This is a genomic window from Stutzerimonas stutzeri, assembly GCF_013522825.1.
GTDB lineage: Bacteria > Pseudomonadota > Gammaproteobacteria > Pseudomonadales > Pseudomonadaceae > Stutzerimonas > Stutzerimonas stutzeri_AK.
Window position 1 is genome coordinate 1 of record NZ_JAAMQZ010000024.1, and the last position, 56475, is coordinate 56475.

General features: G+C 62.7%; 51 protein-coding genes, 1 other RNA gene and 1 pseudogene (1 of these 53 only partly in view). 21 read left to right on the forward strand and 32 right to left on the reverse strand.

Annotation, left to right across the window (positions count from 1 at the left end):
- The first annotated feature begins 378 nt into the window (after positions 1-378).
- The 3 genes from G7020_RS15155 (at position 379) to G7020_RS15165 (ending at position 4372) form a co-directional block, all read left to right on the forward strand.
- Complete coding sequence (locus G7020_RS15155) at positions 379-810, forward strand: hypothetical protein (RefSeq protein WP_181085898.1); 432 nt, start codon at positions 379-381, stop codon at positions 808-810.
- A gap of 125 nt (positions 811-935) precedes the next feature.
- Positions 936-3032: a RecQ family ATP-dependent DNA helicase gene (locus G7020_RS15160; RefSeq protein ID WP_181085900.1), complete on the forward strand. Its 2097-nt coding sequence runs from the start codon at positions 936-938 to the stop codon at positions 3030-3032.
- A complete protein-coding gene (locus tag G7020_RS15165; RefSeq protein ID WP_181085902.1) occupies positions 3029-4372 on the forward strand; it encodes a DNA-processing protein DprA in 1344 nt (447 codons plus the stop codon). The genes G7020_RS15160 and G7020_RS15165 overlap by 4 nt, the downstream gene beginning before the upstream one ends.
- Before the next feature lie 28 nt (positions 4373-4400).
- Here the strand turns inward: G7020_RS15165 and G7020_RS15170 are convergent, their stop codons facing one another.
- A complete protein-coding gene (locus G7020_RS15170; protein WP_181085904.1) occupies positions 4401-4754 on the reverse strand; it encodes a hypothetical protein in 354 nt (117 codons plus the stop codon).
- Between the two features lie 218 nt (positions 4755-4972).
- Between G7020_RS15170 and G7020_RS15175 the strand changes: the two genes are divergently transcribed.
- Both G7020_RS15175 and G7020_RS15180 read left to right on the forward strand, forming a co-directional pair.
- A complete protein-coding gene (locus G7020_RS15175) occupies positions 4973-5158 on the forward strand; it encodes an antitoxin (protein ID WP_181085906.1) in 186 nt (61 codons plus the stop codon).
- The gene (locus G7020_RS15180) at positions 5148-5420 is read left to right on the forward strand and encodes a type II toxin-antitoxin system mRNA interferase toxin, RelE/StbE family (RefSeq protein WP_181085908.1); all 273 of its coding nucleotides are present in this window, start codon (positions 5148-5150) and stop codon (positions 5418-5420) included. The genes G7020_RS15175 and G7020_RS15180 overlap by 11 nt, the downstream gene beginning before the upstream one ends.
- 133 nt (positions 5421-5553) lie before the next feature.
- Here G7020_RS15180 and nuoN read toward each other — a convergent pair whose 3' ends face one another.
- From nuoN to G7020_RS15245, 13 genes are all read right to left on the reverse strand, one after another.
- Positions 5554-7023, reverse strand: a complete 1470-nt coding sequence (nuoN, locus tag G7020_RS15185; protein ID WP_181085910.1) for an NADH-quinone oxidoreductase subunit NuoN — start codon at positions 7021-7023, stop codon at positions 5554-5556.
- Between the two features lie 7 nt (positions 7024-7030).
- Entirely contained in the window at positions 7031-8560 is a 1530-nt protein-coding gene (gene nuoM / locus G7020_RS15190; RefSeq protein ID WP_181085912.1) for an NADH-quinone oxidoreductase subunit M, read from the reverse strand.
- A 21-nt stretch (positions 8561-8581) separates the two neighbouring features.
- Positions 8582-10426, reverse strand: coding sequence for an NADH-quinone oxidoreductase subunit L (nuoL, locus tag G7020_RS15195; protein ID WP_181085914.1), 1845 nt, complete (start codon positions 10424-10426; stop codon positions 8582-8584).
- Positions 10423-10731: an NADH-quinone oxidoreductase subunit NuoK gene (gene nuoK, locus G7020_RS15200; RefSeq protein ID WP_181085916.1), complete on the reverse strand. Its 309-nt coding sequence runs from the start codon at positions 10729-10731 to the stop codon at positions 10423-10425. The genes nuoL and nuoK overlap by 4 nt, the downstream gene beginning before the upstream one ends.
- Positions 10732-10734: 3 nt before the next feature.
- Complete coding sequence (gene nuoJ, locus G7020_RS15205) at positions 10735-11235, reverse strand: NADH-quinone oxidoreductase subunit J (RefSeq protein ID WP_181085918.1); 501 nt, start codon at positions 11233-11235, stop codon at positions 10735-10737.
- A gap of 103 nt (positions 11236-11338) precedes the next feature.
- Entirely contained in the window at positions 11339-11887 is a 549-nt protein-coding gene (nuoI, locus tag G7020_RS15210; RefSeq protein WP_181085920.1) for an NADH-quinone oxidoreductase subunit NuoI, read from the reverse strand.
- Positions 11888-11899: 12 nt separating this feature from the next.
- The gene (gene nuoH / locus G7020_RS15215) at positions 11900-12895 is read right to left on the reverse strand and encodes an NADH-quinone oxidoreductase subunit NuoH (RefSeq protein ID WP_181085922.1); all 996 of its coding nucleotides are present in this window, start codon (positions 12893-12895) and stop codon (positions 11900-11902) included.
- Positions 12892-15615: an NADH-quinone oxidoreductase subunit NuoG gene (gene nuoG, locus G7020_RS15220; protein ID WP_181085924.1), complete on the reverse strand. Its 2724-nt coding sequence runs from the start codon at positions 15613-15615 to the stop codon at positions 12892-12894. Before nuoG ends, nuoH begins: the two co-directional genes overlap by 4 nt.
- A 130-nt stretch (positions 15616-15745) precedes the next feature.
- Positions 15746-17080 (reverse strand): NADH-quinone oxidoreductase subunit NuoF, encoded by a 1335-nt coding sequence (gene nuoF, locus G7020_RS15225; protein WP_181085926.1) that lies wholly within the window; start codon positions 17078-17080, stop codon positions 15746-15748.
- Positions 17077-17571 carry an NADH-quinone oxidoreductase subunit NuoE gene (gene nuoE / locus G7020_RS15230; RefSeq protein WP_181085928.1) on the reverse strand — a complete coding sequence of 165 codons (495 nt, stop codon included), beginning with the start codon at positions 17569-17571 and terminating at the stop codon, positions 17077-17079. Before nuoE ends, nuoF begins: the two co-directional genes overlap by 4 nt.
- A 1-nt stretch (position 17572) precedes the next feature.
- Positions 17573-19354, reverse strand: coding sequence for an NADH-quinone oxidoreductase subunit C/D (gene nuoC / locus G7020_RS15235; protein ID WP_181085930.1), 1782 nt, complete (start codon positions 19352-19354; stop codon positions 17573-17575).
- A 64-nt stretch (positions 19355-19418) separates the two neighbouring features.
- Positions 19419-20093: a NuoB/complex I 20 kDa subunit family protein gene (locus G7020_RS15240; RefSeq protein WP_014852512.1), complete on the reverse strand. Its 675-nt coding sequence runs from the start codon at positions 20091-20093 to the stop codon at positions 19419-19421.
- A gap of 10 nt (positions 20094-20103) precedes the next feature.
- Entirely contained in the window at positions 20104-20511 is a 408-nt protein-coding gene (locus G7020_RS15245; RefSeq protein WP_181085932.1) for an NADH-quinone oxidoreductase subunit A, read from the reverse strand.
- A 479-nt stretch (positions 20512-20990) separates the two neighbouring features.
- On the opposite strand from G7020_RS15245, the gene G7020_RS15250 reads away from it, so the two are divergent.
- The gene (locus G7020_RS15250; protein ID WP_181085934.1) at positions 20991-21299 is read left to right on the forward strand and encodes a class I SAM-dependent methyltransferase; all 309 of its coding nucleotides are present in this window, start codon (positions 20991-20993) and stop codon (positions 21297-21299) included.
- 79 nt (positions 21300-21378) lie between these two features.
- Here G7020_RS15250 and G7020_RS15255 read toward each other — a convergent pair whose 3' ends face one another.
- The gene (locus tag G7020_RS15255) at positions 21379-21726 is read right to left on the reverse strand and encodes a helix-turn-helix domain-containing protein (protein ID WP_258189364.1); all 348 of its coding nucleotides are present in this window, start codon (positions 21724-21726) and stop codon (positions 21379-21381) included.
- Between the two features lie 302 nt (positions 21727-22028).
- On the opposite strand from G7020_RS15255, the gene G7020_RS15260 reads away from it, so the two are divergent.
- The 3 genes from G7020_RS15260 (at position 22029) to G7020_RS24085 (ending at position 25479) form a co-directional block, all read left to right on the forward strand.
- Positions 22029-23588 carry a methyl-accepting chemotaxis protein gene (locus G7020_RS15260; RefSeq protein WP_423835662.1) on the forward strand — a complete coding sequence of 520 codons (1560 nt, stop codon included), beginning with the start codon at positions 22029-22031 and terminating at the stop codon, positions 23586-23588.
- A 103-nt stretch (positions 23589-23691) separates the two neighbouring features.
- Positions 23692-24684 (forward strand): GGDEF domain-containing protein, encoded by a 993-nt coding sequence (locus G7020_RS24080; RefSeq protein ID WP_258189365.1) that lies wholly within the window; start codon positions 23692-23694, stop codon positions 24682-24684.
- A gap of 15 nt (positions 24685-24699) precedes the next feature.
- Complete coding sequence (locus G7020_RS24085; RefSeq protein ID WP_258189366.1) at positions 24700-25479, forward strand: putative bifunctional diguanylate cyclase/phosphodiesterase; 780 nt, start codon at positions 24700-24702, stop codon at positions 25477-25479.
- 59 nt (positions 25480-25538) lie between these two features.
- Here G7020_RS24085 and G7020_RS15270 read toward each other — a convergent pair whose 3' ends face one another.
- The 6 genes and pseudogenes from G7020_RS15270 to G7020_RS15295 all read right to left on the reverse strand — a co-directional run bounded on the left by G7020_RS15270 (position 25539) and on the right by G7020_RS15295 (position 32318).
- Positions 25539-27161 (reverse strand): BatD family protein, encoded by a 1623-nt coding sequence (locus G7020_RS15270; RefSeq protein WP_181086042.1) that lies wholly within the window; start codon positions 27159-27161, stop codon positions 25539-25541.
- 4 nt (positions 27162-27165) lie between these two features.
- Positions 27166-28872, reverse strand: coding sequence for a VWA domain-containing protein (locus G7020_RS15275; protein WP_181085940.1), 1707 nt, complete (start codon positions 28870-28872; stop codon positions 27166-27168).
- Complete coding sequence (locus G7020_RS15280) at positions 28869-29879, reverse strand: VWA domain-containing protein (RefSeq protein WP_181085942.1); 1011 nt, start codon at positions 29877-29879, stop codon at positions 28869-28871. Before G7020_RS15280 ends, G7020_RS15275 begins: the two co-directional genes overlap by 4 nt.
- Positions 29872-30366 (reverse strand): DUF4381 domain-containing protein, encoded by a 495-nt coding sequence (locus tag G7020_RS15285; protein WP_181085944.1) that lies wholly within the window; start codon positions 30364-30366, stop codon positions 29872-29874. Before G7020_RS15285 ends, G7020_RS15280 begins: the two co-directional genes overlap by 8 nt.
- Positions 30363-31334, reverse strand: a complete 972-nt coding sequence (locus tag G7020_RS15290) for a DUF58 domain-containing protein (RefSeq protein WP_181085947.1) — start codon at positions 31332-31334, stop codon at positions 30363-30365. Before G7020_RS15290 ends, G7020_RS15285 begins: the two co-directional genes overlap by 4 nt.
- Positions 31334-32318: pseudogene (locus tag G7020_RS15295) on the reverse strand (AAA family ATPase). Before G7020_RS15295 ends, G7020_RS15290 begins: the two are co-directional and overlap by 1 nt.
- Positions 32319-32493: 175 nt before the next feature.
- Between G7020_RS15295 and G7020_RS15300 the strand changes: the two are divergent.
- On the forward strand, positions 32494-37338 hold the full coding sequence (locus G7020_RS15300; protein ID WP_181085951.1) for an NAD-glutamate dehydrogenase: 4845 nt from the start codon (positions 32494-32496) through the stop codon (positions 37336-37338).
- Between the two features lie 196 nt (positions 37339-37534).
- Here G7020_RS15300 and G7020_RS15305 read toward each other — a convergent pair whose 3' ends face one another.
- Positions 37535-38455, reverse strand: a complete 921-nt coding sequence (locus tag G7020_RS15305; RefSeq protein ID WP_181085953.1) for a DUF6685 family protein — start codon at positions 38453-38455, stop codon at positions 37535-37537.
- Between the two features lie 158 nt (positions 38456-38613).
- Here G7020_RS15305 and G7020_RS15310 point away from each other — a divergent pair, with 158 nt between their 5' ends.
- Positions 38614-38853 (forward strand): DUF2835 domain-containing protein, encoded by a 240-nt coding sequence (locus tag G7020_RS15310; protein WP_181085955.1) that lies wholly within the window; start codon positions 38614-38616, stop codon positions 38851-38853.
- Positions 38854-38925: 72 nt separating this feature from the next.
- Positions 38926-39966: a quinone-dependent dihydroorotate dehydrogenase gene (locus G7020_RS15315; RefSeq protein ID WP_181085957.1), complete on the forward strand. Its 1041-nt coding sequence runs from the start codon at positions 38926-38928 to the stop codon at positions 39964-39966.
- Between the two features lie 98 nt (positions 39967-40064).
- Here G7020_RS15315 and rmf read toward each other — a convergent pair whose 3' ends face one another.
- Positions 40065-40280, reverse strand: coding sequence for a ribosome modulation factor (gene rmf / locus G7020_RS15320; protein WP_037022861.1), 216 nt, complete (start codon positions 40278-40280; stop codon positions 40065-40067).
- A 318-nt stretch (positions 40281-40598) separates the two neighbouring features.
- On the opposite strand from rmf, the gene rlmKL reads away from it, so the two are divergent.
- Positions 40599-42779, forward strand: coding sequence for a bifunctional 23S rRNA (guanine(2069)-N(7))-methyltransferase RlmK/23S rRNA (guanine(2445)-N(2))-methyltransferase RlmL (gene rlmKL, locus G7020_RS15325; protein ID WP_181085965.1), 2181 nt, complete (start codon positions 40599-40601; stop codon positions 42777-42779).
- Positions 42780-42996: 217 nt separating this feature from the next.
- On the opposite strand, the gene G7020_RS15330 is transcribed toward rlmKL, so the two are convergent.
- Positions 42997-43281, reverse strand: a complete 285-nt coding sequence (locus tag G7020_RS15330; RefSeq protein ID WP_181085973.1) for a metal-sensing transcriptional repressor — start codon at positions 43279-43281, stop codon at positions 42997-42999.
- 181 nt (positions 43282-43462) lie between these two features.
- Between G7020_RS15330 and G7020_RS15335 the strand changes: the two genes are divergently transcribed.
- Positions 43463-44392, forward strand: coding sequence for a ZIP family metal transporter (locus G7020_RS15335; protein ID WP_181085975.1), 930 nt, complete (start codon positions 43463-43465; stop codon positions 44390-44392).
- 2 nt (positions 44393-44394) lie between these two features.
- Here G7020_RS15335 and G7020_RS15340 read toward each other — a convergent pair whose 3' ends face one another.
- The 3 genes from G7020_RS15340 to G7020_RS15350 all read right to left on the reverse strand — a co-directional run bounded on the left by G7020_RS15340 (position 44395) and on the right by G7020_RS15350 (position 47021).
- Entirely contained in the window at positions 44395-45132 is a 738-nt protein-coding gene (locus G7020_RS15340; protein WP_181085977.1) for an OmpA/MotB family protein, read from the reverse strand.
- Position 45133: 1 nt separating this feature from the next.
- Positions 45134-45943 carry a motility protein A gene (locus G7020_RS15345; RefSeq protein ID WP_181085979.1) on the reverse strand — a complete coding sequence of 270 codons (810 nt, stop codon included), beginning with the start codon at positions 45941-45943 and terminating at the stop codon, positions 45134-45136.
- Positions 45944-46034: 91 nt separating this feature from the next.
- Complete coding sequence (locus tag G7020_RS15350; RefSeq protein ID WP_181085981.1) at positions 46035-47021, reverse strand: NAD(P)/FAD-dependent oxidoreductase; 987 nt, start codon at positions 47019-47021, stop codon at positions 46035-46037.
- Here G7020_RS15350 and G7020_RS15355 point away from each other — a divergent pair.
- A complete protein-coding gene (locus G7020_RS15355) occupies positions 47020-47223 on the forward strand; it encodes a hypothetical protein (protein ID WP_181085982.1) in 204 nt (67 codons plus the stop codon). The two genes, G7020_RS15350 and G7020_RS15355, sit on opposite strands and share 2 nt — an antisense overlap.
- A 177-nt stretch (positions 47224-47400) precedes the next feature.
- An RNA gene (gene ffs / locus G7020_RS15360) (signal recognition particle sRNA small type) lies at positions 47401-47497 on the forward strand.
- 1 nt (position 47498) lies between these two features.
- On the opposite strand, the gene G7020_RS15365 is transcribed toward ffs, so the two are convergent.
- The gene (locus G7020_RS15365; protein WP_181085984.1) at positions 47499-47723 is read right to left on the reverse strand and encodes a hypothetical protein; all 225 of its coding nucleotides are present in this window, start codon (positions 47721-47723) and stop codon (positions 47499-47501) included.
- On the opposite strand from G7020_RS15365, the gene earP reads away from it, so the two are divergent.
- From earP to G7020_RS15390, 5 genes are all read left to right on the forward strand, one after another.
- Entirely contained in the window at positions 47698-48837 is a 1140-nt protein-coding gene (gene earP, locus G7020_RS15370) for an elongation factor P maturation arginine rhamnosyltransferase EarP (RefSeq protein WP_181085986.1), read from the forward strand. The two genes, G7020_RS15365 and earP, sit on opposite strands and share 26 nt — an antisense overlap.
- Before the next feature lie 43 nt (positions 48838-48880).
- The gene (efp, locus tag G7020_RS15375; protein ID WP_181085988.1) at positions 48881-49447 is read left to right on the forward strand and encodes an elongation factor P; all 567 of its coding nucleotides are present in this window, start codon (positions 48881-48883) and stop codon (positions 49445-49447) included.
- 282 nt (positions 49448-49729) lie between these two features.
- On the forward strand, positions 49730-50401 hold the full coding sequence (locus G7020_RS15380) for a DNA-3-methyladenine glycosylase I (RefSeq protein ID WP_181085990.1): 672 nt from the start codon (positions 49730-49732) through the stop codon (positions 50399-50401).
- A gap of 118 nt (positions 50402-50519) precedes the next feature.
- On the forward strand, positions 50520-51176 hold the full coding sequence (locus tag G7020_RS15385; RefSeq protein ID WP_181085992.1) for a C40 family peptidase: 657 nt from the start codon (positions 50520-50522) through the stop codon (positions 51174-51176).
- Positions 51177-51251: 75 nt separating this feature from the next.
- Positions 51252-51779 carry a C40 family peptidase gene (locus tag G7020_RS15390; RefSeq protein WP_181085994.1) on the forward strand — a complete coding sequence of 176 codons (528 nt, stop codon included), beginning with the start codon at positions 51252-51254 and terminating at the stop codon, positions 51777-51779.
- Positions 51780-51799: 20 nt separating this feature from the next.
- On the opposite strand, the gene G7020_RS15395 is transcribed toward G7020_RS15390, so the two are convergent.
- The 4 genes from G7020_RS15395 to cobN all read right to left on the reverse strand — a co-directional run.
- Positions 51800-52603: a metallophosphoesterase family protein gene (locus tag G7020_RS15395; protein ID WP_181085996.1), complete on the reverse strand. Its 804-nt coding sequence runs from the start codon at positions 52601-52603 to the stop codon at positions 51800-51802.
- Positions 52604-52825: 222 nt separating this feature from the next.
- On the reverse strand, positions 52826-53161 hold the full coding sequence (locus G7020_RS15400) for a DUF2149 domain-containing protein (RefSeq protein WP_181085999.1): 336 nt from the start codon (positions 53159-53161) through the stop codon (positions 52826-52828).
- Positions 53161-53637, reverse strand: a complete 477-nt coding sequence (locus G7020_RS15405) for a MotA/TolQ/ExbB proton channel family protein (protein WP_181078311.1) — start codon at positions 53635-53637, stop codon at positions 53161-53163. The genes G7020_RS15400 and G7020_RS15405 overlap by 1 nt, the downstream gene beginning before the upstream one ends.
- 18 nt (positions 53638-53655) lie before the next feature.
- Positions 53656-56475 carry the 3' portion of a cobaltochelatase subunit CobN gene (gene cobN / locus G7020_RS15410; protein WP_181086001.1) on the reverse strand. 1062 nt of this gene lie beyond the right edge of the window, so the window shows 2820 of its 3882 coding nt (coding positions 1063-3882); its start codon lies off the right edge, out of view; it ends in the stop codon at positions 53656-53658.

Here is a 56475-nt window from a genome sequence, read left to right on the forward strand (position 1 = left end):
CCATCGAGGTCTACAACACGGAACGACCGCATCTGTCTCTGAAATACAAAACGCCCGATGCCGTGCATCGGGCGTTTTAGTACCGAAATCTAGCTGAATCGGTGTAAACCTATTTCAGGACTAGACATGCCAGGCACGTCACGAGCGTTGTTCGGTTCACTGTGTGTTGGCCGATGACGTGGGGACAAGCCTTCAAATAGTCACTTAACTACGGCTTCGGCTGACTTTTGCACGTTCACCTCGATCACCAACACTGGAAGGCGCAGCATAAATCAATTGCGTCTTTGTTTTATCCGGCTACAACTGGTTTTTAGTCTGCTGTCGGCAATAGTCATATCCAAGTAAACTCAGCCATTTCGCGCATATCCGGAAACTTCAATGGTCAAGCTGGAAGGCATCACAAAAGACGCCCAGCTACGTGGCCTGCATGGCGACGAAGTGGTTAAGGTCATCAGTGTCGATAAGATTGGCGATTCGGCGATCACTGCCGTCTACCAGAAAAGTGCTGGTGGCTACGGTGACCAGATGCTGTTTCGCAGCGATGAGGCGTGCCTGGAGCTGGCCCAGGTCGACAGGGCGTGGGCGTTTGATACGCCTGGTGGCGATTTCAAACTGGCCCTTGAAGCCTGGCGCATCCAGTTGGCGCACTTGTTCGATCCGATGATGGAAGTGCACACCTCCAACGTCGATCCGTTGCCCCACCAGATTTCGGCGTCTACGAAGCCATGCTGCCGTGTCAGCGCTGCTAACCTGTCGTCTTTATACCCTCGGCGAGTGCCAAGACTGGGCCGAAGAAGCCCACACCTATAACGATCTGCAAGGCGCGTGGCTTGGTATCGAACAAGCCAGCCAGGAAGCCGGCCACATCGGCAGCCAAAGCGCATTGATATTTGACGCAGCATCTTTGGAATGAATTGACTTAAAGGAATGTCGGGATGCAACGGGACGATGCTGAGAAACTGCTGAAAGTCGCTATTGGTAACGAGGCAGCAGTATTCAGGGATGGGCAGTGGGAGGCTATTGATGCCTTGGTCAACCAGCGCAAGAAGATGCTGGTTGTTCAGCGCACGGGCTGGGGCAAGAGTTCCGTTTACTTTATCAGTACTCGGATTTTGCGTGACCGAGGGCAGGGGCCAACCATCATCATCTCGCCTTTGCTGGCGCTGATGCGTAACCAGATCGAGGCGGCCAAGCGCTTGGGGATTCGTGCAATAACCATCAACTCGACCAATACCGACAAGTGGGACCAGGCCCGTCAGGCGGTGCTTGCCGATCAGGTCGATTGCTTGTTGATCTCTCCGGAACGGCTGTCGAACGATGGCTTTATGGATTCGATTCTGCAACCCATTGCGGACCGTATCGGCCTGATGGTGATTGACGAGGCGCACTGTATTTCTGATTGGGGCCATGACTTCCGTCCGGACTACCGACGCATCGTCAACATTCTGCGTTTTCTGCCGGCCAATACGCCCATTCTCGGTACCACGGCAACGGCCAACAACCGGGTAGTAAATGATATCCGCGAGCAGTTTGGTGATATCGCTATCCTGCGCGGGACCTTGGTGCGGGAAAGTCTGGCGCTGCAAAACCTGGTAATGCCTGATCAGGCCAGCCGCTTAGCTTGGTTGGCAGAAACAATTCCAACTCTGTTCGGGACCGGAATCGTTTATACCTTGACGCAGCGCGATACGGATCTGGTCGCACGTTGGTTGCGTATCAGAGGAGTCAAGGCTGCGGCTTATCACAGCGATGTGACCCATAAGCAGTTCGATGACAGTGATCAGTTCCGTCAGTACCTTGAAGATGCACTCTTGGAAAACCGGCTAAAAGTGTTGGTGGCTACCTCGGCACTGGGCATGGGTTACGACAAGCCGGATCTTGGCTTTGTCATCCACTACCAGGCGCCTGGCTCCATCGTTGCGTACTACCAGCAGGTCGGTCGAGCAGGTCGGGCGATCGATTATTCGCTGGGCTTGCTGATGTCTGGGGAGGAAGACGAAAAGATTCATGCTTTCTTCCGGCGATCGGCCTTTCCTCCGGCTGGCCAAGTTCGATACTTGCTGGGCGTACTAGCGAATCATGATGGGTTGACGCTTCGTGACTTGGAGGAACACAGCAACCTCGCCCATGGGCAGCTAGAAAAGATTCTCAAGCTCCTCAGTGTCGAGAGCCCAGCACCGCTTATCAAGATCGACAGTAAGTGGTACCGCACTCCAGTTCCTTTCGAGCTGGATGAGGAGAGGATCGCACGGCTCACCCAACTGCGTGAGGAGGAGTGGCTGCAGGTGCAGGCTTATGTGAATGAGTCTGGTTGCCTGATGGCGTTTTTACGCTCTGCGTTAGACGATCCTGCGCATGAGGCATGCGGCAAGTGCGCGAACTGCCTGGGTAAGGCATTGGTATCCAGCGCTGTAAACAGCAGGCTGGTGCATGAGGCAGCGACCTTCATTCGGCATGCCGAGATTCCCATCAAGCCCAAGAAGCAAGTCGCCAAGGGGGGCTTCCAACATTACCGCTTCCCGACGAATCTCCCACCTCAACTCCAAGCGGCTGAGGGTCGTGTACTTTCGCAATGGCGTGATGGAGGTTGGGGAGATTTAGCAGCAGACGGCAAAGAACGCGGCCATTTTGATGATGCGTTGGTTGAGGCCATGGTTGAGATGATCCAATCGCGCTGGCAGCCCGAGCCTAAACCTGCTTGGCTGTGCTCCGTGCCTTCTCTGGGGCATCCAACGCTGGTTCCTGATTTCGCCCGTCGGCTGGCCGCTGCATTAGGGATTCCCTTTGTGGAGTGCGTAAGCAAGGTCAGGCAGAATGAGCCACAGAAGTGGCAATACAATCGCTTCCACCAGTGCCGGAATTTAGATGGCGTGTTCGCTGTAAGCGAAAGTATCCCTTCGGGTCCGGTACTGCTGGCTGATGACATGATCGATTCAGGCTGGACGATGACCGTTATCGCTGCGCTGCTTAGGCGTGCCGGTAGCGGACCTGTCTATCCGCTGGCAATTTCATCTACGGCAAGCAAGGCATGATAAATACCAATACACAGTCGATCCTGCTACTGACTTCTTATTTCTCGAAGTCATCTGGCGACGCCAAACCGCTTTCTCCTACGGAGTGGGGGCGCTTCGCACTGTGGCTCAACGAGCAAGGCAAGACGCCTGCAGACTTGGTTACTTCAGAACCGCGTGCAGTTTTGCAGGGCTGGCAGGACGAAAAGATTTCACTGGAGCGGATTGAGCAGTTGCTGGGGCGCGGACATGCTCTGGCCTTGGCCCTGGAAAAATGGAGCCGCGCCGGAATATGGGTGCTAACACGCTCGGATGCAGACTATCCCAAGCTACTTAAGCAACGGCTACGTAACAGCGCGCCTGCTGTGCTGTTTGGGTGTGGCAATGCTCGGCTGCTTAACCAAAGTGGTATATGTGTGGTCGGTGCACGTAAGGCGGATGATGCCGATCTTGGTTATGCGAGTGCCTTGGGTGAACGTATTGCTAGTGCAGGTTTCTCGGTGGTTTCGGGTGGCGCACGCGGTGTCGATGAGGCCGCAATGCTGGGCGGCTTGAAGCGGGAGGGGACTGTAATCGGGGTCATGGCCGATAGCCTGCTGTCGGCAGCAATGGCTAGCAAATGGCGGCAGGGATTGATGAGTAACAACCTCGTGCTGGTTTCGCCGTTTTATCCTGAAGCTGGTTTTAGCAGCGGAAACGCCATGGCGCGGAACAAGTACATCTACTGCCTGAGCCAAGCAGCGGTGGTGGTTCGTTCTGACACCAAAGGTGGGACTTGGAACGGTGCCATTGAAAACTTGAAAAAGGCTTGGGTGCCCCTTTGGGTCAATCGAGTCAATGATGTTCAATCTGGAAACCAGGCGCTGGTATCGAAAGGTGGCTACTGGCTGGAGGGGGCCGTCGAGTATCTGGATATACAAAGCTTGAGCGCGCCTGTCACTTCTAGCCCGACTGCTGCCGATCTCGGGGTTACCGACATCGATATAGAGCAATCAGGCATGAGTGTCGCTGAAGAAGAACTGTTACAGGCATCGTCCACGGTCAGTGGCCCCGTTGATCAGGCGGCTCAAACGAGCTCCGAATCAAATACAGCCGTTAATGAAATGAGTTTTTATCAGTTCTTTCTCAGCAAAATGGCGTGCCTCCAGGCTGCTGTTACTGTTGACGAGTTGGTTGAGCGATGGGGCGTATCTAAAAAGCAGATCAATGATTGGCTTAAACAGTCGGTCGACGAAGGCCGTGTTCGGAAGCTTTCAAAACCTGTGCGCTATCAGCTTGTGGAAGACTTTGGGCTAGAAAACTTTCTTGCTGAAAACATAGTCGGTGAGTCTGTCGGGCAGTTGGGGCTTGGCCTCGATTAATTTTAAAAAGGCCTGCGATGAAGGTCTTTTATCGAGTAAGCATGGTTTTCAAGTATTGTTTTATTCCTTTTCTGAAAAAGAAGCCAATGGTAGCTGCTGCCAGAGTTAGGCAGCCACCTACAATTCCAATCCTTAAAAAAGCAGCCATGACCACTAGAAGCAGTATGAGAATAATCGCAAACTCTACGTTAGCTGATGCCCCAGCATTTACTTGCTCGTAGGTTAACATCCACTTCGGCGATAGACAGAACGGGCAAACACTATACTCAGGGCGGCGGCCTCCCATCGGAATCCCGCTAACGTAAAACGGAGCCGAGGTTATCACCTTGGGAACCATCATCTTCCCACAGCACTGGCACATCACCTTGTCGTTGCGGCTCATACGTATCTCTCTCGTCATTTCCTAACCTTGCCAACATCATCTTGCGTACCGGGCAGATTCCAAATATGCCACGGCTCGTGGATTGCGCGGTAGTGGATTTCATTGCAGTGAAGTGATGAAGGCGGTGGCCAGGATCGCGTTCCGCACGGGCTGCTGCCTTTTTTGTCGAACCGCTGCTGGAGGCGTACACTAGGTGGCGTATCACTAGGAGGCCCGCTATGAGCACTCAACTAGACCCCCGCGTCTCCGAGTTTGAGACCCAGGAACAGGCCGACAGTTACGACCGTTGGTTTCGCCAGCGCATCGAGCGCAGCCTGGCCGATCCGCGCCCACCCGTACCGCATGATGAGGCTATGGCCCGCGTCCGTGCCGTGATCGAGACCAAGCGCCGCCGTGCTGGTTGAGTGGCTGCCCCAAGCCCTCGACGCCCTGGAAGAAATCGCGGGTTATCTGGCCGAGCGCAGCCCATATGCCGCCGACCATATGCAGGCTGCCATTGAGGCTACGGTCGAGGCCCTGCCCCAGCATCCCTATATCCATCGCCCCGGTCGCGTTCCAGGAACGCGCGAAGCGGTTGTGCACCCTAACTACCTAGTCGTCTACCGCGTCGGTACTGAGCGCATCAGCATCCTGGACGTCCTGCACGCACGCCAGGAATATCCCTAGCTGCCAGCCTCTCCCAGATCCTGCCGTGAGGGTGGAGGTTAGACGTGCGTAAGATCAAGCCAGCAAACCTCAAGCCCAAAATAGAAACGCCCCGGCAAAACCGGGGCGTTTCTATCTAAGCAGGAGAAGGTCACTAGAGCCCAACCAACCCCGCCCCCCGCACCATCTCCAGTAGCGGCTGCGGATAAACCCCCAGGAAAAACACCAGCAGCGCAATCACCAGCAGCATGATGCCGCCCGCCCGCTGGCCCCAATCGAAGGGGGCGTCGTGGCGACGCAGGCCGGGTTCGAGCAGGAACAGAGTGACCATCACCCGCAGGTAGTAGTACAGGCCGATGGCGCTGCCGATGATCAGCGTGCCCAGCAGCCACCACAGCTGTGACTGCACACCGCTGGCGACCACGTAGAACTTGCCGATGAAGCCCGCCGTCAGCGGGATGCCGGCCAGCGACAGCATCATCGTCGCCAGCACCGCCGTCAGGTAGGGGCGCCGCCAGAACAGGCCCCGGTATTCATACAGCGCATCCGCATCACGACCCTTGAAGGGGCTGGACATCAGGCTGATCACGCCGAACGCGCCGAGGCTGGTCAGCACGTAGGCCGCCAGGTAGACCCCGACGGCTTCTACCGCCAGGCCATCGCTGGCGATCAGCGCCACCAGCAGGTAGCCGAAATGGGCGATGGAGGAATAACCCAGCAGACGCTTGAGGTTGCTCTGGTTCAGCGCCAGCAGGTTGCCGGCCAGGATCGATGCGATGGCGATCAGGCCCAGTGCATCGTCGAGCCAGCCGCCGGCGGTGGCCGGTGACAGCTGGTAGAGCCGCAGCAGCACCACGAATACTGCGACCTTGCTGGCAGTGGCGAGATAGGCCGCCACCGGTGCGGGGGCGCCTTCGTAGACGTCCGGGGTCCACAGGTGGAAGGGCACCAGCGACAGCTTGAAGCCCAGCCCGACCAGCATCATGCCGATCCCGGCCTGCACCAGCAGCGATGAGCCCTGGCTGGCCAGGCTGACGCCGATCTCGCTGAACAGCAGGCTGCCGGATTCGGCATAGAGCAGGGCGATGCCGAACAGCAGGAAGGCGCTGCCGGCGGCGGACAGCACCATGTACTTGATGCCGGCTTCCAGTGAGCGCCTGTTGAAGAAGGCATAGGCCACCAGCCCGTAGACCGGCACCGAGAGCAGCTCCAGGCCGATGAACAGGCTGGCTAGGTGCTGTGCGCTGACCAGCACCAGGCCACCGGCTGCGGACAGCAGCATCAACAGGTACAGCTCTTCGCGGTTGCCGGGGAAGCCGCTGCCCGTCGAACTTTCGCCCAGGTAGGCGTGGGCCAGGGTGACGCAGGCCAGGGTTGCGATCAGGACCAGCGCCGTGTAGAGGTAAGCGAAGTTGTCCATCCGCAGCAGCGCGGTCACGCCGAGCCCGCCGGGCGGGTGGGCCAGCGGAATCGACAGCAGCGCGAGAACCAGACCGATGGCGCTGAGGATGAAACTCTGCTCGTGATTGCGCCGCCAGGCGATCGCCAGCATCACTACGATGGCGGTGGTGCAGACGATCAGCAGCGGCAGCAGGGCGATGAAGTGTTGTTGAGTGAATTCCATGGTGCGGCTACCGGACTGAAGCGAATGGGGAGAAAGCGGCGCCGACCCACTGCTGCACGCCGCTCATGGTCGCCAGCGAGATATCGAACACCGGCTGCGGATAGACGCCGAGCAGGACCAGCAGCAGCGCCAGCAGCAGGATCATGCCGGCTTCGCGGGCATCCAGTCCTTTCAGCGTCCTCTCGATACGGTTCGCTCCGAAGTGCGCGCGGTGGATCATGATCAGCGAGTAGACCGAGGAGAACACCAGACCGAAGGTAGCGATCACCACGACCCAGGGCCACTGGCCGAAGGCACCGAACAGCACCACGAACTCGCCGACGAAGTTGCCGGTGCCGGGCAGGCCCAGGGAGGCGGCGGCGAAGAACAGGCTCAGCGCCGGCAGCCACGGCAGGCACGACCAGAGGCCGCCCATTTCGCGCATGTCACGGGTATGCAGGCGTTCGTAGAGCTGACCGCAGAGGATGAACAGCCCGGCGGCGGAAATGCCGTGGGCGATCATCAGCACCACCGCGCCCTGCAGCGCCAGTTCGCTGCCGGCGTAGATGCCGATCAGCACGAAGCCCATGTGCGAGATGCTCGAATAGGCCACCAGGCGCTTGATGTCGGTCTGGGCGAAGGCCAGGAGGGCGCCGTAGAAAATGCCGATCAGGCCCAGTGCCATGGCAATCGGCGCGAACTCCACCGAGGCGTTGGGAAACAGCGGCAGGGCAAAGCGGATCATGCCGTAGGCGGCGGTTTTCAGCAGGATGCCGGCCAGGTCCACCGAGCCGGCGGTAGGCGCCTGGGCGTGGGCGTCGGGCAGCCAGGAGTGCAGCGGCACGATGGGAAACTTGACCGCGAAGGCGATGAAGAAGCCCAGCATCAGCAGCCATTCGATGGCCGGGTCCAGCTCTGCGTTGAGCAGCAGTTCGTAGTCGAAGGTCAGCACGCCAGTGTTGTGGTAGTTCACCAGCACCAGGCCGAGGATGGCCACCAGCATGATCAGGCCGCTGGCCTGGGTGTAGATGAAGAACTTGGTGGCGGCGTTGATCCGCGAGCGCTTGCCTTCGGCGCTGTGTCCCCAGAGCGCGATGAGGAAGTACATCGGCACCAGCATCATTTCCCAGAAAAAGAAGAACAGGAACAGGTCCAGGGCGAGGAACACGCCGACCACACCGCCGAGAATCCACATCAGGTTGAGGTGGAAGAAGCCGACGTGGCGCTGGATTTCCTTCCACGAGCAGAGCACCGAGAGCACGCCGAGCAGGCCGGTGAGCAGGATCATCAGCAGCGACAGGCCATCGAGCGCCAGGTGCAGGTTGATGCCGAAACGCTCGATCCAGACGTGCTTGAACTCCAGTGCCCAGGTCGAGGCGGCGTCGGGCGAGGGCGCCAGGCTGTAGTCGCCGGTGCTCCACAGCCAGAGGCCCAGGCCCAGCAGCAGGCCCATGGTGAACAGGGCGATCCAGCGCGGCAGGGTCTGGTCGAAATGCTCGACCACCCAGCAGAGCAAGCCGCCGATGAAGGGAATCAGGATTAGCCAGGGCAGAATCACGATATCGAATCCTTGGGCAAGTCAGAGCAGAACGATGCCGAGCAGCAGCACGGCTCCGCCAACGATGGACAGGGCGTACCAGCGCAACTGGCCGGTTTCGCTGCGACTCAGCAGGGCATGGCTGCCGCGTGCGGTGCGCGGCACCAGGCCGATGCCGGCGTCAATGGGGTCACGCGCAAGCAGGCGGCAGATCAGCAGGTAGGGCTGCACGAAGAGCTTGTCGTAGAGCCAGTCGAAGCCCCAGGCGGCGAACCACCAGGCGCTCAGCAGACGCCCCGGCGCACTCTGCGCGATGCTCGTGACCAGCCTGCGCTTGCCGAGGAACAGCAGCGCGGCGAGCAGGATGCCGGCCACCGCGACTACGCCGGAGAAGATCTCCAGGCCGATCCGGCCTTCGCCACCGGCATGCCCGATGCTTTGCGGCAGCACGCCGGCCAGTGGCGGCACGATCAGCGCGCCGACGAAGGTGGAGAGCACAATCAGCACCAGCAGCGGCAGGTTGTGGGCCAGGCCGCGTCCGGCATGGGCTTCGGTCTGTGCTTCGCCGTGGAAGGCGATGAAGATCAGCCGGAAGGTGTACAGCGAGGTCAGGAAGGCACCGATCAGGCCCGCATAGAGCAGCTCGCTATGACCGCTGGCGAAGGCCTCCCAGAGAATCTCGTCCTTGGAATAGAAACCGGCAGTGATCAGCGGCAGCGCCGCCAGTGCCGCGCCGCCGACGATGAAGCTGGCGTAGGCCAGCGGCAGTTTCTTCCACAGCCCGCCCATCCTGAAGATGTTCTGCTCGTGGTGGCAGGCATTGATCACCGAACCGGAGGCGAGGAACAGCAGCGCCTTGAAGAAGGCATGGGTCATCAGGTGGAAGATCGCCGCGTCCCAGGCGCCGACGCCGAGGGCGAGGAACATGTAGCCGATCTGGCTCATGGTCGAGTAGGCGAGGATGCGCTTGATGTCGGTCTGCACCAGCGCGGCGAAGCCGGCCAGCACCAGGGTCACGCCACCGACGATGCCCACCAGCTCCAGCACGTCCGGCGCCAGCAGGAACAGGCCGTGGGTGCGGGCGATCAGGTAGACGCCGGCGGTGACCATGGTGGCCGCGTGGATCAGTGCGGAAACCGGCGTAGGGCCGGCCATGGCGTCGGCCAGCCAGGTCTGCAACGGCAGTTGCGCGGACTTGCCCACCGCGCCGCCGAGCAGCGCCAGGGTCGCCAGGGTGATCCAGAGGTCGCCTTCGGCGAATTTCTGCGGTGCCAGGCTCAGCAGTTCCTGGATGTTCAGGGTGCCGAGCTGGACGAACAGGATGAACAGGCCGAAAGCCATCAGCACGTCGCCGACGCGGGTGACGATAAAGGCCTTGAGCGCGGCGTTGCCGTTCTTGCGCTCCTTGAAGTAGAAGCCGATCAGCAGGTAGGAGCACAGCCCTACGCCTTCCCAGCCGAAGTACAGCAGCAGCAGGTTGTCGCTCAGTACCAGCAGGACCATGCTGAAGATGAACAGGTTGGTGTAGGCGAAGAAGCGCGAATAGCCTTCCTCGCCGCGCATGTACCAGCTGGCGAACAGGTGGATCAGAAAGCCGACGCCGGTGACCACGCCGAGCATGGTCAGCGACAGGCCATCCAGATGCAGGCCGAAGTCCGCCTGGAAGCCGGAGACGTTCAGCCATTGCCAGAGCACCTGGGTGTAGATGCCGCCTTGCGGTGGCGCGGCATTGAACTGCCAGATGATCCAGGCGCTGGTCAGAGCCGACAGGCCGATCGAGCCCACGCCGATGGTCGCGGCGAGGTTTTCCGACAGGCGTCCGCGCGAGAAGGCCAGCAGCAGATAGCCCAGCAGCGGAAAGACGAAGGTGAGCAGTAGTAGGTTCATCCGTGCATCTCGCTTGCGGCATCGACATCGAGGGTGTTGAAGCGGCGGTACAGCTGCAGCAGGATCGCCAGGCCGATGGCGGCTTCGGCGGCGGCCAGGGTGATCACCAGGATGAACATGATCTGTCCATCAGGCTGGCCCCAGCGGCTGCCGGCGACCACGAAAGCCAGGCCGGCGGAGTTCATCATGATTTCCAGGCTCATCAGCATGAACAGGATGTTGCGCCGCACCATCAGGCCGACCAGGCCCAGGCTGAACAGCAGGGCGGCGACGGCCAGGCCGTGTTCGAGGGGAATGGCGTGCATGGGTTACTCCTTCGCCTCGTGACGGCCCAGGTGGAAGGCTGCGACCAGCGCGCCGAGCAGCAGCAGCGAGGCCAGCTCGACGATCAGCAGGTAGGGGCCGAACAGCGCGATGCCGACTTCCTTCGGGCCGACCTCGGTCTGCCCCAGCGTCGCGCCCGAAGGTTCGCTGAACAGGGCGTAAAGCAGCTGGGCGAGCAGGGCGGCGGCCAGCAGCGATGGCCCGATCCACAGGCGCGGGGCCATCCAGGCGCGTTCCTGGCTGACCGTGTTGCGCCCCAGGTTGAGCATCATCACCACGAACACGAACAGCACCATGATGGCGCCGGCATAGACGATGATTTCCAGCGCGCCGGCGAAGGGCGCACCGAGGGCGAAGAAGCACATGGCCACCGCCAGCAGCGAGATGACCAGGTAAAGCAGGGCATGCACCGGATTGCTGCCGGTGATGACCCGCAGCGTGGACACCACGGCCACGCCGGAGGAGAAGTAGAAGGCGAATTCCATCACAAGCTCCTAGAGCGTTGGAAGGCTGAAGGCTGAAGGCTGAACGAAAAAGCCGGGGAACTCGTCCAGCTTTCCAGCCTCCAGCGCTTTTTATCGAAAGGCTTCATGGCAGCAACCCCTTGACGTTGATCGGCTCGGCTTCGTTCTGCGCCGCCCCCTTGGGCTTGCCGGCGATGGCCAGGCCCGAGACGCGGTAGAAGTTGTAGTCCGGGTATTTGCCGGGGCCGGAGATCAGCAGGTCTTCCTTCTCGTACACCAGGTCCTGGCGCTTGTATTCGCCCATCTCGAAATCCGGGGTGAGCTGGATGGCGTTGGTCGGGCAGGCTTCCTCGCACAGGCCGCAGAAGATGCAGCGCGAGAAGTTGATGCGAAAGAACTCCGGATACCAGCGGCCTTCGTCGGTCTCGGCCTTCTGCAAGGAGATGCAGCCTACCGGGCAGGCCACCGCGCAGAGGTTGCAGGCCACGCAGCGCTCTTCGCCGTCTGGATCGCGGGTCAGGACGATGCGACCGCGGTAGCGTGGCGGCAGGTAGACCTGCTCCTCGGGGTATTGCAGGGTGTCGCGCTTGCGAAAGCCATGGCTGAAAACCATTATCAGGCTGCGCAGCTGGGTATAGGTACCGTGCAGTACCGAGCCTATATATCTGAACATCGTATTTTCTCCTTACTGGGCCGCGGCCAGCACGAGCGCGCCGGTCACCAGCAGGTTGATCAGGGTCAGCGGCAGACAGAACTTCCAGCCGAAGGCCATTACCTGGTCGTAGCGCGGTCGGGGCAGCGATGCGCGCAGCAGGATGAAGATCATGATGAAAAAGCCGGTCTTGATCGCGAAATAGAAGAACGACAGCCACGGCAGCGTGTCGAGGAACGGGCCGTGCCAGCCGCCGAAGAACAGCGTGGTCAGCAGCGCCGAGATGGTCACAATGCCGATGTATTCGCCGACGAAGAACATGCCCCACTTCATTCCCGCGTACTCGACATGGTAACCGTCGGCCAGTTCCTGCTCGGCTTCCGGCTGGTCGAAGGGGTGGCGGTGGGTGACCGCGACGCCGGCGATGAAGAAGGTACAGAAGCCGAGGAACTGCGGAATGATGAACCACAGGTTCTGCTGCTGGTACTCGACGATGTCGCGCATGTTGAACGAGCCGACCTGGGCGACGATGCCCATCAGCGACAGGCCGAGGAACACCTCGTAGGAAACCGTCTGCGCCGAGGCGCGCAGCGCGCCGAGCAGGGCGAACTTGTTGTTGCTCGCCCAGCCGGCGAAGAGCACCGCATACACCGTGAGGCCGGCCATGGCGAAGAAGAACAGCAGGCCGATGTTCAGGTCCGCCACGCCCCAGGTCGGCGTCACCGGCACGATGGCGAAGGCGATCAGCAGCGAACTCATCGCCACCACCGGCGCCAGGGTGAAGATCAGGCGGTCGGCGAACGGCGGGTTCCAGTCCTCCTTGAAGAACATCTTCAGCATGTCGGCGGCCAGCTGGAACAGGCCGTAGGGGCCTACCCGGTTGGGACCGTGGCGGTCCTGCCACCAGCCGAGCAGACGCCGCTCGACGAAGCTCAGCAGCGCCCCGGCAACCACCACTGCCAGCATGATGACAAGGGATTTGATCACCTGAATGATGACGTCGAGGACTTCGGGCGTCAGCCAGCTCATGCCGTGATCTCCTTCAGTGCAGTGACCGCAGCGCCGGCGATCAGCGCCGGAATGCCGGGCAGGCCGACCGGCAGTCCCACCAGCCCTTCGCCCAGCTCCGGCAGTATGCGCAGCGGCAGGCGCAGGAACTGGCCGTCGACTTCAAGCCCGAGCAGCGTGCCTTCGGCAAGGGCCAGGCGCCGCGCCTCGTCTTCACCCAGGGCGACGTAGGGCGCGGGAATGCGCTGCTGGATCGGCGCGGCGAGCGCGGTGGTTTCCTCGCTGCCGAACAGGTGATGCAGCGGCACCGCCAGCCACTGGCCCGGAGCGGGCGCAGTGGCGCTGTTGGCGGCGAACCAGGGCAACCCTGCATGGGTCGGGTGGATCAGGCGAACGCCGGGATCGCCTGCGCGCAGATGACCGCCCACTTCGTCCTGAAGCTTGTTCCAGGCCTGCGGCGAGTTCCAGCCGGGCGACCAGGCGAAAGGCACCTGCTGACGATCCTCGACGGTGCCGCCATAGCCTTCCATGGAGTAGGCGAAGGGCGAATCCTGATCCTGCGGCTGGCGCGGCTCGTGCACGCTGACGTTGGCGCGCATGGCGGTACGCCCGCTGTAGCGCAGCGGCTGGCGCGCCAGCTTGAGGCCCTTGATGCGGAACGAGGCCAGCGGTGCGGCATCGACGATGGCCGCCAGTGACGGGTTGGCTGCGGCGCAGGCGGCGCTGGCCTGGTCCAGATCGGTCCAGTCCACGGGCTTGTTCTGCAGGGTGCTGTGCAGCGCGTGCAGCCAGCGCCAGCCTTCGCGCACGAGGATCTTGCCGTTGTAATAGCTGGGCTCGAACACCTGGAAGAAGCGCTGTGCACGACCTTCCTGGCTGACCAGGGTGCCGTCGGCTTCGGCGAAGCTGGCCACCGGCAGCAGCAGATGGGCCTTGGCGCTGGTCTCGGTGCGCTGGTGGTCGGCGACGATCACGGTTTGTGCAGCGGCCAGGGCGGCATCCACCCGGCTGCGTTCGGCACGGCGGTAGAGGTCGTTTTCCAGCACCAGTACGGCATTCGCGCTGCCGGCTTCGAGGGCCTGCAGGGCGGCGTCTGCGGAGTGGTCACGGCTTTCGCCTTCGAGCATCAGCGCCAGGCCCATGCTGTTGGCTTCAGGCACGATCAGGCTGATGGAGGCGTTCTTCTCGTGATTCTTCAGGGCCTGGGCGATGTTGGCCGCCGCTTCGATCAGGGCGCGCGAGCCCAGGGACGCGCCGGAGACGATCAGCGGGCGCTTGCCGGCCAGCAGGGCGGCGGCGATGCGTTGCGCCAGCTGCGCGGCGTCGGCTTCCAGGCCGGTCACTGCCGGAGCGCTGGGGTCGATGGCGTGGGCCACGGCGAAGCCGAGGCGGGCCAGATCCTCCGGCGCGGCATGCACGCATTCCTCGGCGACATCGTCCAGACGCGTGCTCGTTACGCTGGCGATGAACAGCGGGCTGCGGGCATTCTGTGCGACGTTTTGTACCGCCGCCTGGTGCCACTCGGGAATCCTCGCCTGGGCAGCGATCTCGGTGGCGCGGCCCTTGACCGACTGGCGCAGGGCCAGGGCCATGCGGGCGGCGGTCTGGGTCAGGTCTTCGCCAAGCACGAACACTGCGTCGTGGCTTTCGATCTCGCGCAGCGTGGGCACCGGCAGCGGGCCGTTGCGCAGGATGTCGCGGATCAGCAGCAGGTTTTCCAGCTCGCTGGCGGCGATGCCGCTGTAGAAGTTGTCCGCACCGACCAGCTCGCGCAGGGCGTGGTTGCTCTCCAGGCTGGCGCGCGGCGAGCCGATGCCGATCAGGCGCTTGCCCCTGAGCAGCTCGGCGGCGGCGTCGAGGGCGGCGTCGATGCCCAGGGTTTCACCGCCCAGCAGCGGCTGGCGCGGGCGGTCGTCGCGGTTGACGTAGCCGTAGCCGAAGCGGCCGCGGTCGCAGAGGAAATAGTGGTTCACTTCGCCATTGAAGCGGTTTTCGATGCGCCGAATCTCGCCGTAGCGCTCGCCCGGGCTGATGTTGCAGCCCAGCGAGCAGCCGTGGCAGATGCTCGGAGCGAACTGCATGTCCCACTTGCGGTTGTAGCGCTCGGAGTGGGTCTTGTCGGTGAACACGCCGGTGGGGCAGACCTCGGTGAGGTTGCCGGAGAACTCGCTTTCCAGCACGCCATCCTCGACGCGTCCGAAGTAGACGTTGTCGTGGGCGCCGAACACGCCCAGATCGGTGCCGCCGGCGTAATCCTTGTAGTAGCGCGTGCAGCGGTAGCAGGCGATGCAGCGGTTCATCTCGTGGGCGATGAAGGGGCCGAGTTCCTGGTTCTGATGGGTGCGCTTGGTGAAACGGTAGCGGCGCTTGTTGTGGCCGGTCATCACCGTCATGTCCTGCAGATGGCAGTGGCCGCCTTCCTCGCACACCGGGCAGTCGTGCGGGTGGTTGAGCATCAGCCACTCGACGACGCTGGCGCGGAAGGCCTTGGCCTCTTCGTCGTCGATGGAAATCCAGCTGTTGTCGGTGGCCGGCGTCATGCAGGACATGACCAGCCGTCCGCGCGTGTCGTTCTCGTCGGAATACTGCTTGACCGCGCACTGGCGGCAGGCGCCGACGCTGCCCAGCGCCGGGTGCCAGCAGAAATAGGGAACATCGAGGCCGAGGGACAGACAGGCCTGCAAGAGGTTGTCCGCCCCATCGACTTCGTAGTCTTTGCCGTCTACGTGGATAGTGGCCATTTCTAGGTCTTCTCATCCGCTTGCGCGGGTCTGGCTAATAGGAAATCTGTCGCTAGAGGCTGAAGGCTTGAGGCTGGACGAGGTGCGAGTCGCTTTTTCGTCCAGCCTTTAGCCTCCAGCGTCTTTCAATTCATGCCGGCTGTGGCGGTGTGGCGCTCACCTGGGCCACGCCCGCCTCGAACTCCGAACGGAAGTACTTGATCGCGGCGCCCAGCGGCTCCACCGCGCCGGGCGCATGGGCACAGAAGGTCTTGCCGGGACCGAGGAAGTCCACCAGCCGCAGCAGGATGTCCAGGTCCTGGCGTGTGCCCTGGCCGCGCTCCAGTGCGCGCAGGGTCTTCACGCTCCAGGGCAGGCCGTCACGGCATGGCGTGCACCAGCCGCAGGATTCGCGGGCGAAGAACTCTTCCATGTTGCGCAGCAGCGAGACCATGCTGACGGTGTGGTCGACGGCCAGCGCCAGGCCGGTGCCCATGCGCGTGCCGAACTTGGCGACGCCGCCGGCGTACATCTGCGCCTCGAGGTGTTCGGGCAGCAGGAAGCCGGTGCCGGCACCGCCGGGCTGCCAGCATTTGAGGGTGTAGCCATCCTTCATGCCGCCGGCATAGTCCTCGAACAGTTCACGCGCAGTGATGCCGAAGGGCAGTTCCCAGATGCCGGGGTTCTTCACCTTGCCGGAAAAGCCCATCAGTTTGCTGCCGTGGTCTTCGCTGCCGCTGCGCGCCAGGGATTTGTACCAAGGCACGCCGTTGCCGATGATCGCCGGCACGTTGCACAGGGTCTCGACGTTGTTGACGCAGGTCGGCTTGCCCCAGACGCCGACGGCGGCGGGGAAGGGCGGCTTGGCGCGCGGGTTGGCGCGGCGGCCTTCCAGCGAGTTGATCAGCGCGGTTTCCTCGCCACAGATATAGCGACCGGCGCCGGTATGCACGAACAGTTCGAAGTCGAAGCCGCTGCCCAGGATGTTCCTACCCAGCAGGCCGGCGGCCTTGGCTTCGTCGATGGCGCGGTTGAGGATGCGCGCCGCATCGACGTATTCGCCGCGCAGGAAGATATAGCCCCGATAGGCCTTGAGCGCGCGGGCGCTGATGATCATGCCTTCGATCAGCAGGTGCGGCAGCTGCTCCATCAGCAGCCGGTCCTTCCAGGTGTTGGGCTCCATCTCGTCCGCGTTGCACAGCAGGTAGCGGATGTTCTGCGACTCGTCCGCCGGCATCAGCCCCCACTTCACGCCGGTGGGAAAGCCTGCGCCGCCACGGCCCTTGAGGCCGGATTCCTTGACCGTCTGCACGATATCGGCCTGGGCCATTTCGGCCAGTGCCTTGCGCAGCGCGGCGTAGCCGTTCTTCTGACGGTACTCGTCGAGCCAGACCGGCTGGCCGTCGTCGCGCAGGCGCCAGGTCATCGGATGGGTTTCTTCACGGCGTTCGATACGGTTGGCCGGGGCGAAGGATGCAAGCTTCATTGATAGGCCTCCAGCAACTGGGCGACGCCGCCGGGCTGGACGTCACCGAAGGTGTCATCGTCGATCATCAGCGCCGGGGCCTTGTCGCAGTTGCCCAGGCAGCACACCGGAATCAGGGTGAAGCGGCCATCGGCAGTGGTCTGGCCGGGCTCGATGCCAATCTCATGCTTGATGCTGTCCAGCACGCTTTCATGGCCGCCGATGTAGCAGGTCATGCTGTCGCAGACGCGGATGATGTGGCGGCCCACCGGCACGCGGAAAATCTGACTATAGAAGGTGGCCACGCCTTCGACGTCGCTGGCGGGGATGCCGAGAATCTCGCCGATGGCATCGCAGGCGCCGTCCGGCACCCAGCCACGCTGCTTCTGCACGATCTTCAGGGCTTCGATGGACGCCGCGCGCGGGTCTTCGTAATGGTGCATTTCGTGCTCGATGGCCGAGCGTTCGGTTTCGCTGAGGACGAAACGGTCAGTCTTGATCAGAGTGCTCATATCAGCGGTCCACGTCGGCCATAACGAAATCGATGCTGCCCAGGTAGGCGATCAGGTCCGGGATCATGCTGCCGCGAATCACCGCGGGGATCTGCTGCAGATGCGGGAAGCTGGGCGTGCGAATGCGCGTGCGGTAGCTCATGGTGCTGCCGTCGCTGGTCAGGTAGTAGCTGTTGATGCCCTTGGTCGCTTCGATCATCTGGAAGCTCTCGTTGGCCGGCATCACCGGCCCCCAGGAGACCTGCAGGAAGTGCGTGATCAGGGTTTCGATGTGCTGCAGCGTGCGCTCTTTCGGCGGCGGCGTGGTCAGCGGGTGATCGGCCTTGTAGGGGCCTTCAGGCATGTGCTTGAGGCACTGCTCGATGATCTTCAGGCTCTCGCGCATCTCGCCCATCTTGACCATGCAGCGGTCGTAGGCGTCACCGTTGACCGCCAGCGGCACCTCGAACTCGAAGTGCTGGTAGCCGGAGTAGGGGCGTGCCTTGCGAATGTCGAAGTCGCAACCGGTGGCGCGCAGGCCGGCGCCGGTGGTGCCCCATTCCAGCGCTTCCTTGGTGTTGTAGGCGGCGACGCCCTTGGTCCGACCGATGAGGATGCTGTTCTTCAGTGCGGCCTTTTCGTACTCGTTGAGACGCTTGGGCATCCAGTCGAGGAATTCGCGCACTAGCTTGTCCCAGCCGCGCGGCAGGTCGTGGGCGACGCCGCCGATGCGGTACCAGGCCGGGTGCATGCGGAAACCGGTGATGGCCTCGATCACCTGGTAGGCGCGCTGGCGGTCGGTGAAGGTGAAGAACACTGGTGTCATGGCGCCGACGTCCTGGATGTAGGTGCCCAGGTACAGCAGGTGATTCTGGATGCGGAAGAACTCGGCCATCATCACGCGGATGAAGTCGACGCGGTCCGGCACGGTGATGCCGGCCAGTTTCTCCACCGCCAGCACGTAGGGCAGGTTGTTCATCACCCCGCCGAGGTAGTCGATGCGGTCGGTGTAGGGAATATAGCTGTGCCAGCTCTGGCGCTCGGCCATCTTCTCGGCGCCGCGATGGTGGTAGCCGATCTCCGGCACGCAATCGAGGATTTCCTCGCCATCAAGCTGCAGGATGATGCGGAAGGCACCGTGGGCCGAAGGGTGGTTCGGGCCGAGGTTGAGGAACATGTAGTCCTCGTGCTCGCTGTGGCGCTGCATGCCCCAGTCCTCGGGCTTGAAGCGCAGGGCTTCCTGCTCCAGGTCCTGCTTGGCGGCGTTCAGGCTGTAGGGATCGAACTCGGTGGCGCGTGCCGGGTAGTCCTTGCGCAGCGGATGGCCTTCCCAGGTCGGTGGCATCAGCATGCGGGTGAGGAACGGGTGGCCATCGAAGGTGATGCCGAACATGTCCCAGATCTCGCGCTCGTACCAGTTGGCATTGGGCCAGACGGAGACGGCGGTGGGCAGGTTCAGATCGCCTTCGCGGAGCGCGACCTTGATCATCACGTCACTGTTTCGCTCCAGCGACATGAGGTGATAGAAGACGCTGAAGTCGGCGGCGGGCAGGCCCTGGCGCTGGGTGCGCAGGCGCTCGTCGGTGGCGCTCAGGTCGTAGAGCATCACATAGGGCTTGCTGACCTGGCGCAGAAAGCCCAGCACCTCGATGAGCTTTTCGCGGGGCACCCAGAGCACCGGCATGCCGGTCAGGCTGGGTTGCAGCGTGAAGGTTTCGGCGCCGAAGCGCGCGTTCAGTTCGACGACGATATCCTGGTCGTCAGCCTTGTAGGGCGGGATGTACAGAGCATTGCCTGCAGTCATGATCTCGGTCGCTTTCGGTCAACGTTTGGGTGTGCGGAGGCCTTCCGGTCGGGAAAGCCGGAATTCACACGTCGTCGGGGCTGCGCAGGTTGGTGACCTGGATACGCTGTTCGCGTCGCTGTTCCTTCTGCGACGGCATCTCGGCGCGATAGACGCCTTGATCGCCGACGACCCAGGAAAGCGGACGGCGCTCCTTGCCGATGGATTCCTGCAGCAGTTGCAAACCTTGCAGGAACGCCTCGGGGCGCGGCGGGCAGCCGGGTATGTACACGTCCACGGGGAGGAACTTGTCGACCCCCTGAACGACCGAGTAGATGTCGTACATACCACCGGAATTGGCGCACGAACCCATGGAAATGACCCACTTGGGTTCGAGCATCTGTTCGTAGAGGCGCTGGATGATGGGCGCCATCTTGATGAAGCAGGTGCCGGCAATGACCATGAAGTCGGCCTGGCGCGGCGAGGCACGGATCACCTCGGCACCGAAGCGGGCGATGTCATGCGGCGCGGTGAAGGCTGTGGTCATCTCCACATAGCAGCACGACAGGCCGAAGTTGTACGGCCAGAGGGAATTCTTGCGCCCCCAGTTGACCGCGCCACTCAGCACGTCTTCCAGCTTGCCCATGTAGATGTTGCGATGAACCTGGTCTTCTAATGGATCGGCAACCGTCTCCTGCTGGCCGATCGGATAACGGTCATTGACCGCATCCGGATCGATCCGGGTAAGTTTGTATTGCATGTGAAGAGCCTCATTGTTTTAGCTTCGCCTGTCGCTCGCGACGGCTGGATGGCGCCCAATCGAGCGCACCCACCCGCCAAAGGTAGACAAGACCCGCCAACAGAATTGCTATGAATACGGTAGCTTCAATGAGGCCCGCCCAGCCGCTTTCGCGCACCGAGACAGCCCAGGCAAAGAGGTATAGGGCTTCAACGTCGAAGATCACGAAGAGCATCGCGACCAGATAGAATTTTGCGGAGAAGCGCAGTCGTGCATTGCCCGTGGGCAGAATGCCGGACTCGAAGGGTTCGTTCTTGGCGCGGCCCCAGGCCTTGCTGCCGAGCAGGCTGGAGGCGCCGAGCATGAATGCGCAGAGCGCTGCGACGCCCAGAAGGAATATTGCAAAGCCCCAGTTGTGGGACAGGGACAAATCAGGCATGCCGGACTCCTTGTCGGAACGGCTCGAAGGCTTTACGACGTGTCGCATGTGTGACAACGCGTCGCATGTATACAATGTCGTGGCATTCTAGGCCCATCGCTTGAGCAAGTACATGGGCTTATGAAACTTTTTGAAATGTTTTTGCGGCGAATACGATTCGGTGTCAGTTGTGACGTATCGTCGCAGCAAACGTTCAGGCTCGCCTTGACCGGCATCATCGCCGGGTCGCCTTTCGCGAGAGTCGAGGGAAACGAATGCCAACAGTCTGTCGGGGCGTTTGGCGACGGAAGGAATTGCGAATGCAGTTCTGTCGGTTGACAGAGGCAATACGGCTTCCCTACAGTTTCGTTAATGCGCCGATTTAGTCAGCTACTTGCGGGGCGCCGGGAACCGGAAGGTTCCGAAATACCGCTAAAGCGCTGGTTCCGGTGAAGCCTCCCACCGCTGCCCAGCGGAACAGGTGAGGCGGAATCCCGTATATGAATGCAACTCGCGCACGCTTATCTCTGGCTCCGATCCTCTGCGGGCCGGTTCGCTCCAATCCCAGAGTCCTTCTCGCAGGCATCCATCAGTCATCACTGCTGCGCTATCTCGATGGCTGGCCACGCCGCAACGGCAAGTCCCGTGCCTTGCTTGTCCAGTTCGCCGCTGCCGATGAGTCCCTGACTCGCTTCGCGGATAACAGCTTCGATCTTGCGGTGATCCAGTCGCCTACGGTCGATTGCCTCGAAAGCTGCATTCGCGAACTGACACGGGTTGCGCGCCAGGGGTTGATCACCCGTCGCTGAGTGGTTGGGTTGTAGGTTCTAGCGTGCTTTGCCCCTTCGAGGGGCCTGTGTTGGACAGACAAGATTGCGCCCCTCCATATCACAGGTCGGGCGCATTGCCATCATCTGCACCGCCTGCCGATGCCCTGGCCTTGAATACCTTGACCACCTCGCTGACGAAACTCACCACCAGCATCCGCTCGTTGTCGGGCAGGCCCTGAATCATTTCCCCTATGGACTGGGCATGCTCAGCGGCGTTGGCGGGGGCGGCGCGGAAAAGGTCGCTCGGCGAGCACTCCAGAATATCGGCGATCTGCTGTAGCCGGGGCAGAGTCGGCGATATCACTCCGTTTTCCATACGGCTGATCGTTTCTTTCTCGACGCCCATGATTTCTGCCACCTGTGCCTGAGTCATTCCTTTGGTCTTGCGACGGGCGGCAATCGCCATGCCCACCTCGTACACCAGTCCTTTGCCTTTCATTCGCTTAGCCTCTCACGTCATTGGGTGTGACGTTTTGAGTCATTCTCTAAGCGTCCGTTCGAGAAAAGAATGGCTTTTAACGTTAACAATATAGGCTTTAAACATCATTTTTCATTGACGTTCATCATGCACGCAAGCGATAGTTGTGGCATCAGAGTGCTATCTAGAGCGCTGCCGGAGATTTGCGCGGGGAAATGGAATGCTGGCCAACTTGAAAATACGCACAGGAATTATCGATCGTCCTTTTCACTTTGATCGCAGCTCTGCTGGTGTCGACTTTCACCGCCTGGAGAGGTGCCAAGATCAGCATGGAGCAGATTCAGAACCTGCATCTGCAAGGGATCGAGCGCGGTGGTCAGTTGCAGAAAGCTTATGCTCGTCTGTTGCGCGCCCGCATCGGTATGGCTGGGGCTTTTCTGGAAACCAGCGCCGGCGATATGGACAAGGCACAGGCCACCCTGGTCATCACCGAAAGATTGATCGACGAGGCGGACACCGCCTTCGCTGCATTCATCCACGACAGCGCCGGGGATTCCTGGCGGAGCCTGGAACAGAACCTGCAACAGGCGTTCACTGTCTATTACGTGGCGCTGGAGGAGCAACTGCAGGTGCTGCACGCCGGGTCTCTGAGTCGCTACATCGAGGTCAACCTGACGGCCCGTGCGGCGAACGACAGCTTCGACAAGGCGTTGCAGGACTATGAGCAGCGCATGGACGCCTATACCACCGCAGTCATGCAGGACGCCCATGACCGTTATGCGCTGGCCTTGACCGAGGCCATTGTGCTGACCCTCATGACCCTGCTGCTGGCGGCTGGCTGCTGGTGGTTCGTCACAACCCGTGTGCTCGCTCCGCTACGTGAAGTCGGAAGCATCTTCGGTCGCATCGCCGAAGGCGACCTGACCAGCCGGATCGAAGTGCGCTCGACCAACGAGATCGGCGTGTTGTTCGCCTCACTCGCAAGCATGCAGGAAAGCCAGCGCGAAACGATCGGCAGGATTTCCACTTCGTCGAGCCAGCTTGCTTCCGCTGCCGAAGAGCTCAGCGCGGTCACCGAGGAATCCAATCGCGGTCTGCATCAGCAACACCAGGAGCTGGAGCAGGCAGCGACCGCGGTGAACGAAATGACCACCGCGGTGGACGAAGTTGCACGCAACGCGGTGTCCACGGCTCAGGCTTCCAATGACTCCAATCAGTTGGCGCAGCAGAGCCGCGTCCAGGTCCAGAGCACCCTTGCCGAGGTGGAGGCCATGACCCAGGATATCGAGCTCACTTCGCAATTGGTGCGGGAACTGGCCGAACAGGCGCACAGCATCGGCAAGGTGCTCGATGTGATTCGGGCCGTATCGGAGCAGACCAACCTGCTGGCACTCAACGCCGCCATCGAAGCCGCACGCGCCGGCGAGGCCGGACGTGGCTTCGCCGTGGTCGCCGACGAAGTGCGTACCCTGGCCCAGCGCACTCAGGAATCGACCGGTGAGATCGAACTGATGATCGGGAGCATCCGCAACGGTACCGACCAGGCCGTCGAGTCGATGGCTGTCAGCACCCGCAGGGCGAAGTCCTCGCTGGATTCGACCCGCAACGCCGGCCAGGTGCTGGAGGATATCTTCCAGCGCGTGATGCAGATCAGCGAGCGCAACCTGGTGATCGCCAGCGCGGCAGAAGAGCAGGCTCAGGTGACCCGCGAGGTGGATCGCAACCTGATCAATATCCGCGACCTTTCCACCAGTGCTGCGACCGGTGCCAACCAGACCAGCGCGGCCAGCAACGAGCTGTCGCGTCTGGCGGTTGGGCTCCATGAAATGGTAAGGCGCTTCACACTCTAGTTTCGTAGCGATCTGCATTGCCGGCCAGGTGATCCGAGGCAAGCCACGCCCCTTAGAACCCCCGACTACTGGCGAACTGTCTATGCCAAGTGCAAGCAATCTCATGGACCTTATCCGGAAGGCACTCGACAGTCTGCTGACGGACTCCCTGCAAGAACTGATGGCGTTGATCTGCCAGGAAATAGAACGGATTGCACCGGATGCGCTCGTCTTCATCATGCGCGCCGACGAGCAGGGGATATTGCGGCTGCTGGTGGGCTCCGGCTTGTCTGTCCGGCAGGTCCAGGTGCTGGAAGAACTGCTCGCCAGTACGATGACCGGCTGCAGTGCCATGCAATCCGTGGATACTGCTGGTGTTTCGGTGGCGCAAGGCTTGCGCGCCATCGTCGTGCCCTGGGGTACAAGCTGCTGGGCGAAGACCATTCATTCCGGAAATGGCCGGATGCTCGGGGCTCTCGCCGTTCAGTTGCGTGAAACGTCCACACCCAGCCCGCTGCACCGGAGCCTGATCGATACCTGCGTTCCACTCTGTGCCCTGGCTCTGGAGCGGGAGGAAAGCCGCGCCCGCCTGCACCGCATGGCCTTTTACGATGAGCTCACTGGGTTGCCCAACCGCAGCCTGCTGCTGGTCAGGGCGGGACAGGCAGTCGTCCAGGCGCAGTGCGACAAGGGCACGCTTGCTGTGCTGTTCATCGACCTTGACCGTTTCAAGCGAGTCAATAATTCCCTTGGCCGGACCGGCGGTGACGAACTGTTGTGCCTGGTTGCCCGTTGTCTCGAACAGGGCCGGCGCCGCTCGGACATCGTCGCTCGCCTGTCCGGTGACGAGTTCGTTCTGGTATTGCCACAGTGCAGTGGTCAACAGGCCGCCATGCTGGCCCGGCAACTGCTGGTCACTCTTGGCAAACCCTGCAGGGTTGCCGACGTCCCCCTTGTACCCTCGGCCAGCATCGGCATCAGCCTGTTCCCCGGCGACGGCCATGATATCGACACGCTGATCCATCGTGCCGATATGGCGATGTGCCGGGCGAAAATCGTCGGATCGGGTCGATTCTGCTTCTTCAGTGAGGAGTTGAAACGGTCAGCCCTGGAGTAGCCCCTGGAAAACGCTCTGCGCGCAGCCATCGAGCAGAATCAGCTGCAATTGTATTACCAGCCGCAGATTTTTTTGCGTGAGGGGCTGTTGCATGGCGTGGAGGCCCTGGCTCGCTGGCGGCACCCGCAACTGGGTGATATTTCCCCGGCAAGCTTCGTTCCTCTGGCGGAGCAGTCTGGGCTGATAGACGCGCTTGGGCGATGGGTATTGCATGAAGCCTGCCGCCAACTCGCTGTCTGGCGCCAGCGGGGGTTGGAGACTCCGGCAGTGTCGATCAATCTGTCGCCCTCCAATTTTCATGACCTCGACCTGCCAGCGGTGATCGCCAGCACTTTGGCGCAATACGGACTCAAGGGCACTGACCTGACGCTGGAAATAACTGAAAGCGTGCTGATGGATAACACTCCCGTTTTTCGCAAGACCCTCCATCAGGTTCATGCCCAGGGCGTCTCGCTGGCGATGGATGATTTTGGTACCGGCTTCTCCAGCCTCAGCCATCTGCATCGCCTGCCCATCGGTGAGCTCAAGCTGGATCGTAGCTTCGTCTACGATCTGGAGCGCGATAACACAAGCCGGACCCTGAGCCGTGCGGTAATCGGCCTTGGTGAAAGCCTGCACTTGACGGTGGTAGCCGAAGGCATCGAAACCGAAGGGCAGCGCCGTATTCTCAAGCAGCTGGGTTATCACGTGGGGCAAGGCTATCTGTTCTCACCGCCGTTGCCTCCTGATGAGCTTGAGATATGGCTGGCTGAGAGGCCGCTCCGGTGTGTTTCTTCGCTCGCTCCGCAAGACTGATTCTGACCCGTTCGCAGAAATCCTATCGGGCGCGCACTCTGCTCATTGCGCTGAACTGTTCAGCGGGGGTACAGGGGCGGCAGGGTGATCGTATCCGGTTGGGCGTCAGGGGGATGCGCCGCCGGAAGGTCTTGAATGGCCTGCCACAGTGCTTCGCCCTGCCAGCGTTGACCGGTTTCGCTGTAGAGCGCGCCGTTGAGACCGTCGAGCGCGTCGGACAGCGGTACGAAACGTGCGGCCATGTCGGCCAGGGTTTCCGGCTGTTGCCGCGCCCAGGCGTCGATGGCGTGACGGGTCGCCTGGGTGTCGTTGGCCTGACAGGCGCGTTTGAGGTCATCGAGCAGGCTGCGAGGTGTCGGCCCGGCCTGGGCGGTGCGAACGATGGCCGGCTGGCTGCGCGCGTGCAGCCAGAGGCCGAAGCCGAGCAGGGTGGTCAGAGCCAGTAGCAGGCTGCTCAACTGCCAGGGCCAGAGCAGTAGGGTTTCAGTCGGCGTCGGGTTGGCCGGGGCTTCGATGGCGGGCTGTTGCAGTTCCGGATTGTCCGCCACCTGCAGTGGCCGGGCGGGCAGCGAGCTGCGTTCCAGACGGTCTTCGGCGGTATTCCACCAGACCAGTTCGATGGCCGGTAGAAGAAAGTCGCCGGGCTGCGTTGCCACCAGCGCCTCACGCTGTTCACGGCTGCCGCTGACGCCACCGGCGGCGACTTCGTTGCGCAGGCTGGGTTGATCGGGATAGCCACGCAAGCCTGGCACCTGTGTCGACAGCAGTGGCGGCAGCTGGGCGCTGGTCAGGCCTTCGGCCTTGAGCAGCAGGCTGCGCGTCAGGGCTTCGCCGATTCTGGCCTCCTGTGGCTCCGGACTCCAGGCTTCGACCAGGGTCAGGTTGGTGGCGGGTAACCAGGGTGCATCAGCCGGGTATTCGGCTGGCTTGGGTTTGACCTGCAGCGGGATGGACGGCGATTTGACCTGGGTCGAGCGACCGAAGCGCGAGCCGAAGCGATCACCCGTGGCCGGGGCAACCGCCGTGGCGCTGAACAGTTGCGAGGGAATGGTCAGCGCTCCGCTTTTCTGCGGAAACAGGGCATAGCGGATTTCGATCACACCGTGACGGATGCCGTTGATGTCCTTTTCGTAGGTGCGCGGTTCGTCGAGCCGCTCCACCAGCGCATCGCTCATCTGCAGCGGTGAGAGGGTGCTGTCGTCGTAGAGCGAAACCGAGTGATAGATGCGCAGGGTGAGCAGCACCTGGGCCTGTACATAGACGCTGTCCTGGTCGAGGCTGGCATCGATGAAGATGGGCGCCAGCCGGTCGCCGTCTTCGGCGCTGGTCTCGCGCACATGCAGGGTGATGGGCTCGCTGTGCAACTCACCGACCTGCAAGGGAGGGATCACCACGTAACCGCTCTGCTGGGGCTGCAAGGTGATCAGCCACTGGGTGATGGCGCGTGCCTGGCCGTTGATGCTCGACAGCTGATTGAGCTGGCGGCTGCCGAAGACCTTGAACAGGCCGTCGAGCGGTTGCAGGTCCGGCCTGCCGAAGATCGTCGCATCGTCGGTTTCGAGGGTGAGCTCCAGCGTTTCATCCAGGCTCAGCTGGGTGCGGTCGACACGTGCCGTCAGGCTCGCCGCGCTTGCCTGCAGGCCAAGCAGCATGAGAAGGATCAGGGTCAGCAGACGCATGATGGATTCATTCCCGGTTCATTTCCTGACGCTTGCGATGTTCATGGAGAAACTTGCGCCGCAGCAGCTCGCCGGGGTTGTCCGGCACCTTGCGCAGCCACTGCTCCAGCGCCTGATCCTGTTCCGGATCGGCGAAGGCGTCCCCGGCCTGGGCAGGCTGTGCATCGGCTTCGGCCTGGGCGGTTTCGTCGCTTGCTTCAGCCGCTGGCGGAGTGGACGCATTCTGCTCGTCGCCGGCTGCGGCGGGTTCTCCCGGCGCGGTGGCGGCGTCACGGGTCGAGGCTGACTGCTCCGACGATGGGCCACCGTCAGCAGAGTCCTGCGGAGGCTGGTGTTGTTGCCCCTGCTGTTCGCGCTGGCGCAGCAGTTCTTCGACCAGGGTTTTGTTGTGCTGTGCCGCCTGCAAACCGGGGGCCTGTTCCAGCGCCTGGTCATAGGCTTCGATGGCCGATTCGAGCTGTTCGTTGCGTGCCAGTGCATTGCCGCGGTTGTAGTGATCGCTGGCGCTATCGCCCTGGGCGAAGCGCTCGGCGGCGCCAGCGAAGTCACCGGCCTGGTAGCGGGCAAAACCCTGCCAGCGGTAATCCTCGAAGCGTTCGGCGGCCTCGGCGGGACGCCGTTGCTCGAGCAGGCGCATGCCTTGCTGGTCCGGGCGCTGCCAGAGGTCATCCATGCCGAGGGCGCTGGCCGGCGGCGGCAGGACGATCAGCAAAGGCAGACAGAGCAGCCAGCCGCGCCGCCCGGCACAGGCTGCCAGCAGCAGGAGTGGCAGCAACAGCCAGTGGCCCTGATCCAGCCAGATGTCGAGTTGCGTGGTCTCGTCGTCACGCGCCTGCAGGGCGCCGCCGCGTTCCAGCAGGCCCAGGCTGCGCAGGTCCTGATCATCGAGGCGGGCTTGCTGGTAGCGGCCACCGCTGTCGTTGGCGAAGCGCCGCAGGGCGCTGTCGTCCAGGCGTGGAATCAGGATCGCGCCCTTGTCGTCCTTGAGAAAGCTGCCGTCCTCACTGGCAATGGGCGCGCCCTGGCGGGTGCCGATGCCGAGGATCAGCAGGCGCAGGCCGGCAGCCTTCAGCTGTGCCTGGATGCCGTTGCGCTCGTGCTCGTCCAGGCTGCTGCCGATCAGCAGCAGGCGCCCACGGCCACGTGCGCCCTGTTCGAGCAGTGCGATACCCTGGGCGACCGCCAGATCGGCGCGCTGGCCGGGCGCGGGCATCAGGTCGGGGTGCAGGGCATCGAGCAGGTTCTGTGTCGTGGCCAGATCCCGGGTCAGCGGCACCAGGGTATGGGCGCTGCCGGCAAACACCACCACGGCGGTCTGGGCATCCTGGCGCGCCTGCAGTAGATCGAGAATCTTGTGTTTGGCCTGCTCCAGACGGCTGGGCCGTACGTCTGCGGCGAGCATGGCCGGCGTCAGGTCGAGCAGTATCACCAGCGGGTCATCGCGCGACAGGCCGGGCTGTTCGGCCTGCTGCCAGCTCGGGCCGAGCAGCGCCAGGCAGGCCAGCAGCCAGGCGCAGCCGAGCAGCAGCCAGGGCAGCCGGCTGTTGCGCAGCTTGCCACTCGTCAGCAGTACCGCATGAAAGGCTTCGGGCAGCAGGCGCTGCCAGCGTCCGGTCTGCCGACGGCGATGCCAGAGGCGCCACAGCAGCCAGAGCGGCAGCGGCATGAGCAGCAGCCAGAAGGGTCTGAGCAGATGTGGCCAGAAGTCGATCACGGCTGTTTCCCGGGCAAGAGCCGCTGCAACGGTGTCGGCCAGAGGCGGCTTGCCACCAGCAACAGGCTGAGCAGCAGGGCCGCCGCCAATGGCCAGACGTACAGGGCATCGGCGACGTGTGCCTGCGCTGGTTGCTGAGCGGTCGGTTCGAGCTGGTCGAGGGCGGCGCCGATGGCTTTCAGCTCGTCGCTGGAGCGGGCGCGGAAATACTCGCCGCCGGTCTGTTCGGCGATGGCGCGCAGGGTCGGTTCGTCGAGGTCGGACGCGTTGAAGCCGAAATGCCCGAGTGCGCCATCTGCCGGGGTGGCGGCGCCGATGCCGATGGTATGTACCTTTACATTCTGCGCGGCGGCCAGGCGTGCCGCGAGCAGAGGGTCGATCTCGCCGCCATTGTTGGCGCCGTCGGTGATCAGCACCAGCACGCGGCTATCCGCCGGACGCTCGCGCAAGCGCTTGAGCGCCAGCCCGATGGCATCGCCAATGGCCGTATTGTTGCCGGCGATGCCCGGGCTGGCATCGTCGAGCCAGGTGCGTACGGTCTGCCGGTCGAAGGTCAGTGGTGCCTGCAGGTAGGCCTTGCTGCCGAACAGGATCAGCCCGACGCGATCGCCATGACGCTCGATGATGAAGTCGCCGAACAACTGCTTGACCAGTTCCAGACGACTGACTTCATGGCCTTGCCACTGCATGTCGGGGTAGTCCATCGAGCCGGACACATCCACCGCCAGCAGCAGGTCGCGACCGCTGGTGGGCAAGGGCAGCGGTTCGCCGAGCCATTGCGGGCGGGCGGCGGCGCACAGCAGCAGCAGCCAGACCAGCGCGTAGGGTATCTGCTGGCGCCAGGCGGGCAGGGCGATGCTGGCGCGGCGACCGGACAGGGCCTGGAGGTCGTCGAGAAAGCTGACCTTCAGCGCGGCATCGCCGCTGTCGGCGGCGGGCAGCAACCCGCGCATGACCCAGGGCAGGGGCAGCAGGAGGAATATCCAGGGCCAGGCCAGCTCAAACATGCTTGCGAATCCAGATCTGCACGGCCTGTTCCAGGCCTGCGATGGCCTTGTCGTCCAGCCGGCACTCGGCGCGATAACCACCCTCGACCAGCACCATCCAGCGTGTCAGCCCCGCTGCCGGGCAGCGGTTGTCGAGAAATGCCAGCCAGGCGCGCCCGCTGAGCGTATGCGAATTGTCATCGGGGTAGCGGATGCGGCAGAGGCGCTTGAGCAGGGCGTTGAGTTGCTGCAACCACTGGTTGGCGGGTTGGCCGTCGTAGGGCTTGCTCAACCGGGCCAGCTCGGCCAGGGCGATATGCCGGTGCGGCTCGATCTCGGTTTCGTGCTCGCTGCTGTCGTTTCGCTGCAGATAGCGCCAGGGGCGCAGACGCACTGCCAGCAGGATGGCGAGCGCCAGCGCAGCGAGAAACCACCAGCCCGGTGCGGGTGGCCACCAGGCAATCGGCGGCGGTGCGATCAGCGGCTGAAGGTCCTCGATGCTGTTCATCGCCTGGCACCGGGTTGTTGCACGCTCAGGTGTTCGCGCAGCTGTTCCACCAGTTCACGCTGGGTGCCCAGCGGCATCAGCGGCGAGCGCAGACGGTCGGCCAGGCGCTGCCAGCGGTCGCTACGCGCCTGGGCCTGCTGACGCCAGGTCTGGCGCAGCGCGGCATCATGGGTATCGAGCTCCAGGCGCGCGTTGCCCTGGGCGAAGCGCAGGTGGCCGGCGGCAGGCAGGGCGTGGTCCAGCGGGTCGGAAAGCGGCATGAGCAGCAGATCGACGTGGCGCGCGAGCAGGGTCAGTTGTTGTTCGGCGCTGTCGCTCAGGGTGCGTTCATCGCAGATGATCACCGCCAGGCTGCCGGGGCGCAGCACTTCGCGGGCTCTTCTCAGGGCCATGCCGAACGCTTCGGGGGTGCTGAACTGGTCGGCGGCCAGTGCGGCGTTGGCACGGGCCAGTCGGTCGAGCAGTTGCAGCAGGCTCTGTTTGCTCCGTCGTGGCTTGATCTCGCGCTGTTCGCCCTGACCGAAGACCAGTCCGCCAACGCGATCATTGTGGCTCAGCGCGGCCCAGCCGATCAGGCTGGCAGTCTGCGCCGCGAGCACTGACTTGAGTGCCAGGCCGCTGCCGAAGAACAGTCGCGGGCTCTGTTCGACGAGGATATAGATGGGCCGCTCGCGTTCCTCGTGAAACAGCTTGGTGTGAGGCTCCTGGGTGCGCGCCGTGACACGCCAGTCGATGGTGCGCACATCATCGCCGGCCTGGTAGATGCGTACCTGATCGAAATCCACGCCGCGCCCGCGCAGCTTGGAATGGTGCAGGCCAACCAGCGGCGCGCGCCGCTGCGGGCTGGAAAACAGCGGGACTTCACGGACCCGGTGGCGCATGTCGATCAGCTCGGCCAGGCTCACGCGAATGCCGGCGCCAGAGGTGCGGGCCGTCTGGGCGGCAGTGTCGGGCGCCGAAGCATGCATCACGCCACCGCGACCACGTCGAGGATGCGCTGCAGGACACGGTCCTGGTCGATGCCGGAGGCCTCGGCCTCGAATGACAGGATCAGGCGATGGCGCAGCACATCGAACAGCATGGCCTGGATATCCTCGGGGCTGACGAAATCGCGGCCCGCCAGCCAGGCGTGGGCGCGTGCGCAGCGGTCCAGCGCAATCGAGCCACGCGGGCTGGCGCCATAGGCGATCCAGCTGGCCAGCTCGGCATCGAATTTGGCCGGCGTACGGGTCGCCATGACCAGTTGCACCAGGTATTCCTCCACCGCATCGGCCATGTACAGGTCGAGGACTTCCTTGCGCGCGGCGAAGATCGCTTGCTGCGAGACGCGATGTTCCGGCGTGGTTTCGCCGTTGATGGCTTCGCCCCGGGCCTGCTGCAGGATGCGACGCTCCACTGACGCGTCGGGAAAGCCGAGCCGCACGTGCAGCAGGAAACGGTCCAGTTGCGCCTCGGGTAACGGGTAGGTGCCTTCATGCTCGATGGGGTTCTGCGTGGCCATCACCAGAAATAGTGGCGACAGGTCGTAGGTGCTGCGACCGACGCTGACCTGGCGCTCGGCCATCGCTTCGAGCAGTGCGGACTGGACCTTCGCCGGTGCGCGGTTGATTTCGTCGGCCAGCACCAGGTTGTGGAAAATCGGCCCCTGCTGGAAGACGAAGCTGCCGGTTTCCGGACGATAGATTTCGGTACCGGTGATGTCGGCGGGCAGCAGGTCCGGGGTGAACTGGATGCGGTGGAATTCGGCTTCCAGGCCGCCGGCAAGCTCCTTGATGGCGCGGGTCTTGGCCAGGCCGGGCGCGCCTTCGACCAGTAGATGACCGTCGGCCAGCAGTGCGATCAGCAGCCGCTCGATCAGGCGTTCCTGGCCAAGAATCTGGGTAGAAAGGAACTGTCGCAAGGCGACCATTGCTTCACGGTGGTCCATCTTCGGGCTCTTCTGAAAAGGGCAGGGCGCGCCGGGTCAGACTTTAATTCATTGGCGGGTTCGAGGCTATGTGCGGCTCGGCAACTTATGTGGTCGCGACGAAATGGGGGGCAGACCCAGGCCTGGGGTTGAACTAAGGTGTTTCGTCATCAGTCATGTCCGCAAGGGTGTGTCGAACCCTGCCAGAATGGAGCTAACCCATGGCGTTCTTTACCGCAGCCAGCAAAGCCGACTTCCAGCAACAACTGCAAGCGGCGCTGGCGCAGCATGTCGATGAAAAACTCCTGCCACAAGTGGGACTTTTCGCCGAACAGTTTTTTGGAATCGTCGCGCTGTCCGAGCTTGCCGAGCGGCGCATGAGCGACCTGGTCGGCTCGACGCTGGCCAGCTGGCGGCTGCTGGAGCGCTTCGATCCGGCGCAGCCGCAGGTTCAGGTCTTCAACCCCGATTACGAGAAGCACGGCTGGCAATCGACCCATAGCCTGGTCGAGGTGCTGCACCCGGACATGCCGTTCCTGGTCGACTCGGTGCGCATGGAACTGATGCGCCGCGGCTACGCCATCCATACCCTGCAGAACAGTGTGCTGCAGGTACGCCGTGGTGCCGATGGCGAGTTCCTGGAGTTGCTGCCCAGGGGCCAGAGCACCGCTGACAGCCGTGCGGAGTCGCTGATCTTCGTCGAGGTGGACAGGTGCGCCAGTGCCAGCGCCCTGCGTGAGCTGGAGCAGTCTTTGCACGCCGTGCTGGCCGATGTGCGTCTGGCGGTGAGCGACTTTGCCGCGATGAAGGCCAAGGCCGAGGAGCATCACCAGCGCCTGAGCGGGCTGCAGGGGCAGGCCGGCACCGGCCAGCTGGGCGAGATCATGGATTTCGTGCGCTGGCTGGTCGATGACCACTTCACCTTCCTCGGCTACGAGGAATTCACCCTCGATGATCAGGGTGAAAGCGGACGTCTGATCTACGACGAATCATCGCTGCTGGGCCTGTCGCGGCATCTGCGCACCGGTCAGGATGAGGACCAGCTGCCGATGCCGGCGGCGCTGAGTTACCTGCGTGAGCCGCTGCTGCTGTCGTTCGCCAAGGCGGCGACGCCCAGCCGCGTGCATCGCCCGGCCTACCCTGATTATGTCTCCCTGCGCGAAATCGACGAGCAGGGACGGGTGACCAGAGAGTGCCGCTTCCTCGGCCTGTTCACCTCTTCGGTCTACACCCAGAGTGTGCGACGCATTCCCTATATCCGCAGCAAGGTCGCGCAGGTGGTGGAGCGTTCGCAGTTCGATGACTCGGCGCATCTGGCCAAGGAACTGGTCCAGGTACTCGAAGTGCTGCCGCGCGACGAACTGTTCCAGATGACCCTCGACCAGCTCTTCGAGACCGCCATCGCCATCGTGCAGATCCAGGAGCGCAACAGGCTGCGGCTGTTCCTGCGTACCGACCCCTATGGCCGTTTCTGTTACTGCCTGGCCTACGTTCCGCGCGATATCTACTCGACCGAGACGCGCCTGCGCATCCAGCAGGTGCTGATCGATCGGCTGGGCGCCAGCGGTTGCGAGTTCTCCACCTATTTTTCCGAGTCGGTGCTGATCCGCGTGCAGTTCCTGCTGCGGCTGGACCCGGAAAAACCGCTGCAGATCGATCCGCTGCAACTGGAAAAGGAAGTGGTGCAGGCCTGCCGCACCTGGCAGGACGACTATTCCGGCCTGATCATCGAGCGTTTTGGCGAGGCCCGGGGCACCCGCATTCTCAGTGATTTTCCGAAAGGCTTTCCGGCGGGCTATCGCGAGCGCTTCGATCCGCTTTCGGCGGCGGTGGACATCCAGCATGTGCTGGGCCTGAGCGACGAGCGGCCGCTGGCGATGAGCTTCTACCAGCCGATCACGACCGTCGAGAATCGCCTGCATTGCAAGCTCTACCATCTGGATACGCCGCTGCCCCTGTCGGACATGCTGCCGATTCTGGAAAACCTCGGTCTGCGCGTGCTGGGCGAGTTCCCTTTCCACCTGAAGGGCAAGGACGGTCGCCGGTTCTGGATTCACGACTTCGCCTTTACCTATGCCGAAGGCCTGCACATTGATCTGATGGAGATCAACGAGTCGCTGCAGGATGCCTTCATTCATATCCACAATGGCCTGGCGGAAAACGACTCCTTCAACCGACTGGTGCTGACCGCCGGGCTGACCTGGCGCGAAGTTGCGCTGCTGCGCGCCTATGGGCGTTACCTCAAGCAGATTCGCATAGGTTTCGATCTGGGCTATATCGCCAGTGCCCTGCTCAATCATGTCGATATCGCACGCGAGCTGGTGCGGCTGTTCAAGATACGCTTCTACTTGGCGCGCAAGCTGGGCGAGGAGGACCTGGCCGACAAGCAGGAGCGGCTGCAGCAGGCGATCCTGAGCGCGTTTGATGAAGTGGCAGTCCTCAATGAAGACCGCATCCTGCGCCGTTATCTGGCACTGATCCAGGCCACCCTGCGGACCAACTTCTATCAGGCCGACGCCAACGGCAAGCCGAAGCGTTATTTCAGCTTCAAGCTCGACCCGTGCGCGATCCCGGAGATGCCGCGACCCGTGCCGAAGTTCGAGATTTTCGTCTACTCGCCACGGGTCGAAGGGGTGCACCTGCGTGGCGGCAAGGTGGCGCGTGGCGGGTTGCGCTGGTCGGACCGTGAAGAGGATTACCGCACAGAAGTGCTCGGCCTGGTGAAGGCCCAGCAGGTGAAGAACGCGATCATCGTGCCCGGCGGCGCCAAGGGTGGCTTCGTACCGCGCCGGCTGCCCAATGGTACGCGCGATGAGGTATTCGCCGAGGGCATCGCCTGCTATCGGATCTTCATCAGTGGCCTGCTGGATATCACCGACAACCTCAAGGACGGTCAGGTGGTGCCGCCGGCCAACGTCCTGCGCTACGACGAGGATGATCCCTATCTGGTCGTCGCCGCCGACAAGGGTACGGCGACCTTCTCCGATACGGCCAACGGCATCGCCGCCGAATACGATTTCTGGCTCGGCGATGCCTTCGCTTCCGGTGGCTCGGCCGGTTATGACCACAAGAAGATGGGCATCACCGCCAGGGGCGCCTGGGTGTCGGTGCAGCGACATTTCCGCGAGCGCGGCATCGACGTGCAGCGCGAAAGTATCAGCGTGATCGGCATCGGTGACATGGCCGGCGACGTGTTCGGCAACGGCATGCTCAGGTCTGAGGCCTTGCACCTGGTGGCCGCCTTCAACCATCAGCACATCTTCATCGACCCCGAACCGGATGCCGCCCGCAGCTTTGTCGAGCGCCAGCGCCTGTTCGATCTGCCGCGCTCATCCTGGACCGATTACGACACCTCGCTTATTTCCGCAGGCGGCGGCGTCTTCGCGCGTTCGGCCAAGCGCATCGAGATCACTCCGCAGATGAAGGCGCGCTTCGATATCGCGGCGGACCAGTTGACCCCCGCCGAACTCATCCATGCCTTGCTCAAGGCGCCGGTGGATCTGCTCTGGAACGGTGGCATCGGCACCTATATCAAGAGCACGGCGGAAAGCCATGCGGATGTCGGCGACAAGGCCAACGACGGAGTGCGGGTCAACGGTTGCGAAGTACGCGCCAGGGTCATCGGTGAGGGCGGCAACCTGGGCGTGACCCAGCTGGGTCGCGTCGAGTACGGCCTGCATGGCGGCGCCTCGAACACCGATTTCATCGACAACGCCGGCGGCGTCAACTGCTCCGACCATGAGGTCAATATCAAGATCCTGCTCAACGAAATCGTCAGTGCCGGAGACATGACCGGGAAACAGCGCAACCAGCTGTTGTTCCAGATGACCGATGCCGTCGCCGCGCTGGTGCTGCACGACAACTACAAGCAGACCCAGGCGCTGTCTCAGGCCGAGCGCCGGGCCCGCACGGGCGGCGGTGAATATCGGCGCCTGATCGGCGCGCTCGAAGCCGAAGGGCTGCTGGACCGTGCGCTGGAATTCCTGCCGAGCGACGAGGCGCTGGACGAGCGGGCGGCCCAGGGCAAGGGGCTGACGCGCGCGGAGCTGTCGGTACTGATTTCCTACAGCAAGATCGACCTGAAGGAGGCACTGCTGCAATCACGGGTGCCGGATGATGCCTATCTGGCGCGGGAGATGGAGAGCGCCTTCCCACAGGTGCTGGCCGAAGACTATCGCGACGCGATGCTGCAGCATCGGCTGAAGCGTGAAATCGTCAGTACGCAGATCGCCAACGACCTGATCAACAACATGGGCATCACCTTCGTTCAGCGTCTGCGCGAGGCCACCGGCCTGAGCTCGGCAAATATCGCCGGGCTCTATGTGGTCGTGCGTGACATCTTCCACCTGCCGCATTGGTTTCGTCAGATCGAGGCGCTGGATTACCGGGTGTCGGCTGAGCTGCAGCTGCACCTGATGGAAGAGCTGATGCGTCTGGGTCGCCGCGCAACGCGCTGGTTCCTGCGCAATCGGCGCCACGAGCTGGATGCGGCGCGTGATGTGGGACATTTCGGCCCGCGGGTGGCGGCGCTCGGGCTCAAGCTCGATACGCTGCTGCAAGGCGGTACGCGCGAGCTGTGGCAGGCGCGCTACGAGCGCTACACCGAGGCGGGCGTGCCGGAATTGCTGGCGCGGATGGTCGCCGGCACGCACCACCTGTACACGCTGTTGCCGATTCTGGAAGCTGCTGACGAAACCGGGCGGTTGCCGACCGAGGTGGCCGCAGCCTATTTCGCTGTGGGTGGTGCGCTGGAGTTGCCTTGGTATCTGCAGCAACTGACCGCCTTGCCGGTGGAGAACAACTGGCAGGCACTGGCGCGCGAGAGCTTTCGTGATGACCTGGACAGCCAGCAACGCGCGATTACCGTATCGGTGTTGCAGATGGACGGAGCGCCGGAAGATATCGATGCGCTGGTGCAGTCTTGGCTGGCACAGCGCCAGTATCAGGTCGAACGCTGGCGGAAGATGCTCGCCGAGCTGCGCAGTGCCAGCAGCGTCGATTACGCGATGTACGCCGTGGCCGGTCGCGAATTGCAGGATCTGGCGCTGGAAAAGCCCCAGCAGTAGTCGGGTCGCGCTTCATCGACCCGATGAGCGAACGGGCAGACGTCTCCAAAGGTCTGCCTCGTTCGTTGGTTTGCGCCTTCAGACCTTCGATTGCGCCTGCAGATCGTCGGATTACGCCTTTGGCTAATCCGACCTACAACGTATGGGGCGTAGTACAGGCTGTCGGGTCAGGCTTCACCGACCCGACAGGCAAAGATCAGGCGTCCTGTGTCCGATGGCCGAGGCGAAAGCGGGTGATCTGCGGCAGGTCGCGCAGGTAACGGACCATGTCCGGCGCGCCGGCGAGCTTGAGCCCTTCACCGAGGGCGTTGGCGGCGCTTACGTGCCTGTCGAGCAGGAGCAGTTCGGAGTTGTTGGCATCGCGCAGCAGTTGCAGACGTGCATAAGGCACCTTTGCATCGAGCAGCAGCCTCATGAAGTCGCGATCACTCCAGGCCTGGGCGGGCATGGCGATGGCATGGTAGTCGTCATCCAGCGCCTGCAGGCCGGCGCTATCGAGACGGTAGTCGGTCAGTTCGCACGGCAGCAGGACCTCCAGGCCCCTGAGCCGTGCATAGGCGATGGCGCAGGCGAAGGCCTCGGCGTGATATTCGCCCGCCCAGTAGATCCGCTCGCCAAGCCAGCTGGCCTGACGCAGTTCTATCGGTGCCTGTTTCTCAAAACCGGGCAGGGCGGTGCCGAGGGTGCGCACGAAGTCCTTGTAGCTGATCACGCGAAGCTGGCGACAGGCCGGAGTAGCGGCGAAGGCCTCGAAAGTCGGATAGATGTTGCCGTCTGCGCTCTGACTGCTGATGCCGTCGATCTGACGCAGATCCAGTGATGGATAAGCGCTGACGTCCTTGCGCACCAGGCGTGTCAGGGCGGCATGGGCCTTGGCCTTGTCTTCCTGGATCGGGCCGGAAAGTGCGCCGCGGGGCAGATCGACGACCCTTTGCAGGCAGGGGCCGTCCTGCCAGAAAATGCTCGGGGCCGGTTCGGCAAGGGGTGCAAAGGGCAAGCGGATCTGACTGGCGTACTCAAGCGTCTGACGCGGCGGTTTTCCGGTCAGTCCAATGTGCTGGGCAAATCTGGCAAGTCGGGAAATCACTGACGGCATCGGCTCGGATTGGCTCATCATCGTGGATGGGCTCGTTGTACTGGAGGCGAAGTGTGCCAGAGCCAGGAAGAACCTGTAATGATTTCAGGGCGTTCATGGCTGCAAGCGAGGCCCGCATGTGCTGGTAGCGAGTCGGGTTGTGGCACTATTGCCGGCGCACTGATCATTGAGGAGCCTCCATGCCAAACCTCGTGCTGGATATCGCATTGCCTGCAGAACGGCTGCTGGCAGTCTATCAAGGGCGGGCCAATCGCATTCTGGTCAGAAGCAGGGATGGAACACGTGTCAGTTTGCCAGCCCACCATTTGCGTCCGTTTACGACAAAGGCTGGGGTGTATGGTTCATTCGAGATGGAATTTTCCGATGACGGCAAGCTGGTCTGTCTGCGTCGGCTCGATGGGGCGGGGCGGTTATCGTGATGGGCAAACAGGCGCTGGCGGCATCCTGCCTGCTATACTTTCGCGTCACCCTTTCCCAGGATCTAGCTGCGTATGTATAACCTGGCTCGCCGGCTGCTGTTCAAGTTAACCCCTGAAAATTCCCATGAGTTGTCGCTGGACCTTATCGGGGCGGGTGGCCGGCTGGGGCTGAACGCCATGCTCAGCAAGGCTCCGGCAAGCCTGCCAGTGCGGGTAATGGGGCTGGATTTTCCCAACCCGGTCGGGCTGGCAGCTGGCCTGGACAAGAATGGCGAGGCGATCTGCGGCCTGTCCCAGCTGGGCTTCGGCTTTGTCGAAGTGGGCACCGTGACGCCCAGGCCGCAGCCTGGCAATCCCAAGCCGCGCATCTTCCGCCTGCCGGAAGCGGAAGCGATCATCAACCGCATGGGTTTCAACAACCATGGCGTCGACGCCTTGCTGGAGCGGGTCGATGCGGCACGCTTCAAAGGCATTCTGGGCATCAATATCGGCAAGAACTTCGATACCCCGGTCGAGCGCGCCCAGGACGACTATCTGCTGTGCCTAGACAAGGTCTACCACCAGGCCAGCTATGTCACGGTGAACGTCAGTTCGCCCAACACGCCAGGGTTGCGCAGCCTGCAGTTCGGTGACTCGCTCAAGCAACTGCTAGACGCGCTGCGCCTACGCCGCGAGGATCTGGAAGTGCTGCATGGCAAGCGCGTGCCGCTGGCCATCAAGATCGCCCCCGACATGACCGACGAGGAAATCGTGCTGGTGGCCGATACGGTCTTCCAGGCCGGAATGGATGCCATCATCGCCACCAATACCACGCTGGGTCGCGAGGGAGTCGCCGGGCTGGCCCATGGCGACGAGGCCGGTGGTCTTTCCGGCGCGCCGGTTCGTGACAAGAGCACCCACACCGTCAAGGTGCTGGCCGAAACCCTGGGCGGTCGCCTGCCGATCATCGCGGTGGGTGGCATCACCGAAGGGCGTCATGCGGCGGAGAAGATCGAGGCGGGTGCGAGCCTGGTGCAGCTGTACACGGGCTTTATCTACAAAGGCCCGGCATTGATTCGCGAGTCGGTGGATGCCATCGCCGCCATTCGCTCGCGCAAGGATGTGAATTTCTAAGCGGTATGGATTACCCGGTGGGGCTCCATTAAGGAGCCCCTGGGCTTCAGCCCGCCGCCCGGGTGGGGCGTGCCTGTTGAAGTCGGTGTGATCCTGTGTCAGCCGACTGCGTTGAGTTCGTTCAGTCGATGAAGACCGGCGGTGCCGGTCAGACCATCCCAGTTGTCGCCGCGACCCTCCCGCCAGCCGTTAATCCAGGCCTGGCGCACTTCGGGATGGTAGAAGGGGCACAGATCGCGAGATTTGCCGTGTATGCCATGCTGATAACCGCGTAGAAATGCTCGTTCCATCGGATCACGCTTGAGTCTTCTCATTGGGTATTGCCCTCAGTGGTTGACTGGTGTTCCTGTTGACCTCATGGCGAGGTCGGGCAGTTAGACTGCCATCGAAGTCCGCTGCCGGCGTGGCGGAGTTCTTCCGGCAGCATTGCGCTGCCGGACTGAGTCGAGTTCTAACCTAATGGGTCCAAAGCTGGAATGATCGTTTTGTCATAAGGAAGTAACCGAACCCTGATCTCCCCCATAAGGCGCGCCAATCGTGGATTACACGAGGCTCGCCTCCGACGCCTGCCTGAGCCGGTGCAAAAAAGCTGCAGCCCGACTGTCAACGAATCGTATTTTTCTGGACCTACCATGACCGACCGCCACGAACTTATTCTCACCTGCCCCAAGGGCCTCGAAGGCTTGTTGCTCGACGAAGCCATAGGCCTCGGGCTTGAAGAGGCTCGCGAGCAGACCGCAGCCATTCGTGGCTTCGGCTCGATGGAGGTGGCGTATCGGCTATGCCTCTGGTCACGGCTCGCCAACCGTGTGCTGCTGGTGCTCGACCGCTTCGCCACTGAAAATGCCGAAACGCTCTATGACGGCGTTTACCAGATCGACTGGGCTGAGCATCTGGAGGCGACCGGCACGCTGGCGGTGGAGTTCAGTGGCCATGGTTCGGGAATCGACAACACCCATTTCGGCGCGCTGAAGGTCAAGGACGCCATCGTCGATCGGCTGCGCACGTCTGCCGGTGAGCGGCCAGGTGTGGACAAGTTGAACCCGGATTTGCGCGTGCACCTGCGCCTGGATCGTGGCCAGGCGGTGCTGTCACTGGATCTTTCCGGGCATAGCCTGCACCAGCGCGGTTATCGCCTGCAGCAGGGCGCCGCGCCGCTCAAGGAAAACCTCGCCGCCGCCGTGCTGATTCGTGCCGGCTGGCCGCGTATCGCGGCTGCCGGTGGCGCGCTGACCGACCCCATGTGCGGCGTAGGCACCTTTCTTGTCGAGGGCGCGATGATGGCCGCCGATATCGCACCGAACCTGCGCCGTGAGCGCTGGGGCTTCAGCGCCTGGCTCGGACACGTGCCGGCGCTGTGGAACCGCCTGCATGACGAGGCGCAGGCGCGGGCCGAGGCGGGCATGGCCCGGCAGCCGCTGTGGATACGCGGTTACGAGGCCGATCCGCGGCTGATCCAGCCGGCCAGGAACAATATCGAGCGAGCCGGGCTGGCCAACTGGATTCGTGTCTACCAGGGCGATGTGGCGACCTTCGAGCCACGCCCCGATCAGAACCAGAAAGGCCTGGTGATCTGCAATCCGCCCTATGGCGAGCGCCTGGGCGACGAAGCGAGTCTGGTCTACCTCTACCAGAACCTCGGTGAACGCCTGCGTCAGGCCTGTCTCGGCTGGGAGGCGGCGGTGCTGACCTCCGCGCCGGACCTAGGCAAGCGCATGGGCATTCGCAGCCACAAGCAGTACGCCTTCTGGAACGGCGCCTTGCCCTGCAAGCTGCTGCTGATCAAGGTCGAACTGGATCAGTTCGTCACCGGCCAGCGTGCGGCGCCCGCCGCCGGCACCGCCGATCCGCAACCAGTGGCGGAACTGGCGCGTCTCAGTGAAGGCGGGCAGATGTTCGCCAATCGCCTGCAGAAGAATCTCCGCCAGTTGGGCAAGTGGGCGCGCCGGGAAGGCATCCAGTGTTACCGCCTGTATGACGCCGACATGCCCGAATATGCCCTTGCCATCGACCTCTATGGTGATTGGGTGCATGTACAGGAATACGCGCCGCCACGCTCGATCGATCCGCAGAAGGCCCAGGAGCGTCTGTTCGATGCGTTGAGCGCGATTCCCCAGGCGCTGGGCATTTCCCGCGACAGAGTGGTGGTCAAGCGCCGCGAGCGTCAGAGCGGCACGCGCCAGTACGAGCGCCAGGCCAGTCAGGGCGAGTTTCTTGAAGTGAACGAGGGCGGCGTCAAGCTACTGGTGAACCTCACCGACTACCTGGACACGGGGCTGTTCCTCGATCACCGACCGTTGCGCCTGCGCATCCAGCGCGAAGCGAGCGGCAAGCGTTTTCTCAATCTCTATTGCTACACGGCGACGGCGACCGTGCATGCGGCCAAGGGCGGTGCGCGCAGCACCACCAGCGTCGATCTGTCGAAAACCTATCTGGACTGGGCGCGACGCAACCTGGCGCTGAACGGCCTGTCGGATCGGCAGCGTCTGGAACAAGCGGATGTGATGGCGTGGCTGGAGGAAGACCGTGGGGAATATGACCTGATCTTCATCGATCCGCCGACCTTTTCCAACTCCAAGCGCATGGAAGGTGTGTTCGATGTTCAGCGTGATCATGTCGCCCTGCTGGATCTGGCCATGGCGCGCCTGGCAGCGGGCGGCACCCTGTATTTCTCCAACAACTTCCGCAAGTTCGTGCTCGATCCGGGGCTGAGCGAGCGTTATGCGGTGGAGGAAATCAGCAGCGCCACGCTGGATGAGGATTTCCGTCGCAACAGCAGGATCCATCGTGCCTGGAAGTTGCAGGCGCGCTGACGGGCACCTCTAAAAACTACCTGCGTTGCCATCGCTGCGTTGAAAACAGGCTCGTGCGCGAGTCCGATCAAAATGCTCATTTACAACTCGTAAACTGCGCTTTTCGCCTGTTTGATTCGCTGCGCTCACCCTACGGGCCAGCCTGCGGCTGTTACTCCCGTTGGTCGTTGCGCCTTGCGCTGGCTGCCTCGCCTACGTTTTTAGAAGTGCCCGGAAATCAGGTGTACTTGGTGAAAATCTCGCGCACACGCGCCAGGGCTTCGGCAGTGTCCTGCTCGTTGTCATGCAGGGCCTCTTCGAGCAGGCAGGTGAGCAAAAGTCGATAGGTCTTGTCCAGCGCGCTGCGTGAGGCGGAGAACTGCTGGGCAATCGACTCGCAATCTTCGCCGCGCTTGATCATCGCCTGGATGCCACGAATCTGGCCTTCGATGCGCGCCAGTCGCCGGAGCATTGCCTGTTGCTGATCCTGCATATTGATCGGGGCGGGAGTGTCGTCTTTCATTCGAGTCCTTGGGATCGAGGGTCCGCGATGCATCCTACCGGCGAGTGTTCCCACTGGCTACAGGGCAGCTGGGCAAGCCTGGGCAAAACTCAGCGAGCCGGTTAGGGTCGTAGCAATAGTTGTTCGTCGCGCTTCTGAGCGCGATGACAGCAACAGACCTCTCCCTTGCAAGGGCCGCATGATGGCAAGTACTCAAAGTGCAACAGCTACGCTGCGCGCGGCATGGCTTGCCCATGCCCAGGCAAACCCGCTCATCGCGCTGGGGCTCGTTGGCACCCTGCTGGTCGTACTGATTCTGCTGGGGACGAGCGGTTACAGCGCCTTCGAGAACAACGAACAGAGCAATATTCGCTACGCCCTGCTGGGGGGGACTGCCGGTTTTGTGGCCACCTCGCTCGGTGCGCTGATGGCTATCGTGCTGCGTAATATTTCCGTGCGCACCCAGGACAGCATGCTGGGTTTCGCTGCAGGGATGATGCTTGCGGCCAGTTCCTTCTCGCTGATTCTTCCGGGGCTGGAGGCGGCCCGTGAGCTTTGGGGTAATGGCCCTGCCGCGGCGGCGACCGTGGTGGTGGGCCTGGGCTTCGGCGTATTGCTGATGCTCGGGCTGGATTATTTCACCCCGCACGAACACGTGAGCGCCGGAGCCTTCGGGCCGGAGCATCGGCGCATAAGCCGGGTCTGGCTGTTCGTCTTCGCGATCATCCTGCACAACATTCCCGAGGGCATGGCGATCGGTGTGGGTTTCGCCGAAGGTGACATGAGCGTGGGCCTGCCGCTGGCCATGGCGATTGCCATTCAGGACATCCCCGAGGGGCTGGCCGTGGCGCTGGCGTTGCGTACCATCGGCGTTTCCGCCTGGCGAGCGGTGCTGATCGCCGCCGCCTCCGGATTGATGGAGCCGCTGGGTGCATTGGTCGGTCTGGGGATTTCCAGCGGGCTCGCCATCGCTTATCCGGTTAGTCTGGGGCTGGCCGCCGGGGCGATGATCTTCGTGGTGTCTCACGAGGTCATCCCGGAAACCCACCGCAACGGCCACCAGACCCCGGCAACCGTCGGGCTGATGGGCGGCTTTGCGGTGATGATGTTTCTGGATACAGCGCTGGGTTGAGGCTATTGTGGCTGGGTCTGCATGACCAGTTCGACGCGGCGATTGCTGGCGCGGCCCTGGTCGCTGGCGTTGTCGCCGAGCGGGCGGGTATCGGCGTAGCCGGTGGCGCTCATGCGTGCGGCCTCGATGCCGGTCAGTTGCAGGTAGCGCACCACGCTGCTGGCGCGGCTGGCCGAGAGTTCCCAGTTGGAAGGGAATCGCTCGGTCTGGATCGGCAGGTTGTCGGTATGGCCCTCGACGAGAATTCGATGCCTGCCCGCTGCCAGTGTCGGGATCAGGCGATCGATCACGTCAAGCCCGGCGTTTTCCAGCTCGGCCTGGCCGGAGTTGAAAAGGATCTCGCTGTTGATACGAAAGCTGATGCTGCCCTCATTGACGATCACTTCGATGTCTTCTCCCAGATCCATGGCCAGCGCCTGCTGGCCAGTCGTATCTGTCGGCGCGTCGGCAGGAGCTTCGGTTGGCGGTGCGGCAATGATCGGGGCGATGGGCAGGGGCGAACCCGGCAGTTGCAGCGGGTCGCCGCCCGTGATCGGGGCGGCGAATACGGGTTCGGCTGGTGTGTCGGAATAGCCCTCACTATCGGCCTTGCCCGCGAGGGTGAGCAAGATGACCATCATCACCAGCAGCAGGGTGAGCATGTCGAGGTAGGTCAGCAGCCAGGCGTCCTGTTCCTCTTCCTGGCGCGGCTCGATATGCCATTTGGCGAAGCGACCACCAGGTGCTGATTGCCCATTCATCTCAGGCGTCCTGCTGCCTGGCGCGCTTCACGGCGTTGCCGTTTTCGCGAATATCGTCGTCGTGATGGGCGATGAATGATTTCAGCGTCTCGCGCATGTAGGCCGGGCTGCGGCGGTTGCACATCATTGAGATGCCCTGCATCACCAGATTCATCAGGGCGACGCGCTGTTCGGTGCGGCGTTCGAGCTTCACCGCCACCGGCTTGAGCAGCAGGTTGGCCAGCAGGATGCCATAGAAGGTGGTCATCAGCGCCACGGCGAGGCTGCGACCGATCTGCTCCATGTCGCCGCTGCCGAGCATGAACATCAGGTTGATCAGCCCGACCAGGGTGCCGATCATGCCGAACGCGGGCGCATAGCTGGCCATGGCGCGAAACAGTTGCGCCTCGGCATTTTCCCGTGCACGCAGGCGAGCGATGCGCCACTGCAGCACGTCGATGATGTCCTCTTCAGGCGTGTTGTCGATCACCAGTTGCACGCCGGTGCGCAGAAAGGGATTGCTGACCTTTTCCACCGCGCGTTCGACCGCAGGCAGGTCGCCGCTGATCCACAGTCGGGAAATCTGCACCAGCTCTTCGAGATCCTGGTGGGTATACAGGCGCTCGTTGCGCATCACCGTCCAGATCAGCCCGAACACCCGCATGACTTCCCGTAGCGGATAGCTGATGAAGGTTGCAGCCAGGGTACCGACCACGACGATACCGAGGCTGGGCAGGTCGATGAACAGTGACGGATCTTCCGCCGCGAACAGCATCACGACAGCCAGCAGGCCGATGCTCGCGACCATGCCGATCAGGGTTGAGGGATTCATCGAAGCTCCGAACAGGGCAGGGCGAGGAACACGGCATGATAGCACCGTGCTAGTTGGCCCTGCAGCTCGGTGGGTAGAGCCCGATCTTGCCTCAGAGATTTTCCAGCAATCGGCGCGCGGCTTCGTGGCCGCTCAGCCAGGCGCCTTCGACGCGCCCGGACAGGCACCAGTCGCCGCAGGCATACAGGCCCAGATGCGCATCGGCCAGCGCGCCCCACTCGTGGGACTGGCTCGGGCGGGCGTAGAGCCAGCGGTGGGCAAGGGTGAACTCCGGTGCGGGCACGACGCAGTCGATCAGTTCGGCGAATGCGCCGTGCAACTGCTCGATCACCAATTCTCTGGAAAGGTCCAGATACTGCCGGCTCCAGGCGCTGGTCGCGTGCAGCACCCAGGTGTCGAGGCGACCATCGCGTCCGGGTTTGCTGTTGTGGCGGGCGAGCCAGTCGAGGGCGTCATCCTGCACGAAACAGGCGTCGAGCGCCGTCTGTAGTGGTGTGGCAAAGCCCAGTGCGACCGCCCAGGTCGGCTCCATCGCAACGCTGGCGGCGACGGCGGCCAGCTTTGGCGCCGAGGCCAGCAGCGCACTGGCCTGAGGCGCCGGAAGGGCGATGATCACCTGGCTGAAGGGGCCATGGCTGGTGCCCGTGGCATCGACCAGCGTCCAGAATTCCTCGCCGCGAAAGACTTCGGTGATTCGGCAGGAGAGGGTGACCGGTATGTCGCCGAGCAGGCCGCGGGCAATCGAACTCATCTGCGGGACGCCAACCCAGCGCAGCTGCTCATCGGCAGAGGGCGACAACTGCACACCTCGGGCCTGGTAAAGATTCGGTGACCATTCGGCGGCCCAGCCTTGTGCCTGCCATTGACGCACGGCCTCGGTGAATCGCCGGTCGCGACTGGTGAAATACTGCGCGCCCAGATCCAGGTGGCCGGCGTCGCTGCGCTTGCTGGACATGCGTCCGCCAAGGCCGCGGCTCTTGTCGAAAAGCTGTACCGACTGCCCGGCGGCATGCAGTATTTGCGCGGCGCAAAGGCCTGCAATGCCGGTCCCGATAATGGCGATTGGAGCTGTGCTCATGCTTACCTCTTCACAGGGGCGCTGTCAGCCTCGGTTGCCCGGCTACTGCGCCGTTTGGTTCGGTTCTGCTGGGGCTCAACAGCAGATTTTGCAGAAGAGCAAAACGCTGATGATTGATGCGTGTTCCATCCACCAACAGACTGTTGCTTCTGCCTGGGGGTTCGGGGTGATTGGAGTTCAAGAAGATTTTTTCAATGGCTGACAGACGGGGCGGGCTGGCCTGTTCGTCATGCATCCGCATCATGCGTTGCCCGTGCGGGCGGCTGCAATCAGCCATTGCGATTGTTATGCCAATCAAGCGATGAAGCAGTTGTAAGTTGGGATCAAGCCGGTACAATGGCGCCGCTCGCCGCCAGGTGGGCTTTGTTATGGTGGGCCCTGCCGGTCCCCTCGCAACGATCAGCCGTGAACCCGGTCAGGCCCGGAAGGGAGCAGCCGCAGCGGTGACATTGTGTGCCGGGGTGTGGCTGGTAGGGTTCACCTCCATAACGAATCGTCATCCCCCTCGCAAGACCTTGCGGATTCAACCCGCTCCTCAAGCAGCACGTTGCTGAACAGCTGCCACGAAAACAATCGCATCGCTTCAAGATCATCCCATTGGGTGAGCCTGTATTCTTCTTTCTTCAGCATGCGGGGCTGGTGCAAGCCTTCCTGAATTTTTGCAGGAGCAATCGATTTGTCCGTCAAGGCGAATTGGGACATTTTCTGCGTCGTGGTGGACAACTACGGCGATATCGGCGTGACTTGGCGTCTGGCTCGGCAACTGGTGGCCGAGCATGGTCAGCAGGTACGTCTGTGGATCGATGACCTGCAGACTTTTGTCCGACTGCAGCCCGGCGCCAGCGCCACGGCCAGCCAGCAGTGGCATGAAGGCGTCGAGATCCGCCACTGGTCGCCCCAATGGCCGGACGCCGAACCCGCCGATGTGGTGATCGAAGCCTTTGCCTGCAACCTGCCGGATGACTACATCGCGGCCATGGCCGCCAGCCAGCGGCGCATCCTCTGGCTCAATCTCGAATACCTGAGCGCCGAAGACTGGGTGGTGGGTTGCCATGCGCTGCCTTCGATGCAGTCCGAAGGCCTGCAGAAGTATTTCTTCTTCCCCGGCTTCGAGCAGGGCACTGGCGGGTTGATCCGCGAGGGTGACCTGATTGCCCGGCGTGAGGCGTTCCAGAATGATCCGCTGCTGTGCGAAGCCTTTTTGCAGAGCTTCGATCTCAATGTGCAGCCCGGCACGACGCTGCTATCGCTGTTCGCCTACGAGAACCCGGCCATTGCTGGCTGGCTCGATGCCCTGGCGGCTCAGGCACGACCGTCGCAGTTGCTGGTGCCGGAAGGGCGCGTGCTTGGGGACGTGGCGCGCTGGCTGGAGCTTGAGCAGCTGCGCGCAGGTGATCGGCATCAGCGCGGCAACCTGCAGATCGCAGTGCTGCCCTTCATGACCCAGCACCAGTACGACATGCTGCTGTGGTGCTGTGATTTCAATGCGGTACGTGGAGAGGAATCCTTTATCCGCGCGCAATGGGCCGGGCGGCCACTGGTCTGGCATATCTATCCCCAGGAAGAGGATGCCCATTGGGACAAGCTCAATGCTTTCCTAGCGCTCTATCTGCGCGACCTGTCGCCTGCTGCCAGTGCCGCGCTACGCGGCTTCTGGAGTGCCTGGAACAGTGGCGAAGGCAGTGGCGAAGCCTGGTCGGCGATGCTCGAACATGAGGTGGAGCTGAAGGCTCATGCCGAGCGCTGGACTCACAAACAGGTCGCCAATGGCGATCTGGCCGGAAAGCTGGTCTTTTTTTACGCGGATTGGCTATGATACGCGGCCTGTTTTTTGTCTCTAATCCCATTCGGACATTCGTATGAAAACCGCACAAGAATTTCGTGCCGGCCAAGTGGCCGTGATCAACGGCGCACCCTGGATTATCCAGAAAGCCGAATTCAACAAGTCCGGCCGCAACAGTGCCGTAGTCAAGATGAAGCTGAAGAACCTGCTCAATGGTTCTGCTACCGAAACTGTCTACAAAGCCGACGACAAGCTTGAGCCGGTCATTCTCGAGCGCAAGGAAGTGACCTACTCCTACTTCGCCGATCCGCTGTATGTGTTCATGGACGCCGAGTTCAACCAGTACGAAATCGAAAAGGATGACCTCGAAGGCGTCATGACCTTTATCGAAGACGGCATGAGCGACGTCTGCGAAGCCACCTTCTACAACGACAAGGTGATCTCGGTTGAACTGCCGACCACCATCGTTCGCGAAATCGTCTACACCGAGCCGTCCGTACGTGGCGACACTTCCGGTAAGGTCATGAAGACCGCTCGCCTGAAGAGCGGTGCAGAGCTGCAGGTTTCCGCTTTCTGCGAAATCGGCGACTCGATCGAGATCGATACCCGCACCGGCGAATACAAGTCCCGCATCAAGGCCTGATCGCCTCAGCAGGGCTGAAGAAACTTCGGAGCGTGGGTTGTTGTAGGTCGAATTAGCCGAAGGCGTAATCCGACGCTCTGAAGGCGTAATCCGACAATCCGAAGACACAACGGCTGTCGGGTCGCTGAAGCGTGACCCGACCCACCAGCCGAAGATGAGTTGAAAACAATGCCTGTATCGACCGATACGGGCATTGTCGTTTATGGCAATCTCTGCGGCTTTCTTCAGCGTGGCTGCCGGGCGCCCGGCAGCGATCCAGAATCCTTTCGGACCGATATGAGCATGCGTGACTACAAATGGCTGCATGAGTACTGCCTCAACCGTTTTGGCTCGGCGGCTGCGCTGGAGAGCCTGTTGCCGCAGCCCCGCAGTGCCGATGAACTGCGAGCGATTCCCGATGACCGCTACCTTTCGCTGCTTGCCCTGCGGATCTTCCGCGCGGGCCTGAAGCACAGTCTGGTGGACGCCAAGTGGCCGGCTTTCGAGCAGGCTTTCTTTGGTTTCGACCCGGAAAAAGTGGTGCTGATGGGCGGCGAGCATATCGAGCGAATGATGCAGAACACGCAACTGATCCGGCATCTGGGCAAGCTCAGGAGCGTGCCGCGCAATGCTCAGTTCGTACTGGATGTGGCGAAGGAGAAGGGCGGGTTCGGCCATCTGCTTGCCGATTGGCCGGTGGAGGATATCGTCGGCCTCTGGCGCTACCTGGCCAAACACGGCTCCCAGCTTGGTGGCCTGTCCGCGCCGGCATTCCTGCGCATGGCCGGCAAGGACACCTTCATCCCCAGCAACGACGGTGTCGTCGCGCTCAAGGCCCAGGGGATCGTCGATCGGGCGCCGAGCAGTCAGCGCGATCAGGCTGCGGTACAGGCCGCCTTCAATCAGTGGAGAGCGGAAAGCGGTCGGCCCTTGTGCCAGCTGTCGGCCATGCTGGCGTTCACGGTCAATCATTAGGCCGGCGCACCAGACGTTTCGTCGCGGCCAGTCCGTCACATTTCCTGCGATTGAATTTGCTCATCGGCCTCATAAAAGGCATAGTTGCGCCCACTTTTTTGACTTCCCGTGTTCAGTCATGCGCCAGCGTCTCATACCTCTGCTGCCTCTATCGCTCGTCCTGCTGCTGTCGGCCTGTGCCGGACAACCGGAACGACAGGAGCGCATCTCGGCGTCTGACGATTTCAAGTTCGATTTTGCGCCGCTGGTTACAGACATGAGCGATATCGCGCAAGAGGCGCAAGCCGAGGCGAGCGAACCCAGCGAGCAGCAGCTGCGTGAGCTTGCCGACGAGCAGAGCTATGAACTGCCGCCGCTTGCCGACAGTATTCTCGAGCGTGGCTTTACCCTGGTCGGTACGCCTTACCGCTATGGCGGCAAGTCCATCAGAACCGGTTTCGATTGCAGCGGTTTCGTCGGTTATCTGTTCAGCAAGGAAGCCGGCATCGACCTGCCGCGTTCCACCCGCGAAATGATCGGCCTCGATGCGCCGAAGATCAAACGCAGCGAGCTGGAGCCGGGCGACCTGGTGTTCTTCAACAATCGTGGCCGTGGCCGTGTCAGTCATGCCGGCATCTATATCGGCGACGACCAGTTCATTCATTCCTCCAGCAGCCGTAGTGGCGGCGTGCGCGTGGACAGCCTGGACGACGCCTATTGGCGTGCCAGTTTCATGCAGGCCAAGCGCGTACTGGCGCTGGCTTCCGCTGCGAGCGACGTGGCTTCACGTCACTGAAGACAACCTTTTCAGGGTTGCATCACGCAGCACATACCGGCAGAGTGATGGCTTCTTTGCCCGGACAGCTCTGCCATGCCCTTTCTGGCCCGCCTCTCGATCCTTCTGCTGACGGCCCTGCTGCTGGGTGCCTGTGCGGGGCGGCAACCTGTCGAGCCACAGGTCATTGCGCCGGCACTGCAGCCTGTATCAGGCGCAGCCGAGGATGTACTGTTTACCGCGCTGGGTCTGGTTGGAACGCCTTATCGCTATGGCGGCAACACGCCCGACAGCGGTTTCGATTGCAGTGGCCTGATCGGCTATGTCTACCGCGGCGCGGCAGGTATCGCTCTGCCACGCACCACACGCGAAATGAATGCCATGCGCAGTGCCAGCCCCGTCAGGCGTGAAGCCCTGCAGGCGGGTGATCTGCTGTTCTTCGCCTCCAGCGGCGGGCAGCGTGTCAGCCATGCGGCGATCTATGTAGGCGAGGGGCGTTTCGTGCATGCGCCGTCCAGCGGTGGCACGGTCCGCCTGGACAGTCTTTCCAATAGTTACTGGCAAAAAAACTACCTCAACGCGCGACGCGTGCTTAATGAGGATCAACTGGCACTCAATCCCTGACGAGTGCGCGTGGCTGTCTGCTACCAGTGCAGATTGAAATGCGAAGCCGGCGCAAAGTGATCGCCCAGCAGATCCCAACGCTCTACACAGACCTTCTTGTCCGCGCCCGAATGCAACTTCAATCGGTTGAATGAGTTGGGCGAAGTACCGCGCAGGCGCGACGACAGCGCAGTGCCCGCCTGAACCATCCAGATTTCCCGCGACAGGCCGCTGTACTGCCCGGAAAGCGGCAGCACGTAGGGCAGGTGGATATGCCCGCCCATGACCAGGTCCAATCCATCGTCGGCCCAGCAATGCAGGGCGGCGTCGGCACCGTGCTGCAGGTTGCTCAGGTCGCTCTGCACCATCGCACCGAATGGCTGATGCGCGACCAGAATGCGTACCTTGCCGGGGGCGCAGCCTTTCAGGCGGCGACTCACGACCTGAACCTGCTCGGCGGTGACCACGCCGTCCTTGTGCCGTCGCGGGTGCGTCGTGTTGAGCCCGATGACCAGCATCTCGTCGCTCTCGAAGATCGGCTCCAGATCGTCTCCGAAATGACGCCGGTAGTTGCGATAGGGCGTGAAGGCACGGGCGAAAAGGTTGTACAGCGGAATATCGTGATTGCCCGGAATCACCAGCGTTTCAGGAATGCCCAGCTCCTGAAGGCGCTGGACGAATGCCTGCGCGGCGGCGAATTGCCCAGCCCTGGCTCGCTGCGTGATATCCCCGGAGAGAATCAGCAGATCAGCGCCATGCGCGCGTACATGCTCTTCCAGGGCGTGTATTACAAGAGGCTGTTCAGTGCCGAAATGGGTGTCGGAGATCTGCACGATGGTCGTCATGGGCGGGCGTTTTCTCCAGAGATGGCTGGATGGCGAGTGAGGCTGGTCTGGTATTCGAAGCGGGCAAAGCTCTGCGGGTTCCGCCCGTTGCCTGCAAGATACCCACATTGAGTGCCGTTGCGCCAAGCCCGTTTGGCTTTCGGTTGCGCGGTACGGAGCCTGAACCAACCTCCGCGTCGCCTCAGGTGCCCTTGGCAAAAGCCGCGTAACGTGACACTTGGGTCATGCCTCGTCTGGCGACTGATCGGGCGCGACCTCCGGCACGTAGATCATCCGCCCGTCGTTCAGGCGGTAGGTGACGCCGGCCTTGGCGCCCTGGCCTTCGCCGATCTCGCCGCTGGACTCGTACTGCTTCAGCTCCTGGCCGTCCTTGATCAGCATGCGCATGTTGGCTTCGCCGGGGTTCTGCACGACCACGACCTTGTCCTGGCTGAACGGATTGAGCGGGTTCTGCACGATGACGATGAGCAGGATGCCGATTACCACCAGAAACAGATCGATCAGGTTGACCACCGAGAGCAGCGGATCGTCGTCATCGTCATGATCGAGAAAACGCATCAGTGCATCTCTCCAGCGCGTTCGATGGCGCGCAGCTCCTGCAGCAGCCAGCGGCGGCGCACGGTGAGGATGAAGAAGCTGATGCTTGACGCCACCAGCGCCAAGATCACCGCCGAGAACGCGACGACCAGGTTGTTGCCGATGCCCTGGGCATCGCTTTCGGTCAGCGCGAGCAGGGCCGGACCCATGGGAATCATGGTGGCGACCAGGCCCAGCATCGGTGCGCTGCGCGAGGTCACGCGCAGCCATTCCAGGCGCTGCATGATCCACAGTTCGAGATCGTCGCTGGTGCCGCCATGGGCGGCCTGGCGGGCGGCGAGGGCTGAGTGATAGCGGCCCCGGCGCCGCTGCCAGCCCTCCATCACGAAGCTGCCAAGGGCAAAAAAGGCATACACCAGCGCAGCCAGGATCAGCAGCAAGACGGGTACGAGGAAAACACGGGTGAGTTCGTAGAGACTGGTTTCGAGTGCGTTCATTGGGTTCGTTCGTTCGATTCAGGAAAGGAGAGCGACACGGCGATTGCTGGCCGCTTGTCGCAAGGCGCCGAGCAGCAGGCAGACGAGCAGGGCGGTGATGCCGAGCAGGAGTCGCAGCCGGCTCGGCGTTTCGGTCGGTTGCTCGACAACCTCCTGCATCACCTGGCCGCGCACCGCTTCGCCAGCGGTCGCGTTCGAAGCGGCAGGCTCGGTAGCGCCAGGTGCCGTGCTGTGGGCGAGGCCGAAACCGCTGGCCATCTGCTCGATGAATTCGCGGGTAAGGGCCTCGCCCTTGTCGGCACCATGCTCGCTCGTCAGTGCTTGCCAGCGTTCGGCCAGTTCGCGGCGGGTTTCGTCGGAGGCATCCCAGTAGCCCTTGCGGATCGCCTCGGCCATGCGCTCGATCAGCTGCGCCTGGGCGGTGGGGTTGTGCGCTTCGAACCAGCGGTCGAGGCCGAGTTCGCGCTGATCGTTGACGAAGGTGTCATGCAACGCCTGCCACTGGTCGGCGCGTACCATGCTGCGATCGGTCGCCTGCCAGCCCCAGAGGTTGTTGGCCACGTTCAGTATTTCCAGGGTGCCGGCGTAGCCTTCCCGCTGCATGGCGCCGATCCATTGCGGATTCAGATAGCGGCTGCGCAGCTCGCTGGCCAGGTAGCTGGCCGCGCCGGTGGTGCGCGGCTCGGTCTTGCGCAGGTCGGAGATATAGAGCGACGGACTGGCGCCGTCGAGATGACGAATGGCGAGCGAAAGGCCACCGAGGAACTCGAAGGGATGGTCGGTCGACAAGACGCCGTTGAGTTCGCTGGAGCGGGCCATGACCGCCGCCTGCACGCCCCTGAGCTGTTCGGCGAACAGGTTCTGGCCCTCGATCCTTTCACCCCAACTGCCACTGCCGTAGCCATATTGCAGCCGCGAGAGAAACTGCTCGGCCAGTTCGGCGTCGTTTTCCCAGCGCGTCGAGTCAAGGGTGAGCTGCGAGACACCGGTGCCGTAGTCACCCGGTTCGTTGCCGAACAGTCGCAGCTGCGACAGGCGCCTGGCGCGCTCGGCATCGAAGCCCTGTTCCTGCAATCGCCGGGCGAGGGCGTGGCTGTTAGCGGCGATCAGGTTGCCGGGCTCATCCAGTGCCGCGAGGCGTTCCACCACGTCGGCCAGCTGGCGCATGAAGCTGTCGAACTGGTCGCGGTAAACGCTGGTGACCTGGACCACGACGTCGATACGCGGCCGACCGAGCTCCGCTGCGGGGATGATTTCCAGCGAACGCACCCGTCCGCCTGCATCCCACACCGGGCGCACGCCCAGCGCATGCAGGACCTGGCTTTCGAGGATGCCGAGGTGGCGCATGGCTTCGGACGACCAGAGGCTGAAGGCGAGCTTTTCCGGCGGTTCGCCGTCATGCTCGTCACGATAGCGGGCGATCAGCTGCTCCAGCGCCTTGCCACCCGCCTCGTAAGCCGCGCGGGTCGGCAGTTTGTCTGCCTCGAAGGCGTACAGGTTGCGACCGCTGGGCACCTCCGGGTTGCGCACCGGATCGCCGCCAGGACCGGGCGCGACGAAGCCACCGGCAAGACCGGCCAACAGCGCCTCGATCTCGCCGGTTTCGCTCAGGTTGGCGTCCAGCGCCAGGGCGCGTTCGAGCTGTTCGCGCAGGCCGGCATCATCGATCGAGTCGAGGCTTTCGCCGTCGCGCAGATAGCGTTGCAGGATGCGATAGGGAAGGCTCGCCTGCAGCCCGGCGAAGTCCTCGGCCAGGGGTTCGTCTCCGGTCAGGTCCAGCGCTTGCAGATAGGGCTCGCCCAGCTGTTGCAATACCGTGGCCAGGCGGTGTTCGGGTGAGGCCGGTTCGCCGAAGGTGTGCAGGCCCAGCGGCATGTTCGCCTCGGCCAGTTCGTGCAGGTGGTCGTGCAGGGCCTGCAGGAATCCCGTCGGCTCGGCGCGCATGCGGGCTTCGTCCCGGCCGATATCCGGCAGCATTGAATTTTGCAGCGCCGCCTGGCGGATGCGTTTGGCGGTGGTTTCGCGCACCGCGCCTTCATCGAGCTGCTGGTACTCGTGGATGAGCGCATGCAGCTCGCGCAACTCGGCGTAGAGGCCGGCAGGCGCAAAGGGCGGCGTCTGGTGGCTGACGATCACGGCGCGGCCACGGCGGCGCGCCTGAATGGCCTCGCCGATGTTGTCCTGGATGTAGGGATAGAACACCGGCAGATCGCCCAGCGCGAGGAAGGGGTAATCGCCCGTGGCCAGACCCCGACCCTTGCCGGGCAGCCATTCCTGGGTGCCGTGGGTGCCGTGGGTGCCGAAGTGGATCAGGGCATCGGCCTCGAACTCCTCGCGAAGTGTCTGGTAGGCCGCCAGATAAAGATGATCGGGCGGGACCTTGCTATCGTGATAGGCCTCGCCCGGACGACCGGCACGGGGTGGTTGCGGCATCAGCAGCAGCTTGCCGAGGCGCGCGGCGGGAATGACGAACTGCGGCTGCCCGTCGATCTCGCGCAAGGCCCAGTGCTCGGCGGGCTCGCCCCAGCGGTCGAGCAACGCCTGTCGGCTTGGCCGGAGCAGGGTCGCCAGCCAGCGCTGGTAGGCCGACAGCGGCAGGGTTTCGGCCAGGTCGTCGGCCAGCAATTGGTCGAGCGTGTCCGGTCGGTAGTAGCCGCCGAGCAGGCGTTGGGCCGTTTCGATCAATTGGCTCTCGTCGGCTGCGGGCACCTGGTAACCGGCCTGCTGCAACGCGGCGGTCAGATGCGTGAGGCTGCGCGGCACGTTGAGATTGGAGGCGGCGACATTCCTTTCGCCATCGGGATGGTTCCAGAACATCACCGCCAGGCGCTTTTCGGC

Excerpts from the sequence above, each read along its gene's own strand:
- G7020_RS15155 (WP_181085898.1), top strand. The coding sequence starts at position 379 with ATGGTCAAGCTGGAAGGCATCACAAAAGACGCCCAGCTACGTGGCCTG.
- G7020_RS15160 (WP_181085900.1), top strand. The coding sequence starts at position 936 with ATGCAACGGGACGATGCTGAGAAACTGCTGAAAGTCGCTATTGGTAAC.
- G7020_RS15165 (WP_181085902.1), top strand. The coding sequence starts at position 3,029 with ATGATAAATACCAATACACAGTCGATCCTGCTACTGACTTCTTATTTC.
- G7020_RS15170 (WP_181085904.1), bottom strand. The coding sequence starts at position 4,754 with ATGAGCCGCAACGACAAGGTGATGTGCCAGTGCTGTGGGAAGATGATG.
- G7020_RS15175 (WP_181085906.1), top strand. The coding sequence starts at position 4,973 with ATGAGCACTCAACTAGACCCCCGCGTCTCCGAGTTTGAGACCCAGGAA.
- nuoN (WP_181085910.1), bottom strand. The coding sequence starts at position 7,023 with ATGGAATTCACTCAACAACACTTCATCGCCCTGCTGCCGCTGCTGATC.
- nuoL (WP_181085914.1), bottom strand. The coding sequence starts at position 10,426 with ATGAACCTACTACTGCTCACCTTCGTCTTTCCGCTGCTGGGCTATCTG.
- nuoK (WP_181085916.1), bottom strand. The coding sequence starts at position 10,731 with ATGCACGCCATTCCCCTCGAACACGGCCTGGCCGTCGCCGCCCTGCTG.
- nuoJ (WP_181085918.1), bottom strand. The coding sequence starts at position 11,235 with ATGGAATTCGCCTTCTACTTCTCCTCCGGCGTGGCCGTGGTGTCCACG.
- nuoI (WP_181085920.1), bottom strand. The coding sequence starts at position 11,887 with ATGTTCAGATATATAGGCTCGGTACTGCACGGTACCTATACCCAGCTG.
- nuoH (WP_181085922.1), bottom strand. The coding sequence starts at position 12,895 with ATGAGCTGGCTGACGCCCGAAGTCCTCGACGTCATCATTCAGGTGATC.
- nuoG (WP_181085924.1), bottom strand. The coding sequence starts at position 15,615 with ATGGCCACTATCCACGTAGACGGCAAAGACTACGAAGTCGATGGGGCG.
- nuoF (WP_181085926.1), bottom strand. The coding sequence starts at position 17,080 with ATGAAGCTTGCATCCTTCGCCCCGGCCAACCGTATCGAACGCCGTGAA.
- nuoE (WP_181085928.1), bottom strand. The coding sequence starts at position 17,571 with ATGAGCACTCTGATCAAGACTGACCGTTTCGTCCTCAGCGAAACCGAA.
- nuoC (WP_181085930.1), bottom strand. The coding sequence starts at position 19,354 with ATGACTGCAGGCAATGCTCTGTACATCCCGCCCTACAAGGCTGACGAC.
- G7020_RS15240 (WP_014852512.1), bottom strand. The coding sequence starts at position 20,093 with ATGCAATACAAACTTACCCGGATCGATCCGGATGCGGTCAATGACCGT.
- G7020_RS15245 (WP_181085932.1), bottom strand. The coding sequence starts at position 20,511 with ATGCCTGATTTGTCCCTGTCCCACAACTGGGGCTTTGCAATATTCCTT.
- G7020_RS15250 (WP_181085934.1), top strand. The coding sequence starts at position 20,991 with ATGAATGCAACTCGCGCACGCTTATCTCTGGCTCCGATCCTCTGCGGG.
- G7020_RS15255 (WP_258189364.1), bottom strand. The coding sequence starts at position 21,726 with ATGGCGATTGCCGCCCGTCGCAAGACCAAAGGAATGACTCAGGCACAG.
- G7020_RS24080 (WP_258189365.1), top strand. The coding sequence starts at position 23,692 with ATGGACCTTATCCGGAAGGCACTCGACAGTCTGCTGACGGACTCCCTG.
- G7020_RS15280 (WP_181085942.1), bottom strand. The coding sequence starts at position 29,879 with ATGTTTGAGCTGGCCTGGCCCTGGATATTCCTCCTGCTGCCCCTGCCC.
- G7020_RS15285 (WP_181085944.1), bottom strand. The coding sequence starts at position 30,366 with ATGAACAGCATCGAGGACCTTCAGCCGCTGATCGCACCGCCGCCGATT.
- G7020_RS15290 (WP_181085947.1), bottom strand. The coding sequence starts at position 31,334 with ATGCATGCTTCGGCGCCCGACACTGCCGCCCAGACGGCCCGCACCTCT.
- G7020_RS15300 (WP_181085951.1), top strand. The coding sequence starts at position 32,494 with ATGGCGTTCTTTACCGCAGCCAGCAAAGCCGACTTCCAGCAACAACTG.
- G7020_RS15305 (WP_181085953.1), bottom strand. The coding sequence starts at position 38,455 with ATGATGAGCCAATCCGAGCCGATGCCGTCAGTGATTTCCCGACTTGCC.
- G7020_RS15310 (WP_181085955.1), top strand. The coding sequence starts at position 38,614 with ATGCCAAACCTCGTGCTGGATATCGCATTGCCTGCAGAACGGCTGCTG.
- G7020_RS15315 (WP_181085957.1), top strand. The coding sequence starts at position 38,926 with ATGTATAACCTGGCTCGCCGGCTGCTGTTCAAGTTAACCCCTGAAAAT.
- rmf (WP_037022861.1), bottom strand. The coding sequence starts at position 40,280 with ATGAGAAGACTCAAGCGTGATCCGATGGAACGAGCATTTCTACGCGGT.
- rlmKL (WP_181085965.1), top strand. The coding sequence starts at position 40,599 with ATGACCGACCGCCACGAACTTATTCTCACCTGCCCCAAGGGCCTCGAA.
- G7020_RS15330 (WP_181085973.1), bottom strand. The coding sequence starts at position 43,281 with ATGAAAGACGACACTCCCGCCCCGATCAATATGCAGGATCAGCAACAG.
- G7020_RS15335 (WP_181085975.1), top strand. The coding sequence starts at position 43,463 with ATGGCAAGTACTCAAAGTGCAACAGCTACGCTGCGCGCGGCATGGCTT.
- G7020_RS15340 (WP_181085977.1), bottom strand. The coding sequence starts at position 45,132 with ATGAATGGGCAATCAGCACCTGGTGGTCGCTTCGCCAAATGGCATATC.
- G7020_RS15345 (WP_181085979.1), bottom strand. The coding sequence starts at position 45,943 with ATGAATCCCTCAACCCTGATCGGCATGGTCGCGAGCATCGGCCTGCTG.
- G7020_RS15355 (WP_181085982.1), top strand. The coding sequence starts at position 47,020 with ATGCTTACCTCTTCACAGGGGCGCTGTCAGCCTCGGTTGCCCGGCTAC.
- G7020_RS15350 (WP_181085981.1), bottom strand. The coding sequence starts at position 47,021 with ATGAGCACAGCTCCAATCGCCATTATCGGGACCGGCATTGCAGGCCTT.
- G7020_RS15365 (WP_181085984.1), bottom strand. The coding sequence starts at position 47,723 with ATGTCCCAATTCGCCTTGACGGACAAATCGATTGCTCCTGCAAAAATT.
- efp (WP_181085988.1), top strand. The coding sequence starts at position 48,881 with ATGAAAACCGCACAAGAATTTCGTGCCGGCCAAGTGGCCGTGATCAAC.
- G7020_RS15380 (WP_181085990.1), top strand. The coding sequence starts at position 49,730 with ATGCGTGACTACAAATGGCTGCATGAGTACTGCCTCAACCGTTTTGGC.
- G7020_RS15385 (WP_181085992.1), top strand. The coding sequence starts at position 50,520 with ATGCGCCAGCGTCTCATACCTCTGCTGCCTCTATCGCTCGTCCTGCTG.
- G7020_RS15390 (WP_181085994.1), top strand. The coding sequence starts at position 51,252 with ATGCCCTTTCTGGCCCGCCTCTCGATCCTTCTGCTGACGGCCCTGCTG.
- G7020_RS15395 (WP_181085996.1), bottom strand. The coding sequence starts at position 52,603 with ATGACGACCATCGTGCAGATCTCCGACACCCATTTCGGCACTGAACAG.
- G7020_RS15400 (WP_181085999.1), bottom strand. The coding sequence starts at position 53,161 with ATGCGTTTTCTCGATCATGACGATGACGACGATCCGCTGCTCTCGGTG.
- G7020_RS15405 (WP_181078311.1), bottom strand. The coding sequence starts at position 53,637 with ATGAACGCACTCGAAACCAGTCTCTACGAACTCACCCGTGTTTTCCTC.